This is a genomic window from Rhodopseudomonas sp. G2_2311 (genome assembly GCF_047501505.1).
In the GTDB taxonomy this organism is placed as follows: domain Bacteria; phylum Pseudomonadota; class Alphaproteobacteria; order Rhizobiales; family Xanthobacteraceae; genus Rhodopseudomonas; species Rhodopseudomonas palustris_H.
The window spans coordinates 113,952-170,005 of record NZ_JAZDRK010000010.1 but is presented as its reverse complement, the minus strand read 5'-3'; the positions used below and the strand labels follow the sequence as shown (position 1 = coordinate 170,005).

Below are 56,054 nucleotides of genomic sequence, written 5' to 3'. Positions count from 1 at the left end.
CTCCCCACCCACGGGCTCAAAGGACTGCTTTCCCATGGCGCGCGATAAGATTGCTTTGATTGGCTCCGGCCAGATCGGCGGTACGCTGGCACATTTGATCGGGCTGAAACAGCTCGGCGACGTGGTGCTGTTCGACATCGCCGAGGGCGTGCCGCAGGGTAAGGCGCTCGACATCGCAGAGTCTTCGCCGGTGGACGGTTTCGACTCCAAGCTGACCGGCGCCAACTCCTACGAGGCGATCGAAGGTGCCCGCGTGGTGATCGTCACTGCCGGCGTGCCGCGCAAGCCGGGCATGAGCCGTGACGATCTGCTCAGCATCAACCTCAAGGTGATGGAGCAGGTCGGCGCCGGCATCAAGAAGTATGCGCCCGACGCGTTCGTGATCTGCATCACCAACCCGCTCGACGCGATGGTGTGGGCCCTGCAGAAGGCCTCGGGCCTGCCGGCCAAGAAGGTCGTCGGCATGGCCGGCGTGCTCGACTCGGCGCGGTTCCGTTACTTCCTGGCCGACGAGTTCAACGTCTCGGTCGAAGACGTCACCGCCTTCGTGCTCGGCGGCCATGGTGATACCATGGTGCCGCTGGTGAAGTACTCGACCGTCGCCGGCATTCCGCTGCCCGACCTGGTCAAGATGGGCTGGACCTCGCAGGCGCGCCTCGACGAAATCGTCGACCGCACCCGCAACGGCGGTGCCGAGATCGTCAACCTGCTGAAGACCGGCTCGGCGTTCTACGCCCCGGCGTCGTCGGCGATCGCGATGGCCGAGAGCTATCTGAAGGACAAGAAGCGGGTGGTGCCGGTCGCGGCCCACCTCAACGGCGAATACGGCGTCAAGGACATGTATGTCGGCGTTCCGGTGGTGATCGGCGACAAGGGCGTCGAGCGTATCGTCGAGATCGAACTGGCCGGCAAGGACAAGGAAGCGTTCGACAAGTCGGTCGCTGCCGTTCAGGGTCTTGTCGAGGCCTGCAAGAAGATTGCGCCCGATCTGCTCGGTCGCTGAGGAACGTCTAACCAAACTGACTGCGCCGGCTCCTTGAGGGCCGGCGCAGTGTCGCGGTTCAACCGGCTGGATGCGATCTGGCGAGGGGCAATTCCATGAATATTCACGAATACCAGGCCAAGGCGGTGCTGCGCGAGTTCGGCGTGCCGGTGGGGCACGGCTTCCCGATCTTCAAGGCGTCCGAAGCGGAAGCCGCTGCTAAGCAGCTCGGCGGCCCAGTCTGGGTGGTGAAGAGCCAGATCCACGCCGGCGGCCGCGGCAAGGGGAAGTTCAAGGAAGCCTCGGCCGGCGACAAGGGCGGTGTCCGCCTCGCCAAGTCGATCGACGAGGTCAAGGAATTCGCCAAGCAGATGCTCGGCGCCACGCTGGTGACGGTGCAGACCGGCGCCGACGGCAAGCAGGTCAATCGCCTCTACATCGAGGAAGGCTCCGAGATCGACAAGGAGTTCTACCTGTCGCTGCTGGTCGATCGCGCCACCTCGCGGATCTCCTTCGTGGTCTCCACCGAGGGCGGCATGTCGATCGAAGACGTCGCTCACGAGACCCCTGAGAAGATCGTGTCGTTCACCGTCGATCCGGCGACCGGCATCATGGGTCACCACGGCCGCACCGTCGCCAAGGCGCTGAACCTCAAGGGCGACCAGGCCAAGCAGGCCGAAGCGCTGGTGGCCAAGCTGTACGCCGCGTTCGTTGCCAAAGACATGGACATGCTGGAGATCAACCCGCTGGTGCTGACCAAGCAGGGCGATCTCAAGTGCCTCGACGCCAAGATCTCGTTCGACGGCAACGCTCTGTACCGCCACACCGACATCCAGGCGCTGCGTGACGAGACCGAGGAAGACGCCAAGGAAATCGAAGCGTCGAAGTACGACCTCAACTACGTCACCCTCGACGGTACCATCGGCTGCATGGTCAACGGCGCCGGCCTCGCGATGGCGACGATGGACATCATCAAGCTGTACGGCATGTCTCCGGCCAACTTCCTCGACGTCGGTGGCGGCGCCAGCAAGGAGAAGGTGACGGCGGCGTTCAAGATCATCACCGCCGATCCCAACGTGAAGGGCATCCTGATCAACATTTTCGGTGGCATCATGAAGTGCGACGTGATCGCCGAGGGTGTGGTCGCTGCGGTCAAGGAAGTCGGTCTCGACGTGCCGCTGGTGGTCCGCCTCGAAGGCACCAATGTCGAAGCCGGCAAGAAGATCATCAAGCATTCCGGCCTCAACGTGCTGCCCGCCGACAACCTCGACGACGCCGCGCAGAAGATCGTCGCCGCCGTGAAGGGAGCCTGAGGCCGCTTCTCGGCCTCTCCGCTGCCTCCGACCATTCCGTTCGACCGCGAAAGCATCACCGACCATGTCCATTCTGATCGACAGCAACACCCGCGTTATCTGCCAGGGCTTCACCGGCAAGAACGGCACCTTCCATTCCGAGGCGGCGATCGCCTACGGCACCAAGATGGTCGGCGGCACCTCGCCGGGCAAAGGCGGTTCGACCCACCTCGGCCTGCCGGTGTTCGACACCGTCCGTGAGGCGCGCGACAAGACCGGGGCTGACGCGTCGGTGATCTACGTGCCGCCGCCGGGCGCCGCGGACGCGATCTGCGAAGCGATCGACGCCGAGATCCCGCTGATCGTCTGCATCACCGAGGGCATTCCGGTGCTCGACATGGTGCGGGTGAAGCGGTCGCTGAACGGTTCGAAGTCGCGCCTGATCGGGCCGAACTGCCCGGGCGTGATGACCGCCGGCGAGTGCAAGATCGGCATCATGCCGGCCAACATCTTCAAGCCGGGTTCGGTCGGCATCGTGTCGCGTTCCGGCACCCTGACCTATGAGGCGGTGTTCCAGACCTCGGCCGAGGGCCTCGGCCAGACCACCGCGGTCGGCATCGGCGGCGACCCGGTCAAGGGCACCGAGTTCATCGACGTGCTGGAGATGTTCCTGGCCGACGACAAGACCGAGTCGATCATCATGATCGGCGAGATCGGCGGCTCGGCCGAAGAAGACGCCGCCCAGTTCCTGATCGATGAGGCCAAGCGCGGCCGCAAGAAGCCGATGGTTGGATTCATCGCCGGCGTCACCGCCCCTCCCGGCCGCCGCATGGGCCACGCCGGTGCGATCATTTCGGGCGGCAAGGGCGATGCGGCTTCGAAGACCGCCGCCATGGAAGCGGCTGGCATTACGGTGTCGCCGTCGCCGGCGCGGCTCGGCAAAACGCTTGCCGAAAAATTGAAGTCCTAATTCAAACCTTGTGTCGTTCCGAGCTTACATTTCCCTAGAATAGGATAAAAGGTGCACTATGTTGCTGATCCGGTAACCGGATCAGCTTATCGCGATTAAGTCGCGATCTCATAATCAGGAAGCAATCATGTCTCGCCAGGACGCGAATGCCGCTTTCGCCCTATCTTCGTTTCTGCAGGGCGCCAACGCCACCTACATCGACGATCTTTACTCCCGGTATGAAAGCGATCCGTCCTCGGTCGATGCCGACTGGCAGGCATTCTTCCAGAGCCTCAAAGACGCCCCCGGCGACATCCAAAAGAACGCCGAGGGCCCGTCCTGGGAGCAGGCGAACTGGCCGCTAACCCCGCGGGACGAGCTGACCTCGGCGCTCGACGGTAACTGGAATCAGGTCGAAAAGGCCGTCGGCCAGAAGATCCAGGCCAAGGCCCAGAGCCGCGGCGTCGAACTGTCCTCCGCCGACGTGTTGCAGGCCACCCGGGACTCGGTCCGGGCCCTGATGCTGATCCGCGCCTACCGTATGCGCGGCCATTTCCACGCCAAGCTCGATCCGCTCGGCCTGTCGCCGGCGAAGGATCACGAGGAGCTGGACATCCGCTCCTACGGCTTCACGGAAGCCGATCTCGACCGCAAGATCTTCCTCGATCACGTTCTTGGCCTCGAATACGGCTCGCTCCGCGAGATCGTCGCGATCTGCGAGCGCACCTACTGCCAGACCATGGGCATCGAGTTTCTGCACATCTCCAATGGTGCGCAGAAGGCCTGGATCCAGGAGCGGATCGAGGGTCCGGATAAGGAAATCAGCTTCACCCGCGAGGGCCGGCGCGCGATCCTGATGAAGCTGATCGAGGCCGAAGGCTTCGAGAAGTTCTGCGATCTGAAGTTCACCGGCACCAAGCGGTTCGGTCTCGACGGCGGCGAAGCGCTGATCCCGGCGCTGGAGCAGATCATCAAGCGCGGCGGCAACCTCGGCGTCCGCGAAATCGTGCTCGGCATGCCGCATCGCGGCCGCCTCAACGTCCTGACCCAGGTGATGGCCAAGGCCCACCGGGCGCTGTTCCACGAGTTCAAGGGCGGCTCCGCCAACCCGGACGAGGTCGAAGGCTCGGGCGACGTCAAATATCACCTCGGCGCGTCGTCGGACCGTGAGTTCGACCACAACAAGGTCCACCTGTCGCTGACCGCCAACCCGTCGCACCTCGAGATCGTCGACCCTGTGGTGCTCGGCAAGGTGCGCGCCAAGCAGGACCAGCACGGCGATCTGCCCGAGGAGCGCATCTCGGTGCTGCCGCTGTTGATGCACGGCGACGCTGCGTTCGCCGGCCAGGGCGTGGTCGCCGAGTGCTTCGCGCTGTCCGACCTGAAGGGCTACCGCACCGGCGGTTCGATCCACTTCATCGTCAACAACCAGATCGGCTTCACCACCTATCCGCGCTATTCGCGCTCCTCGCCGTATCCGTCGGATGTGGCGAAGATGATCGACGCGCCGATCTTCCACGTGAACGGCGACGATCCGGAAGCGGTGGTGTTCGCCGCCAAGATCGCGGTCGAGTACCGGCAGAAGTTCCACAAGCCGGTCGTCATCGACATGTTCTGCTACCGGCGGCACGGCCACAACGAAGGCGATGAGCCGTCGTTCACCCAGCCGCTGATGTATCGCAAGATCGCCGGTCACCCGACGACGCTGGAGATCTACTCCAAGCGCCTGATCGCCGATGGCGTCATCACCGAGGGCGAGGTCGAGAAGGCGCGGGCCGATTGGCGCGCCCGGCTCGACGCCGAGTTCGAGGCGGCCTCCAGCTATCGCCCGAACAAGGCCGACTGGCTCGACGGCAAGTGGGCCGGCTTCAAGTCGGCCGACCAGGACGAAGAACCGCGCCGCGGCATCACCGGCGTCGATCTGCCGACCCTGAAAGAGATCGGCCGCAGGATCACCAAGGTGCCGGAGGGCTTCCGCCTGCACCGCACCGTGCAGCGATTCCTCGAGAACCGCGCTCGCGCGATCGACTCTGGCAATGGCCTCGACTGGGCGACCGGCGAAGCGCTGGCGTTCTGCACCATGCTGCTGGAAGGCCATCGCATCCGCCTCTCTGGTCAGGACTCCGAGCGCGGCACTTTCTCGCAGCGCCATTCGGTGCTGATCGATCAGGAAGACGAGACCCGCTACACCCCGTTCAATCACCTCTCGCCCGACCAGGGGCACTATGAGGTGATCAACTCGCTGCTGTCCGAAGAAGCGGTGCTCGGCTTCGAATACGGCTACTCGCTGGCCGAGCCGAACGCGCTGACGCTGTGGGAAGCCCAGTTCGGCGACTTCGCCAACGGCGCGCAGGTGCTGTTCGACCAGTTCATCTCGTCGGGCGAGCGCAAGTGGCTGCGCATGTCGGGCCTGGTCTGCCTGCTGCCGCACGGCTACGAGGGTCAGGGTCCCGAGCATTCGTCGGCCCGTCTGGAGCGCTATCTGCAGATGTGCGCCGAAGACAACATGCAGGTGGTGTATCCGACCACGCCGGCGAACTACTTCCATGCGCTCCGCCGTCAGCTCAAGCGCGAGATCCGCAAGCCCTTGATCCTGATGACGCCGAAGTCGCTGCTTCGCCACAAGCGGGCGGTCTCGCGGCTCGAAGAGCTCGGCCCCGATACCAGCTTCCACCGCGTGCTGCTTGACGACGCGCAGACGCAGTCGGACGACAAGACCAAGCTGGTGGCGGACGCCAAGATCCGCCGCGTCGTGGTGTGCTCGGGCAAGGTCTATTACGACCTCTACGACGAGCGCGAGAAGCGCGGCATCGACGACGTCTATCTGCTGCGCGTCGAGCAGCTCTATCCGGTGCCGGTCAAGACGCTGGTGCACGAGCTGTCGCGCTTCAAGGATGCGGAGCTGGTGTGGTGTCAGGAAGAGCCGCGCAACATGGGCGGTTGGCACTTCATCGAGCCGTATCTGGAGTGGGTGCAGAACCAGATCGAAGCCAAGCATCGCCGGCCGCGTTACGTCGGCCGACCCGCTTCGGCAGCCACTGCGACCGGCCTGATGTCGAAGCACCTGGCGCAGCTCAAGGCGTTCCTCGACGAAGCGTTGCGTTGACGCATCGGGCCGCCGCCTGACGGCGGCCCTTCGGTTTTTCCTGAGTTTGGATCACGGGGCGGGCGCCGGCGCGACAGCCGCGACGCTGCAAAAGGACGAAGACGATGACTGAAATTCGCGTTCCGACGCTCGGTGAATCGGTGACCGAGGCGACCATCGGCCGCTGGTTCAAGAAGCCGGGCGAGGCGGTGGCTGTCGATGAGCCGCTCGTCGAGCTCGAAACCGACAAGGTGACGATCGAAGTGCCGGCCCCGTCGGCCGGTACCCTCGGCGAAATCGTTGCCAAGGATGGTGAGACTGTCGCGGTCGGCGCGCTGCTCGGCCAGATCACCGATGGCGCCGCCCCGGCCAAGCCGGCCGCCGCGGCTCCGGCGAAGGCCGCTGCCCCCGCTGCTGCACCTGCTCCGACGGCTCCGGCCCCCGCGGCTGCTCCCGCCGCCAAGGCTCCGCCATCGGACGCGCCGCTGGCCCCGTCGGTGCGCCGGCTATCGACCGAGAGCGGCGTCGATGCCTCGACCGTGCCAGGCTCCGGCAAGGACGGCCGCGTCACCAAGGGCGATATGCTGGCGGCGATCGAGAAGGCGGCCTCCGCGCCGACCCCGGTTAGCCAGCCCGCCGCCGCCGTGCAGGTCCGTGCGCCATCCCCGGCCGACGATGCCGCGCGTGAAGAGCGCGTCAAGATGACCCGGCTGCGCCAGACCATCGCGCGCAGGCTCAAGGAAGTTCAGAACACCGCCGCGATGCTGACGACCTTCAACGAGGTCGACATGACCAACGTCATGGCGCTGCGCGCGCAATACAAGGACGTGTTCGAGAAGAAGCACGGCGCCAAACTCGGCTTCATGGGCTTCTTCACCAAGGCCTGCGTTCAGGCCCTGAAGGACATCCCGGCGGTGAACGCCGAGATGGACGGCACCGACTTGATCTACAAGAACTACTACCACATCGGTGTCGCCGTCGGCACCGACAAGGGCCTCGTCGTGCCGGTGGTGCGCGACTGCGACGAAAAATCGATCGCCGACATCGAGAAGAGCATCGTCGACTACGGCAAGCGGGCCCGCGATGGTCAGCTCAAGATCGACGAAATGCAGGGCGGCACTTTCACGATCACCAATGGCGGCATCTACGGTTCGCTGATGTCGACCCCGATCCTGAACGCGCCGCAGTCCGGCATTCTCGGCATGCACAAGATCCAGGAACGTCCGGTTGTGATCGGCGGCAAGATCGAAGTCCGCCCGATGATGTATCTGGCGCTGAGCTACGATCACCGCGTGATCGACGGCAAGGAAGCGGTGACCTTCCTGGTCCGCGTCAAGGAGAGCCTGGAAGATCCCGCGCGTCTCGTGCTGGATCTCTGAGACTGGAGTAAGTGCCGGCGGCGCGTCCCTGCGCGCCGCCGCTGACCTTGGGGGAAACGATGCCGCCGATGCCGACCGAGATCACGGTGCTGGGCTGGAGCGTGGTGCTGCTGATCGTGCAGATGTTCCTGGCTTCGATCCCGACGACCATGGAGCTCGGCGGCGACTATCAGGCGGGGCCCCGGGACGAGCCGCGAACGCCGAAAGGCCGCTTCGCCGGCCGCGCCAACCGCGCCTTCCGCAATCTGCTTGAAACCTATCCGGCGTTCGTTGGTCTGGCGCTGGCGTTGGCGGTCACCGGCAAGACCGGCGGCTACGCCGCCACGGCTTCGGTAGTCTGGCTGATCGCCCGCGCATTGTATGCGCCGCTGTACATCATCGAAATCCCGTTCGCCCGCAGCATTGTGTGGTTCGTGTCGCTGCTGGCGCTGATCGCGATGCTGGTCCGGCTGCTGAGCTGAGGCGCCCATGAACGATCGCGTCGTCATCATCACGGGAGGCAGCCGCGGGATTGGCCGCGCCACGGCGCTGGGTTGTGCGAAGCGCGGCTTCAAGGTCGTGATTGGCTACGCCAGCAATTCCGCCGCGGCTGACGAGGTGGTGACCGAGATCGCAGCCAGCAACGGCAAGGCGATCGCGGTGAAATGCGACGTCGGGCACGAAGAGGACATCCTGGCGCTGTTCGCAGCAGCGGACGCCTTCGGTCTGCTCGGCGCGCTGGTCAACAACGCCGGCATCGTCGGCCCGACCGCACGGGTCGACGAAATGTCGGCCGAACGCATCCAGCGCATCATGGCGGTCAACGTCACCGGCAGCATTCTGTGCGCCCGCGAGGCGGTGAAGCGGATGTCGACCCGGCACGGCGGCCAGGGCGGCGTGATTATCAATCTGTCGTCGGTCGCGGCGAAGCTCGGCTCGCCGAACACCTATGTGGACTACGCAGCCTCCAAGGGCGCTGTCGACTCGTTCACGGTCGGTCTCGGTCACGAAGTCGCCGGCGAGGGGATTCGCGTCGCGGCGATCCGGCCCGGCCTGATCGACACCGAAATTCACGCGTCCGGCGGCGATCCGGAACGCGCCCACCGGCTCAGCGTCAATGTGCCGATGAAGCGCGTCGGCCGCGCCGAAGAAATCGCCAACGCCGTCGTCTGGCTGCTGTCGGACGAGGCTTCCTATGTCACCAGCGCCATCTTCGACGTGTCGGGGGGACGATAGTCGCTCCGGCGCCAACTCACAGGATTGATCTATGGCCACCTACGATCTCGTCGTCATCGGTACCGGCCCCGGCGGCTACGTTTGCGCGATCCGCGCGGCTCAGCTCGGCCTCAAGGTGGCGGTGGTGGAAAAGAACCCGACGCTCGGCGGCACCTGCCTCAATGTCGGCTGCATGCCGTCGAAGGCGCTGCTGCACGCCTCTGAGCTGTTCGAGGAAGCCGGGCATTCGTTCGCCAAGATGGGCATCGGCGTGTCGGCTCCGAAGCTCGATCTGCCGGCGATGATGAACTTCAAGCAGCAGGGGATCGACGGCAACGTCAAAGGCGTCGAATACCTGATGAAGAAGAACAAGATCGACGTACTGGCCGGCAGGGGCAAGATCCTCGGCACCGGCAAAGTCGAGGTGACGGGTGCCGACGGCAAGGCCACCAGCGTTGAGACCAAGTCGATCGTGATCGCTTCCGGCTCGGCAGTGGCTCAGCTCAAGGGCATCGAGATCGACGAGAAGCGCGTGGTGTCGTCGACCGGCGCGCTGTCGCTCGACAAGGTGCCGGGCAAGCTGATTGTGGTCGGTGCCGGCGTGATCGGACTCGAGCTCGGCTCGGTGTGGCGCCGTCTCGGCGCCGAGGTCACCGTGGTCGAATTCCTCGACCGCATCCTGCCCGGCATGGACGGCGAGGTGGTCAAGCAATTTCAGCGCATCCTCGAAAAGCAGGGCTTTGCATTCAAGCTCGGCGCCAAGGTCACCGGCGTCGACACCTCGGGCGCTAAGCTCGCCGTGAAGGTCGAGTCGGCGGCCGGCGGCAATCCGGAGACGCTGGAAGCCGACGTCGTGCTGGTTGCGATCGGCCGCGTTCCCTACACCGAAGGCCTCGGCCTGAAGGAAGCCGGCGTTGCGCTCGACGAGCGCGGCCGGGTGGTGATCGACGATCACTTTGCCACCAGCCTGAAGGGCGTGTACGCGATCGGCGACGTGGTGCGCGGTCCGATGCTGGCCCACAAGGCCGAGGACGAAGGCGTCGCGGTCGCCGAGCTGATCGCCGGCAAGGCCGGCCACGTCAATTACGATGTCATTCCGGGCGTGGTCTACACGACGCCGGAAGTGTCGAGCGTCGGCAAGACCGAAGAGGACCTCAAGCAAGCCGGCGTCGCCTATACGGTCGGCAAATTCCCGTTCACCGCCAACGGACGCTCCAAGGTCAACCAGACCACCGACGGCTTCGTGAAGATCCTGGCCGACGCCAAGACCGACCGCGTTCTCGGCGTTCACATCATCGGCCGCGAGGCCGGCGAGATGATCCACGAAGCAGCCGTGCTGATGGAGTTCGGCGGTTCCGCCGAGGATCTGGCACGCACCTGCCACGCCCATCCGACCCGCTCGGAGGCCATCAAGGAAGCCGCCCTTACGGTCGGCAAGCGCGCCATCCATATGTGACGGAGAGCCGGCGGTGGCCGGCGCGACGGATGGTGGCGTGATGAAAGGTCGATTGTGGCAGCCCCTGTGGGTGCTGCTGGCGGTTCTGTTCCTGATCGAGGCGTGGTTCTGGGACCACGTCGAGCCGCTGATAGCGCGTATCGTCGCGCTGATTCCGCTGCGCGAGCTCAAAGAGCGGCTGGCGCGCTGGGTCGACCATCTGTCGCCTGCGATGACGCTGCCGGTGTTTCTGGTCCCGGTGGCGCCGCTGTATCCGTTGAAGCTGTTCGCGCTGGCGCTGCTCGCCCAAGGCCACTGGATCGCCGGCCTCGGCATCTTTGCGGCCGCGCAGGTGTTCGGCCTCGGCGTTGCCGCCTTCATCTTCGACGTCACCAAGCCGAAGCTGCTGCAGCTTCGCTGGTTCGCCGCCACCTATCGCTGGGTGATCGAACTGCGCGCCAAGGCGCATGCCATCGTGGCGCCGATCATGGCCCAGATCCGGGCCAAGCTCGCCGAGCTGCTGAAGGGTGACGGCGACGGCTGGGGATCGAAGGCGCTGCGCCGGATCGGCGCGCTCCGCCGGCGCATTCGCACGGCGCGGTAGGCTCAGGATTCAGATCGCTCCATCGCGCGAACCGAGGCTCGGTCCGCGCGATGTTCGTTTTGGCTCACATCAGATGCACGGCGTGCGGCGCGAACAGGCCGATCGCCATGAAGCCGAGGCCGCCGATCGCCAAGAGGCCGGACAGCCAGGCCAGCACCATCATGCCGGTGATGATCGTCGCCGATGCCAGCACGATGCCGATCTGGAAGGCCGCCGAGGCGACTTCGTAGTGATGGTAGCGAGCCATCGCCAGGTCGCGATCATGTTCGGCATGCTTGGCGCGCTCGGCGAGCTGTTCGGAGCCTTCGCCGGTCTCCGGTTCGGAGCGATAGCGCGCCGCGGTCTTCTGCCAATCGTCGATTTGCTTTTGCAGCGCCGCCTTGGTGGCCTCGTCCGGCACGGTGCCGAGGCTGAGCCGCGCGTGTTCGGATACCGCCTGCACCGTGGTGCGACGGATGCTCTTGGCCTGGAAGAACGCCCACAAGTTCGAGGCTTCGACGTTCTTGGCGAGAGCTTCGGTCTGCGCACCTTTGCCGAGCGTTTCGGAGAACGCCAGGAACAGCGCGATCACTGAAATCAGCAGCGCGATGCCCTTGTTGGAGCCCGATGCATGCTCGGCATGCTCCGCGTGCTCCATGCTTTCGTGCGCCCCCATCGTCCGGAATCTCCTGTCACAGCAATCATTACGCCTGCGTCGAGCAGGCCTTGTAGCACCGCGATCTTGTCAGTTGGATAAATGGCAGGGTCAAGGCCGCCGGCACCGGACTAACAGCTTAGCCGAGGCGCGTCCGCTGCTCAGGCCCGGGGATGGGCGCTGTTATAGACTTCCAGCAGCCGCTCGGTATCGATCCCGGTATAGACCTGCGTGGTCGACAGCGAGGCATGACCGAGTAATTCCTGGATGGCGCGCAGATCTCCGCCGCGGCTCAGCAAATGCGTCGCAAACGAATGCCGCAGCGCGTGGGGCGTCGCGCTGTCGGGCAGCCCGAGTCCGCCGCGCAGCCGCTCCATCGCCAGCTGAATGATTCGCGGGCTGAGCGGTCCGCCGCGGGCGCCGACGAACATCGGCCCATCGGGCGGCAGGTTGTAGGGGCAGGCCGCTGCATACTCCGCGATCTGCTGGAGCACGTTTTGCAACACCGGCACCATCCGGGTCTTGTTGCCTTTGCCGTGGACGATCAGGGTGTCGCCCTTGCCGGGCGCTGGCACGTCACGACGCTTCAGGCCGAGCGCTTCGGAGATACGGAGACCCGAGCCATACAGCAGCGCCATCACGGCGGCATCGCGAATCAGCACCCAGGTCTCGCGCTCCTCGCCGGCGCGCTCGTCGGCGTCAGCAAGCCGCTTGGCGGCCGCGATCGGCAACGGCTTCGGCAGGCTCTTCTTGATCTTCGGCGCCCGCACCGAGGCCAGCGCACCGACCCGGCCCTTGCCTTCGCGTTCGAGAAAACGCCCGAATGAACGCAGCCCCGCCAGCGCGCGCATCAGCGAGCGGCCGGCGATCTCGTCCGCCCGTCGCGCCGCCATGAAGGCGCGGACGTCGGTCGCCTCCAACCGCGCGAACCGGCCAAGCGTGACTTCGCCGCCCCAATGCTCGGCCAGGAATTGCAGAAACTGCCGGACGTCGCGCGCGTAGGCTTCCAGCGTCTTGCCGGACAGCCGCCGCTCCGCCCGCAGATGCGACAGCCATTTCGCCATCTCGGCGGTAAGATCGGCGGCCGCACAGGAGAGTTCGAGCGGGGGTGGGGCGGGCTGTGAATTGGGCATATACTTCTGCTGACCGGTACGGGGCCCTCCCCGTCATTGCGAGCGAAGCGAAGCAATCCAGAAGCCTCGCAACGTGGCGTGGATTGCTTCGTCGCTGCGCTCCTCGCAATGACGGGAGTGTCCGTCGATCATAGCCGATTTCCTTTCCCATTGATGAAACCGGGCTTTGGCGGCACACCGGGCCGATGGATGATTTGCCGACCAGCAGCCCGGCCTCCCACGCGCCTGCCAGCGTTGTCGACGTGCTGGTGCCGGTCGCGATCGACCAAGCCTATTCGTACCGGGTGCCGCGCGGCCTTTCGCTGAAGCCCGGCGACGTCGTGGCGGTGCCGCTGGGCGCTCGCGAAGTGCTCGGCGTGGTCTGGGCGGAGAATCCGAATCCAGACCCGCGGCTGCACAACCGCCTCAAGGATGTGGCTGAAAAGCTCGACGTGCCGCCGCTGCGCGACGAGCTGCGGCGGATGGTCGACTGGGTTTCGACCTACACGCTGTCGGCGCGCGGGATGGTGCTGCGGATGTGCTTGCGGATGGGCGAGCATCTCGGCCCGGAGCGGCAGCGCCTGGGCGTGCGGCTGGTCGGCTCGCCGCCGCAGCGGATGACGCCGGCACGCCGGCGCGTGCTGGAGATTTTGTCGGATGGGCTGCTGCACGGTAAATCCGACCTCGCCAAGGAAGCCGACGTCAGCCCCGGCGTGATCGACGGACTGGTCGACGAGGGCACCCTGCAGGTCGAGCCGATGCCGCGTGAGAACCCGGCACCGGAGCCCGATCCGGATTTTGCGCCGGCTGACTTTTCACCCGAGCAGGCCCGTGCTGCCGAAACCATGCGCGGCCTGGTGACCGCCGGCGGCTTTCAGGCGGCGCTGATCGACGGCGTCACCGGCTCCGGCAAGACCGAAGTGTATTTCGAGGCAGTCGCCGAGGTGATCCGGCAGGGCCGGCAAAGCCTTATCCTGATGCCGGAGATCGCGCTCACCGGGCAGTTTCTCGAGCGCTTCGCCCAGCGCTTCGGCGTGCGGCCGCTGGAGTGGCACTCCGAACTGACCCCGCGGACTCGCGCTCGAAATTGGGCGGCGATTGCGGCGGGCGAAGCGCGTGTCGTGGTCGGCGCGCGATCGGCACTGTTTCTGCCTTACGCCGATCTCGGGCTGATCATCGTCGATGAGGAGCACGACCAGGCCTACAAGCAGGAAGACGGCGCGCACTATCACGCCCGCGACATGGCGGTGGTGCGGGCGTCGATTGCCAAAATTCCGGTCGTGCTGGCGTCGGCGACGCCATCGGTCGAGACCGAGGTCAACGCTCGCAAAGGCCGCTACACGCGGATTCCGCTGCCGTCACGGTTCGGCGGACAGCACATGCCTCAGATCGAAGCGATCGATCTGCGGCGCGAGCCGCCGATGCGCGGCCGCTTCATTTCGCCGCGGCTCGCCGAGCAGATCGGCTTTGCGATCGAGCGACGCGAACAGGCGCTGCTGTTTCTCAATCGCCGCGGCTATGCGCCGCTGACGCTGTGCCGCGCCTGCGGGCATCGCTTTGCCTGCACCATCTGCGACGCCTGGCTCGTCGATCACCGCTTCCGGCAGCGCCTGGTGTGCCATCATTGCGGGTTCTCGATGCCGCGGCCGCCGGCTTGTCCGCATTGCGGCGCCGAGGGCTCGTTGGTCGCTGTCGGGCCCGGCGTGGAGCGGCTGCAGGAAGAGGCGGCGAGCCTGTTTCCCAATGCCCGCACCATGGTGCTGTCGAGCGATCTGATCACCTCGATCGAGACGATGCGCGCCGAGCTGAACGAGATCGCGGAGGGGCGTGTCGACATCATCATCGGCACCCAGCTCGTCGCCAAGGGCCACAACTTCCCGCGGCTCAATCTGGTCGGGGTGGTCGATGCCGACCTCGGCCTGTCCAACGGCGATCCGCGCGCCGCCGAGCGCACCTTCCAGCTGCTTAATCAGGTGATCGGCCGCGCCGGCCGCGATCAGGGGCGCGGCGTCGGCTTCCTGCAGACGCATCAGCCTGAGCATCCGGTGATGAAGGCGCTGGTCGCCTGTGACCGCGAGGCGTTTTACGCCAGCGAAATCGACATCCGGGAGCGCACGCTGTACCCGCCGTTCGGCCGGCTCGCGAGCCTGATCATCTCGGCCGGCGACCGGCCGACCGCGGAAGGCTTCGGCCGTCAGCTCGCCAGCGCTGCGCCGCTCGATGAGCGGGTGCAGGTGTTGGGCCCTGCCGAAGCACCGCTCGCGGTGATCAAGGGGCGCTATCGATTCCGGCTGCTGGTGAAATCGGTGCGCGGCTTCGATCTGTCGAACTACTTGCGCTCTTGGCTCGCCAAAGGACCCAAGACCAAAGGTAATCTGAAGCTCGAAGTCGACGTCGATCCGCAAAGCTTTCTGTGATCTTCAGCGTCGCCCGGACGACAAAAGAAAAGCCTGCCGTCATTGTCGACGGCAGGCTTTTGTCACGTGACGTCAGCGCGGCGTGCGGCTTGTTGCCGAACCAATCCGGACGTCAGGTGTTATATCTGCACAGGAAGCAGAACCGCTTCGCGGTTACATCACTTCCGCAACGACCCGGCCGACTCCCCGGCTGGTCAGGCCGATCGCGCGCGCAGCGCCGGTCGACAGGTCGAGAACACGGCCGCGAATGAACGGCCCGCGATCGTTGATGGTGACGACGACGCTACGGCCGCCATGGGTAACACGCAGCTTGGTACCGAACGGCAGCGTGCGGTGCGCGGCGGTCATCGCGTTGGCATTCATGCGCTGGCCCGACGCGGTGCGGCTGCCGGACTCATTGCCGTAGTACGAAGCCATACCGGAGAAGCTGCGGCCACCGCCGCTCTCCACCGACGCATTGGCCGAGCGCCAGTCGCTGTGGTGGCTATGGTGGTGGTGGCGGTGATGCCGGCTCTTCGCCGAGGCCTCGCCTACCGATCCGCCAAGGAAGACAGAGGCGACGATCATCGCCGCGGCCGCAGCCGGCCCGGTGGTGAGCAGCGCCGGTGTTTTCTTTCGAACCATATCCTATCCTTAAGTCGAGTATTGCCCCATATGCGGCAAGTGGAACCCCCGTCCCTATGTTCGCGGTCGAACGAGTGGCCTTGTAATGAGGCTGAATATAGGCGGTCAATCCTCCATATTTCGCGCTGCAATATTTGGTGATCCTTCGCAGTACAACGCGGTACTCTGATATTAACAACTATTTTACTTCTCGAATACTTCGAGTGCTTGTCGGATACTGAATTACGAAGTTTTCATGAACGCTGATGGCGAATCACACAAGTAATCGATCGTTAAGGCTGAGTGCGTGCGTCGACGGCGGTACTGCAACCCCAAATAGAGAAGTTGCGACCGGCGGGATTAGCCCCATGCGTGGCGCGAAGGGGCTCCGAGCCCGTGCTTGGCGCCTGCGAGGTTCCTCTCCGGCTTAGTGGGGAGGCTTAGCGGGCAGGTCTTTCCGCCCTCGCGGCACATCCAGTCCCAGGTCCGTTCTGTCGTCGAACGGTGTGCTCACGACTGATGTGATGCGTTCTGTCGGGCGCCTCGACGATTGATCTGCAACAAGGCGCCGCGGGCTCGTGCCATCGTGTTGCACCTGCGCGCGCGCTATGTTAGCAAAGCCGCGATTTTAAAGGCCGCCGGACCATCGTGCCGGTCAGAAATCGAAGTCCAGCTTGAATTCCAAGGGCTTAAATCGGGGGCGCCGCTTCGTGGCGACGGTTTTTTCCTTGGCCATTTGACAGCAAGAAGAGCGCGCTCGTGGCATCTGAAGATCCATCGGTTTCCGGAGTCTCCGGTCGTTACGCGACCGCTTTGTTTGAACTGGCCCGCGACGAGAAATCCATCGATGCGGTGTTGGCCGATCTGGACAAGTTCAGTGCCATGATGGCGGGCAGCCCGGATCTCGTCCGTCTCGTCCGTAGCCCGGTGTTCGCCTCCGAGGTGCAGGGCAAGGCGCTGGCCGCGGTGCTCGACAAGGCGGGCATCACCGGCATCAGCGCCAATTTTCTGAAAGTGCTCGCTGCCAACCGTCGGCTGTTCGTGGTCGCCGATGTGATCCGCGCCTATCGCGCGCTGGTCGCCAAGTTCAAGGGCGAGGCGACCGCCGACGTGACCGTGGCCGAGAAGCTCAGCGACAAGAATCTCGAAGCGCTGAAGGCGGCGCTGAAGTCGGTGACCGGCAAGGACGTCGCCCTCAATATCAACGTCGATCCGGCGATTATCGGCGGGCTTGTCGTCAAGCTCGGTAGCCGCATGGTCGACAGTTCGCTCCGCACCAAACTCAATTCGATCAAGCACGCGATGAAAGAGGCAGGCTGATGGACATCCGCGCCGCGGAAATTTCCGCGATCCTCAAGGACCAGATCAAGAATTTCGGCCAGGAAGCCGAAGTCTCCGAGGTTGGACAGGTGTTGTCCGTCGGCGACGGTATCGCCCGCGTTTATGGCCTGGACAACGTGCTCGCCGGTGAAATGGTCGAGTTCGAGAACGGCACGCGCGGCATGGCGCTCAATCTCGAAACCGACAACGTCGGTGTCGTGATCTTCGGTGCCGACCGCGAGATTAAGGAAGGCCAGACCGTCAAGCGCACCCGTTCGATCGTGGACGCGCCGGTCGGCAAGGGTCTGCTCGGCCGCGTGGTCGACGCTCTGGGCAATCCGATCGACGGCAAGGGTCCGATCCAGGCGGTCGAGCGCAAGCGCGTCGACGTCAAGGCGCCCGGCATCATTCCGCGGAAGTCGGTGCACGAGCCGATGGCGACCGGCCTGAAGTCGATCGACGCGCTGATCCCGATCGGCCGCGGCCAGCGCGAGCTGATCATCGGCGACCGTCAGACCGGCAAGACCGCGATCGCGCTCGACGCCATTCTGAACCAGAAGTCGCTGAACGTCGAAGGCGCGCCGGAGAGCCAGAAGCTGTACTGCGTTTACGTCGCGGTCGGTCAGAAGCGCTCCACCGTCGCCCAGTTCGTGAAGGTTCTGGAAGAGCAGGGCGCGCTGGAATACTCGGTCGTCGTCGCCGCCACCGCGTCGGACCCGGCTCCGATGCAGTACATCGCGCCGTTTACCGGCTGCACCATCGGCGAGTACTTCCGCGATAACGGCATGCACGCCGTGATCATCTATGACGACTTGTCCAAGCAGGCCGTCGCTTACCGCCAGATGTCGTTGCTGCTGCGACGTCCGCCGGGCCGCGAAGCGTATCCGGGCGACGTGTTCTATCTGCACTCCCGCCTGCTGGAACGCGCCGCGAAGCTGAACGACGAGAAGGGCGCCGGTTCGCTCACCGCTCTGCCGGTGATCGAAACCCAGGCCAACGACGTGTCGGCCTACATTCCGACCAACGTTATCTCGATTACCGACGGCCAGATCTTCCTGGAAACCGACCTGTTCTTCCAGGGCATCCGCCCGGCCGTGAACGTCGGTCTGTCGGTGTCGCGCGTCGGTTCGTCGGCTCAGACCAAGGCGATGAAGAAGGTCGCCGGCAAGATCAAGGGCGAGCTTGCGCAGTACCGCGAAATGGCAGCGTTCGCACAGTTCGGCTCCGACCTCGACGCCGCGACCCAGCGCCTGCTGAACCGCGGTTCGCGTCTGACCGAACTCCTGAAGCAGCCGCAGTTCTCGCCGCTGAAGATGGAAGAGCAGGTCTGCGTGATCTGGGCCGGCACCAACGGCTATCTCGATGCGCTGCCGCTCAACAAGGTGCGCGCGTTCGAAGACGGCCTGCTGGCGCTGCTGCGCGGCAAGGAGTCGAGCATCCTGGAAGCGATCCGCACCAGCCGCGATCTCAGCGACGACACCGCTGCGAAGCTCAAGGCGGTGGTCGAGAGCTACGCCAAGACGTTCGCTTGATGCTGTCATGGCCGGGGTCTTCCCCGGCCATCCACGTCCTCGACGTGGCTATTCGACATCGTGGATGCCCGGGGCGAGCCCGGGCATGACGAATGTGAGGTTCGCGGTCGGATCACAGGTCAGATCGCCGGGGTGGACTGAGAATGGCTTCACTTAAAGACATGCGCGTCCGCATCGCCTCGACGAAGGCGACGCAGAAGATCACCAAGGCGATGCAGATGGTGGCCGCCTCGAAGCTGCGCCGCGCCCAGATGGCGGCGGAAGCAGCGCGGCCCTACGCCGAGAAGATGGAAGCGGTGATCTCGAATATTGCCGGTGCCGCAGCGGGCTCGCCCGGCGCGCCGGTGCTTCTGGCCGGCAACGGCAAGGACCAGGTTCACCTGCTGCTGGTGTGCACCGGCGAACGCGGCCTGTCCGGTGCGTTCAACTCCTCGATCGTCCGCCTCGCTCGCGAGCGCGCGCTCGAGCTGATGAGCCAAGGCAAGACCGTCAAGTTCTTCTGCGTCGGCCGCAAGGGGTACGAGCAGCTGCGCCGCAACTTCGAGAAGCAGATCATCGACAATGTCGAGCTGCGCTCGGTGCGTCAGATCGGCTTCGTCAACGCTGAGGACATCGCCCAGAAGGTGATCGCCCGCTTCAACGCCGGCGAGTTCGACGTCTGCACGCTGTTCTACTCGCGCTTCAAGTCGGTGATCTCGCAGATCCCGACCGCCCAGCGATTGATCCCGCTGGAAGTGGCGGCGCCCGCTGCAGGCGCGGTGGCGACCTCTTACGAATACGAGCCGGAAGAGGACGAGATCCTCTCGGGTCTCCTGCCGCGCAATCTCGCGGTGCAAATCTTCCGCGCTCTGCTCGAGAACAACGCGTCGTTCTACGGCGCGCAGATGAGCGCGATGGACAACGCCACCCGCAACGCCGGCGAGATGATCCGCAAGCAGACGCTGGTCTACAACCGTACCCGGCAGGCGATGATCACCAAGGAACTGATCGAGATCATCTCGGGCGCCGAGGCGATCTGACGCGACTTCACAAGGTTTTACGTCCGGTCGATCGACCGTGGACGGGTTTTCGGACTTCAGGGAGACAGTTGAAATGGCTACACCCGCCAATCAGACCGGACGCATCACGCAGGTGATCGGCGCCGTCGTCGACGTTCAGTTCGAAGGGCATCTGCCGGCCATTCTGAACGCCATCGAAACCAAGAACGGCGACAACCGCCTGGTGCTCGAAGTTGCGCAGCACCTCGGCGAATCGACCGTCCGCACCATCGCGATGGACACCACCGAAGGTCTGGTTCGCGGCCAGGAAGTCACCGACACCGGCGCGCCGATCTCGGTGCCGGTCGGCGACGGCACGCTCGGCCGCATCATGAACGTGATCGGTGAGCCGGTCGACGAGCAGGGCCCGATCAAGTCGGAAGGCCTCCGCGCCATCCACCAGGAAGCCCCGGCCTACACCGACCAGTCGACCGAAGCCGAAATTCTCGTCACCGGCATCAAGGTCGTCGACCTGCTCGCGCCCTACGCCAAGGGCGGCAAGATCGGCCTGTTCGGCGGCGCCGGCGTCGGCAAGACTGTGCTGATCCAGGAACTGATCAACAACGTCGCCCGCGCCCACGGCGGTTACTCGGTGTTCGCCGGCGTCGGCGAGCGCACCCGCGAAGGCAACGACCTCTATCACGAGTTCATCGAATCCGGCGTCAACAAGAAGGGCGGCGGCGAAGGCTCCAAGTGCGCCCTGGTGTACGGCCAGATGAACGAACCGCCGGGCGCCCGCGCCCGCGTCGGCCTGACCGGTCTGACCGTCGCCGAGCACTTCCGCGACCAGGGCCAGGACGTGCTGTTCTTCGTCGACAACATCTTCCGCTTCACCCAGGCCGGCTCGGAAGTGTCGGCGCTGCTCGGCCGTATCCCGTCGGCGGTGGGTTATCAGCCGACGCTCGCGACCGACATGGGCGCGCTGCAGGAGCGCATCACCACCACCACCAAGGGTTCGATCACTTCGGTGCAAGCGATCTACGTTCCGGCCGACGACTTGACCGACCCGGCGCCGGCGACCTCGTTCGCCCACTTGGACGCCACCACCGTGCTCAACCGTGCGATCTCGGAAAAGGGCATCTATCCGGCGGTGGACCCGCTCGACTCGACCTCGCGCATGCTGTCCGCCTCGATCGTCGGTGAAGAGCACTACACCACCGCGCGCATGGTTCAGCAGATCCTGCAGAAGTATAAGTCGCTGCAGGACATCATCGCCATCCTGGGCATGGACGAACTGTCCGAAGAGGACAAGCTGACCGTGGCCCGCGCCCGTAAGATCGAGCGCTTCCTGTCGCAGCCGTTCTTCGTCGCCGAAGTGTTCACCGGCTCGCCGGGCAAGTTCGTCGACCTCGTCGACACCATCAAGGGCTTCCGCGCGATCTGCGAAGGCAAGTACGACCACCTGCCGGAAGCGGCGTTCTACATGGTCGGCACCATCGAAGAAGCGGTCGAGAAGGGCAAGAAGCTCGCCGCCGAGGCGGCCTGAGCCGAGAGAGCACGTCATGGCCGGGCTTGACCCGGCCATCCATCGACTCAAATCGTTTCCTGATGGACCCGCGGGTCGAGCCCGCGGGTGACCGCAGAGAGAGCAGCGAGCATGTCCACCTTCCACTTCGATCTGGTTTCGCCCGAAAAGATCGCCTTCTCCGGCGAAGTCGATCAGGTCGACATTCCGGGCGCCGAGGGTGACTTCGGCGTTCTCGCCGGTCACGCGCCGGTGGTGGCGGTAATCCGTCCCGGCATCCTCACCGTGACGGCGGGCGCCAACAAGCAGAAGATCGTGGTCCTCGGCGGCATAGCCGAAGTGTCCGACAAGGGCCTCACCGTCCTGGCTGATGTCGCCACTGCGGCGCCGGACGTGGATCTGCAGGACTTCGCCGCGACCATCCAGACGATGGAGCAGCAGATCCCCGGCAAGGTCGGCGACGAGCTGGACCGCGCGATCGAGCGCCTGGACCACTTCAAGAGCATCCAGCACGAGCTCAACACCACTGCGATGCACTGACGTCGCGACCGAGTGTTCTGAAGTTTCGAATGGCCGGGCATCGTCCCGGCCATTTGCTTTTGAGGCGGCGCTCTACACAGTGGTCATTGCCGGGCTTGACCCGGCAATCCATCTGTTTCCCAAGAATGATGGATGCGCGGGTCAAGCCCGCGCATGACGTACGGTAGTGAAGAAGGCGCCGCAGCTAAGCTTGAGCGGCGGAAAACCGCGAAAAACTCCGCGCAACCTCGCGATACACCTCGCGGCGGAACGGTACGACGAGATCGGCGACGCGATCGAGGCGCTCCCAGCGCCAGGCGTCAAATTCCGGCGGCATACCGTTGCGGACGGCGAGCGGATCGATCTCGGCCTCGCTGCCGGTGAAGCGCAGCGCGAACCATTTCTGGCGCTGACCGCGAAACACGGCGAGGCGGTGGGCTGGGCCGTCGTAAGGCGGGAAGTCGTAGCTGACCCAATCTGTCTCGCCGAGGATCTTGGCGTTGGTCACGCCGGTCTCTTCCCAGAGTTCGCGCATCACAGCGATCCGCGGCTCCTCGCCTTCGTCGATGCCGCCTTGCGGCATCTGCCATTCGAGGCCCGGCAGAATGATCTCCGGGCCGTCGTCGCGAAACCGTCGCCCGATCAGAACGCGGCCGTCGCTGCCAAACAGCGCGATGCCGACGTTGCGGCGATACGGGAGAGACTCGACGGGCGGGCGCTTGGTCACGACGCCATCAGGGCGCGGAAGTAGCCGATGGTCTCCTTGAGGCCGTCGGCGAGCGGCACCTTCGGCTCCCATCCCAGCTCGCGGCGGGCCAGCGAGATGTCGGGCTGGCGCTGGCGCGGATCGTCCGACGGCAGCGGCATCATCACCAGCTTCGACTTCGAGTCGGTCATTTCGATCACCATCTCGGCGAGCTGCCGAATGGTGAACTCGACCGGATTGCCGAGATTCACCGGTCCGATGAACTCATCGCCGCTCGCCATCAGCCTGGCGAAGCCGTCGAGCAGGTCGGTGACGTAGCAGAACGATCGCGTCTGGCTGCCGTCGCCGTAGATGGTGATGTCGTTGCCGGACAGCGCTTGGACGATGAAGTTCGACACCACGCGACCGTCGTTGGGATGCATCCGCGGCCCGTAGGTATTGAAGATTCGCGCGACCTTGATCTTCACCTTGTGCTGACGGTGATAGTCGAAGAACAGCGTCTCGGCCGCGCGCTTGCCCTCGTCGTAACAGGCGCGGATGCCGAGCGGATTGACGTGGCCCCAATAGCTCTCGGGCTGCGGGTGCACGTTGGGGTCGCCGTAAACCTCGCTGGTCGAGGCCTGGAAAATCTTGGCGCGGGTACGCTTGGCGAGGCCCAGCATGTTGATGGCGCCGTGCACCGACGTCTTCAACGTCTGCACCGGATCGTGCTGGTAGTGCACGGGCGAAGCCGGGCACGCGAGATTGTAGATGTCGTCGACCTCGACATAGAGCGGGAAGGTGACGTCGTGGCGCATCACCTCGAATCGGGGCGTACCGACCAGGTGTTCGATGTTGCGCCGCCAGCCGGTGAAATAATTGTCGACGCACAGAACTTCATGGCCTTCGGCCAACAGCTTGTCGCACAGGTGCGAGCCGATGAAGCCGGCGCCGCCGCTCACGAGAATTCGTCGGGACAATCGCATCGCTGGGTCCTGGACAGGGGCGGGTTCGGACGCGCCTCAGTCGCGGGAACGGGTGCCCATTTGGCTCGAAACGCGCGGCCAGACGCGGTCGCGTCGGCCGTTTTCCGCCGCATTGAATGGCAAGAAACCCCATGCTAGGCAAGCGCCGAAACCGTGGCTCGCCGCTGCGAGCGGCTGCCACCGGTTGCGGCGACCGCCGTCCCGGTGGTGTCGCCGACCCACGCGGGCGGCGCGGCGCCTGCTGCGACTTGCGTCAGGCGAATTCAATTCATGACCACGCCCGTCGATACCTCCAAGCTCCGCATCCTCGAGATCGGCGGCGGCTATTTCAAACTGCAATATCCAGAGCGCACCACCTGCCTGTGGACCTGGACCAAGCTGACCGATGATTTCGGCAGGCTCGACGGCTTCTCGACGCCGGACCGCGTGCTGCGCGAACTGCGCGCCGCTGGCCGCGGCGAATACGACGTCGTGGTGGTGAACAGCCTGCGCTATTCGCCCTGGCACCCGCGCTATTGGGCGCGCGGCATCTTCTACACCCCGACCAATCCATGGGCCGCGCTGACCCGCCAATTCGGCCCCAGCGTGTTCCGCTGGGTGAAGTCGCCCGTGCCGGTGGTCGCGGTCGAGATGGACGATCACTTCGCGATCTCGAAGAGCAGCGTCTTCCTGCTCGACCAGGCGAAGGCGTATTTCAAGCGCGAGCTGCCGTGCGACAAATGGCAGGCGCTGGCCGGCACCGTGCATCCGCATCTGCCGACGCTGCGCTATCGCCGCAGCGAGAAGTGGCAGCGCCGGATCGACAAGCTGCAGCCGATCTCGCTGCCGCAATTCCGGTTCGACGCACGTTGGCGGGACGCGCCGTTTCCGGAGAAGACACACGACATTTTCTTCATCGGCTCGGTCGACGGCAATTCCACGGTGCGGCGCGACGGTCTGCCGGAGCTGGAGCGGCTGCGGGCGGCAGGTGTACGGATCGATCAGCCGACCGAGCGACTGCCCTACGACGCCTTCATGGAGCGGATGTCGCATTCCTGGCTGGCGTGGTCGCCTGAGGGTATGGGCTGGGACTGCTACCGGCATTACGAAGCGCCGATCGTGCAGTCGGTGCCGCTGATGAACAACCCGACCATCCTGCGCTACGCGCCGCTGCTGTCGGGGCAGCACGGGGTGTACTACGACATCGAACCGGGCGGGCTGGAGCGCGCCGTCACCTCAGCGCTGGCGGACAAGGACAAGCTGCGCCGCATGGCGCTGGCTGCGCGCGACCACGTCTTCGCCCACCACACCGTGAAAGCGCACTGCGATCATATCCTGCAGACCGCGATGGCGGCGCGGTGATCGATTGAGCTCACCTCGTCATGCCAGGGCTTGTCCCGGGCATCCCCGCCTTGCGGCGTTCGCGCGCTCCGAAGATGTGAATGGCCGGGACGAGCCCGGCCATGACGGCGAGTTGCGCGTTTCGTAGACTTGAAGCCTACACCGCCGCGGCGAGCTGCGAGAATTCCTTGACGACGCGCTCGTAGACCGGCCGCTTGAACGGCACGATCAGCTCCGGAAGATTGTGCATCGGCTCCCAGCGCCAGCTGGTGAACTCCGCCTTGTGGCCGCCGCCGGGGTGGACGACGTTGATCTCGGAGTCCGCGCCGGTGAAGCGGGCCGCGAACCATTTCTGGCGCTGGCCGCGATAGCGACCCTTCCAGGCGCGGCCGGCCACGGTGCGGGGGATATCGTAGATCAGCCAGTCCGGCACCTCGGCGAGCTTCTCGACCGAGTGGACGCTGGTTTCTTCATAAAGCTCGCGCTTGGCGGCTTCCCAGGTGTCTTCGCCGGGATCGACGCCGCCTTGCGGCATCTGCCAGACGTGGGTGTCGTCGACATGTTCGATGCCGCCGGTGCGGCGCCCGATGAAGACGAGACCCTCCCGGTTGATCAGCATCACGCCGACGCAGGTTCGATAGGGCAGGTCTTCGTAGCGGGCCATTCCGTCTGTGCCTTCCGCATCCCCGAGGTTGGGGTGACTCAACTTGATTTTGATTTCAGCATCGCCGTTGTCAATGGCGCCAGGAGGATCCCGCGACTCTCCAAGCTCTTGCTCCAGTTGACAATTCGTTCAATCGTCACCGGAAGCGCAGAAGCCATGCCGACCGCGCTGCCCCGTTCCTTGGCGATGCCCTCCAGCCGCGCCAGCGCCTTGTCGATATCGGCGCCGGCCGGCACCTGATCGATCGTGAGATCGGCCCGCACGAATGGGATCGCGAGCGATTTCGCCAGCGTTCCGGCGACGCTGCGCGGCGCGGTGCCATCATCGAGATAGCCGAGCCCCCGCTTGGCGGCGTCGCGGATCACCGCCTGCATCGCCGGCTCGGTGGCGACGAACCGCGCGCCCATGAAGTTCGACAGGCCGACATAGCCCTGGATCCGGCTGAGATGCCAATTCAGGCGGTCGAGATTCTGCTCCGGTGCGCTGGAGGTCAGCAGCGTTTGCGGTCCGGGGTCGTTGTCCGGATAATCGAACGGCTCCATCGGAATCTGCAGAATGACTTCGTGGCGCTTGGTCCGCGCTTCGGTCGCCAGCTTGCCCGGGTCCGATCCGTAGGGTGTGAACGCCAGCGCCACCGCGGCCGGCAGCTTCATCACCGCATCGTTGGTGCGGGCCGCGCCGATGCCGAGCCCTCCGACCACGATCGTCACCGTCGGCATCCGCTCGGCCTTGGCGCGATCGGCATCGGTTGTCATCGCATAGGCCGAGAACGGCTTCAGCCCGCCGGCCATCACCGGGATCATGCCGTAGCGCGATTGCTCCAGCAGCTTCGGATTGATGCCGTCTGAGGTCGCTGGTCCTGCCGGAGGCTCGCCCTTGTCGGCGCTGTCAGTCCCGACCACGACGTCCTGACGCGTGCCCTTGGAGCCGTCGATGATGGTGATGGTCTTCTGACCGGCGGCCGCATCTTTCGGCTCAGCGGCATCCTTCTTCTCGGCGGCAGCCGGCGGAGCATTCTCCGGCTTGCCGCTTTGATCCTTGCCGGCCTCGGCGGTGGCTTGCTTGGCTTCTTCGGGGCTTGGTTTGATCTCGACCCGCACCACCGGCTCGCCGCCAAAGGGATCATTGCCGAATAGCGCGAAGCCAAGGAACACCAGCAAGAACAGGCCGAGCAGCGCCGCCACCCCTTGGGTGGCGTTGAACGGCAGCCGGTAATGGCGCAGCCGTTGCCACCGGTTCCGCTTCTGACCCAGCGGGGTGCTTAGTTCGTCCGCCGCCACTGCCAACGATCTCCCGAATCAGTCGCAGGCGACGATAGCACGACACAGCCGGAGACCGCCGAGGGACGCCGTGTCAGGACGGGCCGCGCAGCAAAAAGGGCGGCCCGCAGGCCGCCCTTTCAGCAGGTAATCAACCTTGAGCCGAGCGATCAGTTCGCTGCCTTGTTGCCCGCCGGCTTGTCGATTGCAGCCTTGTCGCCGGTGGTCTGCTTGTCGGCCGGAGCCGAAGCGTTGACCTTGATGCCGTGCAGCAGATCGGCGGCGGCCTTCAGCGCCTTGTCGTCCTTGGCTTCCGGCGGCACGTAGGACTGCGAGCCGGTTTTCTCGTCCCCGTCGGCGCCCTTCAGATGGCCGCGCAGCGAGGCTTCGCCCTTGGTGTCGGTCCGGGCCTTGAGGTCGGCCGGCACGTCCTGCATCACTTCGATATCCGGAGTGATGCCCTTGGCCTGAATCGACTTGCCCGATGGCGTGTAGTAGCGCGCCGTCGTCAGCCGCAGCGCGCCGTTGCCGGAGCCGAGCGGAATGATGGTCTGCACCGAGCCCTTGCCGAACGAACGGGTGCCGACCACGGTGGCGCGCTTGTGATCCTGCAGCGCACCGGCGACGATTTCCGACGCGGAGGCCGAGCCGCCGTTGACCAGAACGATCACCGGCTTGCCCTTGGTGAGGTCGCCCGCATGGGCGGAGCGGCGCTGGGTCTCTTCGGCATTGCGGCCGCGGGTCGAGACGATCTCGCCGCGATCCAGGAACGCGTCCGACACCGTCACCGCTTCCTCGAGCAGACCGCCCGGGTTGTTGCGCAGATCGAGGATGAAGCCCTTCAGCTTATCGGCGCCGATCTGGTTGGTGAGGTTCGCAATCTCCTTCTTGAGCCCTTCGGTGGTCTGCTCGTTGAAGGTGGTGATGCGGATGTAGCCGATGTCGCTGTCTTCGACGCGCGCGCGCACCGAGCGGACGCGGATGTTGTCGCGCACCAGCGTGACTTCGATCGGGTTGTCCTGGCCCTTGCGGACGATCTTCAGCCGGATCTTGGTATTGACCGGGCCGCGCATCTTCTCGACCGCCTGGTTCAGGGTCAGGCCCTGCACCGCCTCGTCGTCGAGATTGGTGATGATGTCGTTGGCCAGGATGCCGGCCTTCGACGCCGGAGTATCGTCGATCGGCGACACCACCTTGATCAGGCCGTCTTCCATGGTGACTTCGATGCCGAGACCGCCGAATTCGCCGCGGGTCTGCACCTGCATGTCACGGAAGCTCTTGGCATCCATGTAGCTGGAGTGCGGATCGAGACCGGCCAGCATGCCGCTGATGGCGGATTCGATCAGCTTGGAATCGTCGGGCTTCTCGACGTAGTCGCTGCGCACCCGCTCGAACACGTCGCCGAACAGGTTGAGCTGGCGGTAGGTGTCGGAGGTGGCGGCGCGGGCGGTGGCGCCCATCAGCATCGTGCGAGGTTGGGTGACGAAAAGTGTCAGCGCGGCACCGGTGACGGCGCTGAGGAGGATTACCGAAGTCTTGCGCATCATCCGCGAACCTTCTCGCCTTCATTTGCGGCCCACCATGGGCCTGGATCGATGGGAGTGCCGTCTTTACGGAACTCGACGTAGAGCACGGGCTGACTGGCGTTGGCCGCGAGGATCGAGGCGACCCGCGAGGTCGAACCCATGGTCGCGACCGGCTCTCCCGTGAGCACGAACTGCCCGATATTGACTGAAATGCGCTCCATCCCGGCGATCAGGACATGATACCCGCCACCGGCATTGAGGATCAAGAGTTGTCCATAGGAGCGGAACGGCCCGGCATAGACCACCCAGCCATCGCAAGGTGTTGTAATCTGGGCGCCTGCGCGCGTCGCCAGTGAGATGCCGCGCTCGACGCCGCCAACCCCGTCGGGGCGCCCGAATTCGCGGATCCTGGTGCCGTTGACCGGCAGCGGCAGCATGCCCTTGGCGGAAGCGAACGCGATCGCCGGGCTCAGCCGGCCGGGGTCCTTCAGCGCCGCCAGGTTGGCCTTGCCGGCAGCCGGAGCGCCCTTCTGATCGGCGGCGGCCGCAGCCTTCGCGGCGCTCTTGAGGTCCTGCTCCATCTTGGCAATCAGGCCCTGGAGGCTGTCGACTTGGCGCGACAGCGTCAGCGCCCGGCCGCGCTCGGCCTCCATGTCCTTTTCGACCGTACTTTGTTGCCGCTGCCGCTCTTCGACCAAGGCGGCGAGCCGGGTCTGGTCGGTGGTCAGGTTATTGCGGTCGGCGGCGAGCTGGTCTCGCTCGGCGGCGATCTTCTGGCGTACCGCGATCAGTTCGCCGAGATCGATGGCGAGACGCTCCGCGCGGGTCCGCAGCTCCGGCACCACTGCGCCGAGCAGGATCGCGGTGCGCAGCGACTCCAGTGCGTCTTCGGGGCGCACCAGCAGTGCGGGCGGGGCGCGGCGCCCGGCGCGCTGAAGGGCGGCCAGCACCTCGCCGATCTCGCCGCGGCGGGCGTCCAGAGAGGCGCGGATTTCGGCCTCGCGCGCGTCGAGCGGGCGCAGGCGCGCTTCGGCGTCGCTGATGCGGGTTTCGACCGCCCGCACCTTGGCGGCGACGTCGATCAGTTCCTGATTCAGCTTCGTGCGGTCGGCGCCGATCGCCGCCAGATCGGCCTTGAGCTTGTCCTGCTGCTCGGCGGCGCTCTTCTGCTGCGCCCGCGCCGCTTCCAGCTCCTGCTCATGCTGCTTGATCAGGTCCGCCATCGACGGCGCCGCCGTCGTGGCGGCCGGGGCGGTCTGGGCCTTCGCAGAGGAGATCAGCGCCCCGTTCGGGCGCGCCAAGTCGCCTGCCCACAGGCCTGCAGCGAGCCCGGCGGACAATAGCACCGCTGGCCGCCAGGAGCCGGCAGCCGCAGTGTGCCTCGCAGCCGTGTTGCGCGGTGCATGCATCGGTTCGCTACGGCGTTGGTTACGCACGATGGTAAGGATGTCCCGCCAAAATCGTCGCGGCCCGATAGATCTGCTCCAGCAGCATCACGCGAACCATTTGGTGCGGCCATGTCGCCCCCCCGAACGACATGCTCAGCTTTGCCTTGCGCCGCAATTCAGGCAAAAGTCCGTCTGCTCCGCCGATCACGAAAATAGTACCGGGCACCTGCTCGTCCCGCCAGCGGCCGAGCTGAGCGGCGAAGGCGGTGCTGCCGAGGCTCTGCCCGCGCTCGTCGAGGGTGACCAGCACGGCGCCATCCGGCACCTGAGCGATAATCGCAGCGGCTTCTTCCGCCATCCGGGCCGGCGCCTCGCGGGCGCGGCTTTCGGCAATTTCATGGACATGGAGGCCGCGGAAGCCGAGCTTGCGGCCGAGGTCGTCGAACCGCGCACGATAGCGCTCGGCGAGCTCGCGCTCCGGCCCCTGTTTCAGCTTCCCGACAGCCAGAATCAATAGTCGCATCGGCTCACGCGCCCTTTGCGCGAGAGCCGCGCTACTCATCCGTCAGACACGCGTCATCAGCCGCGCCGACGCCACACGGACTACGATGACTACAGCGTCTTCGCCGGCGCCGGACCTTGGGTCCACAACCGTTCGAGGTTGTAGAACTCGCGGACTTCGGGACGGAAGACGTGCAACACGACGTCGCCGGCGTCGATCAGCACCCAATCGCAGTTCGGCAAGCCTTCGACGTGCGGCGCGGCGATGCCGGCCTGCTTCAGGGCCTTGACGACGTTCTCGGCGATCGCGCCAACGTGACGGTTCACCCGTCCGGTGGTGACGACCACGTAGTCGAACATCGCTGATTTGCCGCGGAGGTCGATGGTCACCGTCTCCTCCGCCTTCATGTCGTCGAGGCGGGAGAGGATCAGTTGCAGCGTCGCTTCCGCATCCGGCGCAGCCTTGAACTGCGATGCATCCGGCGCGATCGCCTCAGGGGTCGGTACTGGCGCAGTCCTGGTTGACGCGGACCGCGAAGCCTTTGCCGCGACCGATTTCGGCAAAGCCGACGTAGACAATACAGAAGTGGTCAGGGACCTTTCCTTTCACTGTATCGTGGGCGCCGACTCCCGGCGCCCACAGGCCATTCTAAAGCAATTTCCAGCAAAGTGGAATCCAGGCCGCCTTGCAGGAGCCGTAAACGCCGCCGCGCCGTCTCGCAAAAGTCACACATCCGATGTGGGGAGCGCCGCGCCGAGAGTCCAGCGAACGCGACCATCATGTCTTCCAGCTTCCGTCAGGGTTCCGCAAAGCGGTCGACGACACCGGCGATTTCAGCCCGGTGAGAAACACCCAGGCGGGCGGCTGGCGATCGGCCAGGGTCGCCGCTTCGTTAGCAGGAATTCGCATTCGCATCAGACGCTGCGCGGCGGGAGCCGCGAGCGCGCGGAGGCTCGTGGGGGGACGGTCGATCACAGCGATCGGGACCTCGGCCGCGATCTGCTGCCACTGCTGCCAGCGATGGAACTGAGCCAGATTGTCGGCGCCCATGATCCAGACGAAGCGAGCGCCAGGACAATGCCGGCGCAGATAGCGGAGAGTGTCTGCAGTGTAGCGGGTGCCGATGACGGCTTCGAGACGACTGACCTGGATGCGCGGATCATCCGCGATCGCCTGAGCCGCGGCAACCCGGGCGTCGATTTCGCGCAGGCTGGAGATATCTTTCAGCGGATTGCCCGGTGATACCAGCCACCACACCCGATCGAGCTTCAGCCGTTTGAGCGCGAACTGACTGATCGCGCGATGGGCCAGATGCGGCGGATTGAACGAGCCGCCGAGCAGGCCGATCCGCATTCCCGGCGTAAACGGCGGAATCGCGCGGCGGGCTGCGGCGAGGTCCGTCGTCACCTCAGCCTCGGCGGCACGGCTGCATCACGGCCGGGTCTGTCCGCTGCCATGGATGCGATACTTGAACGTCGTCAGCTGTTCGGCACCGACCGGGCCGCGGGCGTGGAATTTGCCGGTGGCGATTCCGATCTCGGCGCCAAAGCCGAACTCACCGCCGTCGGCGAACTGCGTCGATGCGTTGTGCAGCACGATCGCGGAATCGACTTCGCTGAGAAACTTCTGCGCCGCTTGCGCATCCTCGGCGACGATCGCATCGGTGTGATGCGATCCGTGGTCGTGAATATGTGCGATCGCCGCGTCGACACCATCGACCAGCTTGGCGGCGATGACTGCGTCGAGATACTCAGTATCCCAATCCTCATCGCTCGCCGGCTTTACCCGGGGATCGACCTGTTGCACGGCCTGATCGCCGCGCACTTCGCACCCCGAGTCGATCAGCATCGTCACCAGCGGGGCGAGATGCGTCGCAGCGGCCGCGCGATCGATCAGTAGCGTTTCGGCTGCACCGCAGACGCCCGTGCGGCGCATCTTGGCGTTCAGCACGATCGACTTGGCCATCTCGAGATCAGCGCTGCGATCGACATAGACGTGATTGACGCCTTCCAGATGCGCGAACACCGGCACCCGCGCTTCGCTTTCGACGCGGGCCACCAGGCTCTTGCCGCCGCGCGGCACGATGACGTCGACCGTTCCATCGAGGCCCGAAAGCAACAAGCCCACCGCCGCCCTGTCGCGGGTCGGCACCAAAGTAATCGCCGCATCCGGCAGCCCGGCCTCGCGCAGACCCTGCACCAGGCAGTCATGGATCGCACGGCACGAGCGAAAACTCTCCGAGCCGCCACGCAGGATCACGGCGTTGCCGGACTTCAGGCACAGCACGCCGGCGTCAGCCGCAACGTTGGGGCGGCTTTCGAAGATCACCGCCACGACTCCGAGCGGCACGCGGACGCGCTCGATGGTCATGCCGTTCGGCCGCTGCCAGCTTTCAGTCACGGTGCCGACCGGGTCGGCGATGCCGCGCACCACCGCGATGCCTTCGGCCATCGCTTCAACGCGCGCGGGCGTCAGCGTCAAACGGTCCAAGAATGCCGACGTGGTACCGGCCGCTTTCGCATCGGCGACATCCTCGGCATTTGCCGCCAAAATTTTGTCGGCACCGGCCCGGATAGCCCGCTCCATCGCTTCCAGCGCGCGGTTCTTCTGCTCCGGCGGCGCCAGCGCCAGGGTCCGCGCGGCGGCGCGGGCCTGCCGACCCAGGTCGGTCATCAGCGTCGTGAGTTCGGCGCTGCCGTCGATGGCTTTGAGCGAGGCGGTCATAGGTTGAGCCCGAAAAATCCGTGGTGCGTCATGTAAATAGGCGGAAAACGCCGGTACGCCAAGCCGGTTGCAGGGAAACCGGGTGATCCCTATCCTTTTGAAATCTGCTCAAGGAGGCTCCCATGGCCGGCAGCTACACCCTCGACGAGCACTCTGCGGCGTTCGTCGACAGTCTGGTCGAAAGCGGACGCTACGAGACCGCCGGCGATGTCGTGCGGGAAAGCCTGCGCCAGATGCAGGCGCGCGAGGCCAAGCTCGAAGCACTGCGCACTGAGATCCAGAAGGGGCTGGACAGCGGGCCGATGGAAGAAGTCGGCGATATGTTTGAGCGCATCAAAGCCGAAGGCCGCAAGCGGCTGGCTGCGGAACGTGACCAATAGAGCGCGTAAAAGTCCGCAGGCCGAGCGCGACATTGCCGCGATCTGGCGCTTCGTTGCCGACGACAATATCAAAGCTGCCGATCGGTTACTGGAACAGATTTAAAAGGTGTTCGACATCCTCGCGCAATCGCCTTTGCTGGGACGAGCGCGCTCGGAGCTCTTACCGGAACTACGTAGCTTCCCATCGGGAAGCTACGTGCTGTACTATGTTCCCTTGAAAGATGGTGTGGCTGTTATCCGTGTCCTGCACGGACGACAAGACATCACCCCTGAAGATTTCAGATGAATTCAGGCCGGCGCTGTCCCGACCACAAGATCGTCGCGATGGATCATCTCGGCCCGGCCGGTGATCCCGAGGATCATCATCACGTCCGGCGACGACCGGCCCTTGATCTTCTCGGCATCCTCGGCGTCGTAAGCGACGAGGCCACGGCCGATCTCATGGGTGTCCGGTCCGCGCACGATCACCGCATCGCCGCGGGAGAACTGGCCGTCGATCCGGATTACGCCGGCCGGCAGCAGGCTTTTGCCGGCGCGCAGCGCGCTGACTGCGCCGGCATCGATCGTCAACGTGCCCTTCGGTTCCAGCGTGCCGGCAATCCAGCGCTTTCGCGCCGTCACGGGATTGGCCGGTGTCAGGAACCAGGTGCACTTGCCACCCTCGGCGATTGCCTTGAGCGGATGATCAATCTTGCCGGAGGCAATCAGCATGTGGGTGCCGGCGGAGGTCGCGATCTTGGCCGCTTCGATCTTGGTGCGCATGCCACCGCGCGACAGCTCCGAGCCCGCCGCGCCCGCCATGCCCTCGATTTCGGCGGTGATCGCTTCCACTACGGGAATCAGCGTGGCGTCCGGATTGCTGCCGGGCGGTGCAGTGTACAGCCCGTCGATGTCGGACAGCAGGATCAGCAGATCGGCGCTCGCCATGGTGGCGACGCGCGCCGCGAGCCGGTCGTTATCGCCGTAGCGGATCTCGGTGGTGGCGACGGTGTCGTTCTCGTTGATCACCGGCACCGCGCGCCATTCCAGCAGTTTGGCGATGGTCGAGCGAGCGTTGAGATAACGCCGCCGTTCTTCGGTGTCCTGAAACGTCACCAGGATTTGGCCGGCGCCGATGCCATGGGCGCCAAGCACTTCGGACCAAGTTCGGGCCAATTCGATTTGCCCGACTGCCGCGGCCGCCTGACTTTCCTCGAGCTTGAGCGGGCCGCGCGGCAGCTTCAGCCGGCTGCGCCCGAGCGCGATCGAGCCGGATGACACCACCATCACGTCGCGGCCGCCACGATGCAGCTCGGCAATATCGGCGGCGAGCGCGGTCAGCCAGCCGGCTCGCACCTCGCCGGCGACCGAGTCGATCAGCAGCGACGAGCCGACCTTGACGACGATGTGGCGGAAATCGTGAAGCTTGGGGCTGGCCATGGAAGATATCGATCACAACGTCGCGGTGCGCAAAGCGGTGCGACTGGCAGGAAGAGGCTCGTTTTGCAGCACCAGGACGGGCCGCGCAAGCCGTGCGAACGGACCAGCAGACCTGCCGCGATCGAGGCCCGGACGGGAGGATTTAGGCGTCCTGCGGCGCCCACGGCTTGGCTTCGGCCGGATTATCGGCGGTGCCGATCGCCTTGTCCGAGACCGGCGCTTCGCCGATCACCGCAACCAAAGCCCGCAGCGCCTCAGGCACGCCCTGACCGGTTACGCTCGATAGCAGCAGCGGTGTCTTCTTGGCGGCGCGCTTCAGCCGGTCCTTCTGCTTCTTGAGTTCGTCCGGTTCGACCGCGTCGATTTTGTTCAGCGCGACGATTTCGATCTTGTCGACCAGCGTCTCGGCATAAGCTTCGAGTTCGCCGCGCACCGTCTTGTACGCCTTGCCGGCATGTTCGCAGGTGGCGTCGATCAGGTGCAGCAGCACCCGGCAGCGCTCGATATGGCCGAGGAAGCGGTCGCCGAGGCCGGCGCCTTCATGGGCGCCTTCGATCAGACCGGGAATATCGGCGAGCACGAATTCGCGGCCATCGCTGTTCACCACCCCGAGCTGCGGATGTAGCGTCGTGAACGGATAGTCCGCGATCTTCGGCTTGGCGGCGCTGACCTTGGACAGGAAGGTCGACTTGCCGGCGTTCGGCAACCCGACCAAGCCTGCGTCGGCGATCAGTTTCAGCCGCAGCCAGATCCAGCGCTCTTCGCCCGGCAGGCCGGGGTTGGCGTGGCGTGGCGCCCGGTTGGTCGAAGATTTGAAATGGGCGTTGCCGAAGCCGCCATTGCCACCCTTGGCCAGGACGAAACGCTCGCCGACTTTGGTGAAGTCGTGGATCAGTGTTTCCTTGTCCTCATCGAAGATCTGGGTGCCGACCGGCACCTTCATCACGATGTCTTTGCCGCCCGCGCCATGGCGGTCGCTGCCCATGCCGTTGCCGCCCTTCTGCGCTTTGAAGTGCTGCTGGTAGCGGTAATCGATCAGCGTGTTCAGGCCGTCGGCGGCTTCGACGATGATGTCGCCGCCGCGGCCGCCATTGCCGCCATTGGGGCCGCCGAACTCGATGAACTTCTCGCGGCGGAACGCCACGCAGCCGTTCCCGCCGTCGCCGGAGCGGATGTAAACCTTAGCTTCATCGAGGAATTTCATGGGTCATCCGTATCGTAAGGTCGGGGGGCCCGGCAACACTTCGATCACCGTCCGCCGCTGCCGCGGTCTGAAAGTCGAAGCGACCCTCCGCCGCCTTGCACCCGCCCGAGTCCCGGGGCGATAAGCGGCGGTCACAACCGTCCGGGCCAAATATGGGGCTGTTCGCCAAAATCACCACCGCGTCCGACCCGCGCACCGCCCGGATCGCCGGCATTCTGCTGATGCTGCTGGCGATGCTGGCGTTTTCGTTCTCCGATGCGGCCGGCAAGACGGTGGTGGCGACCTATTCGGTCGGGCAATTGCTGTTGCTGCGGGCCCTGGCCGGCCTGTTCGTGCTGTCGCCGCTGATCTGGCGCCAGCGCAAAGCGTTTGTGCGGTTGGAGCGGCCGGGGGTGCAACTGGCGCGGATGGTGATCGCGGCCTGCGAAGTCGCGGTGTTCTATCTGGCGGCCGCCTATCTGCCGCTCGCCGACGTCATCACCTTCTATCTTGCCTCGTCGCTGTTCGTCTCGGTCGGCGCCGCGTTGTTTCTGGGTGAGACCATCGACCGGGCGCGCGGAATCGCGATCGTCGTCGGCTTTGTCGGCGTGCTGATCGCGCTGCAGCCGTCGGCCCAGACGATGAGCTGGCCGGCGCTGATCGCGATCCTCGCCAGCGTGCTGTTCGCCGGCCTGCTGCTGCTGACGCGGTTTCTGCGCCAGACGCCCGACATGGTGCTGGCCTCGCAGCAATTCGCCGGAACGCTGCTGCTCGGCCTCGTTCTGGCGCCGTCCGGCTGGATCACGCCGTCCGCGACCGATCTGGTATGGTTTGCGATTTCGGGCGCGGTGTCGGCGGTTGGATTGCTGTGCGTCAACCGTTCCTTGCGGCTGGCGCCAGCCAGCGTCGTGGTGCCGTATCAGTATACGATGATCATCTTCGCCGCCGCGTTCGGCTGGTTGCTGTTCGGTGATGTGCCGTCGCGGGCGACGGTGGCCGGTGTCGCGATCATTATCGCGGCCGGGCTGTATCTCGGCTGGCGCGAGCGCCGCGCGCCGCGGCCGTCCGGGGCGGTTGATTAGTCGCCGACCCGCAGCGCCAATCCGTTAAATCGTTCGCTGAGCACGCGCGCGCGTTCGCGGCGCTCCTCGATCAGCAGCTTGCGCTCGGTCGCCTCGAACGCGTCGAGGTCGGCACGGAATTCATCACGCACGTCGCGGACGGCGACGCTTTGTTCGGTCGAATCGGACATCGGGACCTCCCTGGTCGAACTGACGCCTAACTACACTTGGTTGATGAAGATCGCGTATGCGCGAAGTTGGAAGCGGCGCGATCAGCCGGCGATGGTTAAGCGCCGATTGAACGCGCCTGCTCGCACATCAGATGCCGAAGCGGCGGTCGAGATCGACGAAGCGGAAGCTGAGCTGCTCGGTCCGTTCGCGGTGCTGCTCGGCTTCGGCCGCGCGGTCGGCGGTGAGTTCGACCTGCTCGATCGTCGCGGGCGCGAGCGGCTTGATTTCTTCGGCGAGGTCGCGGGCGAGGACGGCTTGGATGTAGCGATGAGCGGACATGTCGGAACTCCCTGTTTGGAAGTCCGTCCTACGCAGCCTGGGCCGCGCGCTGAACTCGGTTCCCACCGAGGCTGACGGCTCGTCCTCCGGCCGTGGTTAAGCGGTGGGTAACGGCGCGGGCGCGGCTTGATATGTCTGTCCCGAAACAACATCGGCCGGGTCACAACCCGGCCGATCCGTTCGCTTCAATGATGGTGTGTCGAGGTGCTGATCAGCAGCGCCGCTTGGTGGTGCCCCACTTCTTCAGCGACGACCACACCCCGCGGGTGAGGCGGAAGCAGTCGACCGGGGTCGACGATCCAATCGACTCGAAGCGGTGCAGCTCGACGCCGGTCCATTGGAAGCCGCACTTCTCCAGCACGTTGCGCGATGCCGGATTGATCACGCGGGCGGCGGAGATCATCTGCTTGGCGCCGTGCACCTCGAAGGCGAAGTCGATCACCGCCCGCGCGGCTTCGGTGGCGTAGCCGTTGCCCCAATGCTGCACGCCGAGCCAGTAACCGAGCTCCGGGGCGTCGCGGTCGCTCCAGTCGACGCCGACCAGTCCGATCGGCTCGAGATCCTCGGCCTCGATCAGAAACACGCTGTCGCTGCTCTTGGGCAGCGCGGTCACGAAGCGCGCGGCGTCGTCGCGCGTGTAGGGAAACGGCATCCGCCGGGTCATCTCGACGACGCGGCGATCGTTGGCGAGCGAAGCGATGGCCTGGACGTCCGCGAGAACCGGTTTACGCAGCGTCAGCCGCTCGGTCTCGAGGACGCAAGGTCTCGCCTCGCGCAACGAGGGCGTGGTGGTCGGGATCTCCTGCAACATGGCGGGCTCCTGAAGGTGCGCCGTGAAAGGTACGCAAAGAAAAAGGGGAGGCCGGTTTTCCCGCCTCCCCTGGAGCCCTTAGGTGTGCTCCGCCGGTTTGACAGGACCCGGCGGACACATATTTTTGTCCACCGTCTATTCGGCCGCCTGCATCGCAATCGGGAGTACCGATACGTAGGTGCGGCCGTTGGCTTTGGCGCGGAATTCGACACGGCCTTCCACCTTGGCGAACAAGGTGTGATCAGTGCCCATGCCGACGTTGAGGCCGGGATGCCACTGAGTGCCGCGCTGACGCGCAATGATGTTGCCGGGAATCACGTGCTCGCCGCCAAACGCCTTCACGCCGAGGCGCTTGCCTGCGGAATCACGTCCGTTGCGCGAGGAACCGCCCGCCTTTTTATGAGCCATGGCTCGTCTCCAAAATCCGAAATACCTTTTAGATGAATCCCGTTACGGAATCATCCCGCTTTTTTGTCACGTCTGCTGCGCGCGCCGACTTACTCGGCTGCTTCCGCAGCCGGGGCCGCCTTTGCGCGCTTGGCGCGGGGGCCGACCGAAGGCTTCTTGCCGTCGGCGAGGATCTCGGTGATCCGCAGCACGGTGATTTCATCGCGGTAGCCGCGCTTGCGCTTGGAGTGCTTGCGACGACGCTTCTTGAACGCGATCACCTTCGGGCCGCGCTTGTGGTCCAGCACTTCGGCCGCCACGGTGGCGCCGGCCACGGTGGGCGCGCCGAGAACCGGGGTGTCGCCGCCCAGCACGAGCACTTCGCCGAGCTGGATAATGCTGCCGACGTCGCCGTCGAGCTTGCCTACTTCGAGCACATCTTCCGGAACGACGCGGTACTGCCGGCCGCCGGTTTTGATGACTGCGAACATCGTTTTCATCCTTCGTGTTCGATCCCAGCCTCGGTCGAGCCGGGCCGGCTTTTTGGTCAGTCGTTGTGGGTAGCGACCGCGAGAGCCGCCATTTGATGCGAAAGGCCACGCCCTCTTAGGGGGCTTCGGCACGGGCGCACAAAGCAATTCGGCGCAGGACCTGCCCACGCCGGGTGCTCGACTTATACCGGCGGGTCCTCGCCCGTCAAGCCGAAAACGGCAAAAACTCGAATCCCGTCAGACACAAGCAGAAGCCGCGATATCCCGAGCGCGGTGCAACCAACCGGTTCCGTCGCCGTTGTCAGGCGGCTTCACACGGGGGAATACGAATGGCTGAGGACACGCTGACCACCACGACCGCCGGCATTGCTGCGCATGGCTCTCCCCGGCTGCCGTCGGTGGACATCGACACCTACAACATCGAGCTCAAGGACGATGAAGGTTTCCTCGGCGATCGCGCCTCCAAGGGCGCATTCCAGCGCATCCTGGACGCTTCGCGCAAACCGCTGAAGAAGAACGGCGACGATCCGCTCGGCAAGAAAGACACCAAGGAAATCAGCAAGAGCACGCTCGACGAGTTGCTGGTCGGCGACGATGTCGCGGCCGCCGCGCTGGTGCACGGCGCGATCGAGGAATTCGCTCAGGAACTTGCCTATGTGACGCGGCGCTTCCTGAAGACCAAGTCATGGGCCGGCACCGAGTGCATCGTGGTGGGGGGCGGTTTCCGCCAGAGCCGGGTCGGCGAACTGGCGATTGCGCGCTGCGACATCTTGCTCAAGTCCGAAGGTTTCAACATCGATCTGGTGCCGATCCGGCACCATCCGGACGAAGCCGGCCTGATCGGCTGCCTGCATCTGGCGCCGTCCTGGATCTTCGAAGGCCACGACAGCATCCTGGCGGTCGACATCGGCGGCTCCAACATTCGCTGCGGCGTGGTCGAGACCGGATGGAAGAAGGCCAAGGACCTGTCCAAGGCGTCTGTCTGGAAGTCCGATCTGTGGCGCCACGCCGATGATGAGCCGACCCGCGAGGGCGCCGTCAAGCGCCTGACCAAGATGCTGAAAGACCTGCTCGCCGACGCCGAGAAGGAAGGCTTCAAGCTGGCACCGTTCATCGGCATCTCGTGTCCCGGCGTGATCAACGACGACGGCACCATTGAGAAGGGCGCCCAGAACCTGCCGGGCAACTGGGAGAGCAGCAAATTCCACCTGCCGCGCAGCCTGGTCGAGGGCATCCCGACCATCGGAGATCATGATACCGCGATCCTGATGCACAATGACGGCGTCGCGCAGGGCCTCAGCGAAGTGCCGTTCATGCAGGAATTCACGCGCTGGGGTGTCCTGACCATCGGCACCGGCCTCGGCAACGCCCGCTTCACCAACCGCAAGCCGAAAGACAAGGCCAAGAAGGACAAGTCCAAGGATAAGGACAAGGAAAAGGACCGCAAGGACAAGGACGACTGACGACGGGCTCGGCTTATGATCGTTGGCACGGGGGCGGCAAGGCGCCGCCTCCTCGGCTGGCAGCCAATGCGGCAACCGCCGGCCCAGGCCGACAGTTTTATGGCGAAGCCCGATTGCCCCCGCTTGTGAATCCGGCGCGGCTCCCTTAAGAACAGCGCCGACCACAACGGGCCGCAAGGCCCGGTACCGGCGCCGCGGAGAGGTGGCAGAGTGGTTGATTGTACCGCACTCGAAATGCGGCATAGGTGCAAGCCTATCGGGGGTTCGAATCCCCCCCTCTCCGCCAATTAATTCCTGATCCCAATTCCGGTAAAAGGGCCCGAAACCGGCCCGTTTCACGCTTCCCGGCGCCTCAAATCGAGGCCAAGTGCGTGTCTGTACCAACGGAAGTACCCAAGAATGTACCCGGCCCCGGCGAGGCTCAGGCGCCCCGCGGGCCGACCTATTTGACCGGCGGCCCCTCGGGCTGGCGGTTTCAAATGCGTCTGCCGATGCCCCTAGGCGGCGATTATGGACTTGCAGGGTTCACCCCTATCGTTCGGGCTCAGCTGGGCCCGCGGAGCCGCGTCGAAGCCCGGCGATTGGCGCAACAGCTCGCTTCGCTGTGCCAACTGGTCTGTTCGGCGCCGGTAGATCGGAAGGGGTTGAAAATGGAAGGGCCATTGAGCGTTCCGGAAAGCGATCTAGTCAGCCAAGTCGTCGAAGCATGTCAGCTTGCGATCGCAAAGGCCATCGCGCATCCCGATCAGGCCATCGGGTTCGCCAACGGCTTGAGCTCGGCGTTGACGTCTCTGCAGCTAATCCAGTCGGAAGTTGCCAAGGGCGACGCTGGGGCCCCGGTGATCACGCAGAATGCCGATGCGCTGGCGCGCAGTGCCCTGGTCGACGTCCTGAAGCTGGCGTCCCAGCCCGCCAGTGCCCTCGAAGCTCTGGCGAAGGTGAGAACGTTGCTCCGACCACCCTGGACCCGATCGCCCAGTCGATCGAAATCGAGCAAGCCGACTCAAGAGTCCTGCCGACCTTCGGCGAGGTTTCGCAGGCCTACATTGACATGCGCATCGAGCGTGATGGCCCCGATCACGCCGACATTTCGACTCTTGTCTTACGCCGCCAGACGTTCATCGACGTGATCGGCGATCGACCCGTAGATCAGTATTACCCCCGCGATTTGCAGACCTACGTCAATCGGATGCAGCACTGGCCGGCGAACGTCGTCAAGCGCGGCGATATGCAGGGCGGGTCGACCCTCGACACTCTCGAAGCGAATCGGCAGTTCGAAATCGCGCCGGCGATGGCCAAGAAAACGATGGCCGATGGCTATCTCGCCAACATCCGCACGATGATGCGTCACGGCATACAGGACTGGAACTACCGAGATCCCTTCGCGGGCGTCAGGCTCTCCTATCCGCAGGCCTATCGTGCTTCTACGCCGCGCGAGGGCGTCAGCAAGAACGTGACGAACCGCGTCTTTTGCATGGGAGTCCAGAGTGGATTGCTGGATGAGGCGATCATGCCGCTGTTTGCCAAGCTCACGTCCCGGCGATTGGGTCTACTGACCTATCTTCAGGGACAAGACATTCGGCAGAAGGACGATGTCTGGGTGGCTCAGACTGCGGGCATCGTCAAGGTGACGGACAAGGTCACCGGTAAGGTGAAATGGCGCCGCGTACCGATCAAGACCGAAGAATCGATGCCGTACTTCGTTCTGCACAACTTCCTGGTCGAGATCGGGTTTGTCGATTGGGCGAGGGCTCAGCCCGGTTTCATTTTCAAAGCGGCGCATGAGCACTCCGATCCCGCCAAATACATGTCCAAGACCATGCAGAATTTCCTGCGCCGCTGCGGTGCGCAGGGCGGCGAGGTCTTCCATTCTCTGCGCGGGGACTCGATCCAAAAGATGCGGACCGACAAAGTCGACAACCGAACCCGCCGTTTGCAGTCCGGGCACGAACTCGGCGACGAGCATGATCATTATGGCTTTCGCGCCTTGTCGTCGGAGGAGTGCGACGAACTGGCCAACAAGCCGCTGCAGGCTGGAATCGACTGGGATGTTTTCAGAGAACTGGATTTCGACGCGATGGCGAAGCGCCGCCGAACCCGCGGACGTCGGCCGAAATTGGGATAGGAGGCCAGAATGCTAACAAGCGAGGCGAATGCTGCCATGCAGCAGCAGCGACCCCATCGTTCCCCTGGCTTGATGGGCGCGGATATCCATCGTCAGCAACGGCTGCTGGCGTCTGTCGCCTTCATGGGAAAAGGTGGAAGCGGAAAATCCACGACCTGTACCAATATCGCCATCGTCGCGGCATCGGCAGGCCTTCGAGTCGCAATCGTCGACGCTGACCCGCAACAGTCGGCGTTCGCGTGGCGAGGCCGGCGCGACACCAATGATATCGCGGTCGCCCGCTATCGGCTCGAGCATCTTGAGGAGGCCACCGAACGGGCGCGTTTGGCCGGGATTGACGTGCTGCTCATTGATATGCCGCCAGATCTTCGGCGCTCAGTTGCGGCGGCTCACTACGCCGACCTTGTGCTGGTGCCGATGCGGCCGACGCTGTTTGATGCTGTCGTCACGAGAGGCATCATTGCGAAGCTCAATTCGATTGGGATACCGCGCGGCGTCCTGATCAACGCCGCGCCGACGAAGAGACTGGGGTACGAGGCGCCCATGGTCAGAAGCACGGCAAGCATTCGCCGACGTGGAGCGACGTCTCTGGAAGGGGCAGATCACCCACCGGCTGGAAGTTGCGCGTGCGACGGTTAGAGGCGAAGGAGAACACTGCCGTCTATTGGCTGGAGCAATACAAGAAAGGACGCGGCCCTGCGCCAGCGCCTTTGAAGAATTGCCCTTGGTGCGGCGGCGAATTGAAGAAGGATGCATTCTCGCTCCAACCGACGGCGGCGAACCCTCAACGCCTCGATCTCCGCTGCTATGAGGTCGATTGCGCATTCTCCAGCGACAGTCGGCTTCCGATTGTCGTGGTCGACGAAGAGATTTATCGGCGCCTGCCGGCCTTCATGATCGCCACCGTCGACAAGTTTGCCAACGTCCCCTGGGAAGGACGCGCCGGCGCGTTCTTCGGACACGTCGAGCGTTACGATCAGACCGGATTCTACGGCGCCGCGGAGACTGGGGGTACGCGCCTGAAATCCGAACTGCGCCCGATTGATCTCATCATCCAGGACGAGCTCCACCTCATCTCGGGACCTCTCGGAACCGTGGCCGGTCTCTATGAGACAGCGTTCGATCTTCTCGCCTCACGCAAGATCAACGGCGAATGGCGGCGGCCAAAAATTGTTGAATCGACCGCGACCGTCCGCCGCGCCGAAACCCAAATCCGCAATCTGTTCGGTCGAGAACGAACAGCGATCTTCCCGCCGCCCGGTATCAGCCGCGACGATTCGTTCTTCGCCAAGGCCGATCGCGAAACACCCTCGCGGCTTTACGTCGGCGTGGCGTCGCCGGGTCGCGGTCCGAAATTGGTCTTCCTGCGCGCCTTGCAGACGTTGCTGTCCGGGGCCACAGCGTTGTCGAGCGGCGGAAGCAACGATCCCGCCGACCCCTATCTGACCGCGTTGTGCTACTTCAACGCCCTACGTGAGCTCGGCGGTGCGCGCCGAATTGTTGACGACGAAGTGCGTGCTCACCTCACCAATTACGGCCGCAGCCGCACTCGCCGCGAACCGACCGGCGCACCTTTCGCTGATCGTGTCTTGCGCGAAATCCAAGAGCTGACGTCGCGATACTCGACCGACCAGGTTTCGGAAGCCCGGGCGCGGCTGGGATTGCCCATCTTGGACAAGAACGCTGTCGACGTCGCCATGGCGACCAACATGATCTCCGTTGGTCTCGACATTGGCCGGCTCGGGCTGATGGTGGTTCAGGGTCAGCCTAAAACTGCGGCCGAGTACATCCAGGCGACCTCCCGTGTTGGCCGCGAAGGTAAGAAGCCCGGTCTTGTGGTCACGCTACTCAACATCCACAAGCCGCGGGACCGGACGCATTATGAGCAATTTCGCGCCTTCCATCAGAGTTTCTATCGCGCGGTCGAGGCGACGAGCGTCACGCCCTTTGCGCCCCGTGCCCTTGATCGCGCATTGGCAGCGACACTGGTCGCCGCTCAAAGGCACGTCGCGCCGAGCCTGACCAAGAACAAGGATGCGGACAAGGTCGCGAACGAGCCCACCGCCTATCAGCGCGTAAGATCCGTAATCCAAGCCAAGATGCAGGTCGCCGATCAGGACAACGCCGCAATTCAACGATGCTTGGCTCGGCTGGATGAGCTGGAGGATGCCTGGATCAGGATCGCCGACAAGCAGACCCGCAACGGCGATGATTTTGCCTACGCCAATGAAGAGCCGGTTCGTCGGCTGCTCCAGGTGCCGTTCGAGCAACAGCCAAATATGGATCCCGAGCGCGAATGGTTCATTGCTGGTCGCTCCATGCGCGATACCGAACCAGTCTCGCTGCTGAAGCTCAGGAAGCCGGATGGCAGCTCTCTCGGATAGTGAATGACGAATGGCCGACATTACCCAGAACTTTAGCCAACTACTGCTGACCTACGGTCCCGGCGCCATGATGGACCTACCGGAGAACGCGGTGGTCGTCGCCGGTCTCCAGGATTGGGACTACAAGGGGTCGAACTGGAAGCCCGTCGAGGAAGAGCGGCTCGTTACTCTTTTGAAGCAGCAGCTCGGAACGAAGCTGAGTGGCACCTTTGGAGGGTTGCGTCACCCCCCGATGTTCGACGAGGACCGCCGCGACGCGAATGCGCCCGGAGTAGCTGTCCGGTTGTTTCCGTGTTGGTTCCTGGTCAACGAAGCGCCATCGACCGCCGCCGCTCCGGCTCCCGCTTCGGCCAGTGAGAAACGCCGGCGCATGGTCGAGTTCTCTGAGCTCGATGTCACGAGCGGTGGAAAGCTCTCTTACACGGGCAGCGGGACCAAGCTCGGCGTGAATCCAATTCGTTTTGTCGGGGCTTGCACCAAGGGTCATCTGCAGGACATCGGTTGGCGTTACCTCGCACATCGTGGCAAGGACCAATCCTGCCGAAAACCGCTATACTGGGTCGAGCGCGGCGTCAGCTCTGATCCATCCGACATTTCGGTTCAGTGCACCTGCGGTGCCGCCGTCAGTATGGCTGATCTCTACAAGCCGCAGTTCCTCGGCAAATGCCAATGTCACAGCCCCTGGCTGTCGCCGCTGCGGGATGCCAATGAAGCCTGTAATGATGACCTTCGCCTGCTGCCGCGGTCGGCCACCAACACCTATTTTCCGCAGACCGTGACGGTTATCTCGCTCACCAAGTCAGACGATCGACTTCGTCAGACAATTGCGCAGCAGAAGTCTACGATCGATAGCATCAAACATTTGCCGAACTTCATCGAATTCCTAAAGTCTGGGCTTCAGACAAAGGATGACTTCAAGGAGTTTTCCAACGACGAGATCCTGAAGGCTATTAACGAAGGACAGGAAGGTGGAGCAAATCCGAGCGAGGATCCCCGTATCGCTGAATTCGACATGATGGCGAGCGGCGCACCCGTGATCGGTAGCGATAGCGCCGGATCGTTCTTTTATGCCGAGACGTTGCCAGCGCTCGCGCTCGACTTGCAGTCGCCTTGGAGCGAGTTTCTAAGAGGCGTTGTTCGGGTCCACCGGCTGCGCGAAGTCACATGTCTCTATGGTTTCACCCGGCTGGAGCCACCCCCGACGGCAGCAGAAAGTGAGCTCGACGAAATTCAGCTGACTGTCAATGGCGCGGACCTCGCCCGGAATGTCGAGTGGCTCCCCGCGATCGAGCAGCTCGGGGAAGGAATTTTCCTTCACGTCGCGCCCGAATTTCTCAAGCAATGGCTAGAAAGCAGAGAAATCGTTGCCAAAGCGCTGACACTGCGCGACCGGGAGCGCCGCGACGCCCTGAGATTCAATCGATCTCCTAAGCATCGTGGCGCTGCGTATTGGGCGCTGCATTCTCTTTCGCACGCCTTCATGGCCGAACTTGCACTCGAATGTGGCTACCCGCTCTCTTCGCTAAAGGAGCGCGTCTACTCAACCGGGCCCGCACAGGCGGATCGCTTCGGCATTTTGATCTACACCTCGACAGCCGGCGGTCAGGGAACGCTCGGAGGCCTCAGCCAAATGGCGGAGCGCGCGGGCGAGTCGCTCACGCGCGCGCCGCGACGCCTAGCATTGTGCTCGAACGATCCGATTTGCGCGGAGCACAGCGACGGAAGCGAAGAGTACCCTTTGCAAGGGGCCGCGTGCCATGCCTGCTTGCTCGTTCCGGAAACCTCTTGCGAGGCGCGCAATACGAGGCTCGATAGAGGATTGCTCACTATGACGGTGTTAGGAGATGGAAATCCATTGCTCGCTTAGAGCGTGATGTCGTCCGTTGTCCTACTCTTGAAGCTTGCGGCTCGGGCTACTTGCCGCTGTCCTGTGCGTGCGCAGATTGATTATTGATCCAGTATTGCGGATGGCGAACTACGAATTCGAGCCGCATCTCGTCGGCCCCTTATGAACTTAGAACGGCGAATGGTTTGGAGAAATGCTGATGCCAGAATTGCTGGCCGTCCCTGAATGGACCGAGATACGTCAGAAGAGCGGACTAGACCCGTTGGGCCTTCAGGCCGCCAGCGTTCGGCTCTATCAGTCGCTGCTGCCGGGAATCAGCAACGTGACCTTGAGAACCCGGTACTACGGCCTCTACGCATGGCTGAGCGACGCCTACGCGAAGGGTAAGCACGATGCGGACCGGGAGGCCTGGAAGCGGACGGTTCGACGGTCGGAGGCGCTCTATGCGCTGACCGCTGCGCGGGCGAACCAGAAGGACGAGGCGGGGGAGACCGGGGTTGCCGGCATCCTTTGGGCGCAGCGGCTATTCTCGGAGCACAAGTCGGGAGCGATCGAATTCTCCGCCTTCGCCGATCCGGGCGGGGACGGTGTGCCCTACCTGAAGCAGGCATGGGGCGCGTTCGGCGCCGCCTATGAGAGCCAGCTTCGGGAAACCGGTGTTCTGGGGGCGGCCGAGGAGCACGACGTGCCGGTGCCGACCGAAGAGATCGGCGATGAGTTGGCGGAGACCTTCGATCACGCCGCCGGCGAGATCGGCACGAAGTTCCAGCGGATCGTCCTGTCCGGACGGGTATCCCTCTCCGCGCTCGACGATCTCGCGCCATTGCTGCCATCGAAGATCGGGGCACAGAGCCGGGAGCGAGGCGCCTACGAACGCATGCTGTTCGCCGAAACCGCCGCTGCGAACGATCGGGACCGGTCCAGGCGAAAGTCGCTGATCCTGGCGCTGCGGCTGGCCCTGCATCTCGGCCGGGACATCAGCCCCCAGGACGTCCGCTGGATCCTGTATGCCGGTCAGGATTGGGAGGGCGGCCCCTTCGAGATCGACGATCCGTCCCTGTCCCTTCAGCGGAAGCGGTGGTGGGCCTACCAGGCCGGGGATCTTGGACATCTCGCTCTCGAAGCCTTGCTGAAGTGGATGCTCGACGAGCTTGAGGGCCATCCGTCGGGCCTCACGCTGAACCAGCTTGTCGAGGCGGCGATCGAGTCGATGGAGATCCAGCATGCTGGCTGGCCGAGCACGTGGCGCGAACTCGTCGCCGAGCTTCCAAAGGCCAAGAATCCTCTGTCCGAGAGCGAGCCGACGTCGGAATGGTCGCTTTCCGGCGAGATCCTCCAGGCCGGTACGAAGGAGCAGCGCGCTCCGGTCCGAAGCGCCCAGGCGGCCGTCGAGATGATGGCGGTGCTCTGCCATCAAATCGCGCCGGACCGGAAGTTCTTCGCCGAGCAGCACGGCGGTGACCATGTGGACGCGCCGGCGCGTTCGTTCGCGACCGAGCTTGCGTTCCTGGACGGTCTCGATGGGGTGACCATCCAGGACATGCTGGTCGCCTTTTTGAAGAAGCGGATCTTGCAGCGTCACCTCTGGGTGGCGATGCGGAAGCTGCAGTACCAACGGGACTATAACTTCCTGGTCGAAACGCATGATGGACGGCTTCACCTGAGAGCAAAGGACGGGCCGGTCGAAACCACCCCCCGGCTCGGACCCGCGCTGACGTTCCTCCGCGACATCCACCTCATGAACGAGGATGGAGTGACGAAGCGCGGCGAGCGACTGGCGGGCTTGTCATGAAGCTCTACGAAACCTTTCAGGATGGCGGATTTCACACGACCCTGATGACGTCGTTTTGCGTCGAGTTCGACGCGTTCGAATCCATCGTGCTAAACCGGCTCCGCAGCGCCGGCTGCCGGAACATCATGCTGGTCTGCGACGCGGACATGCTCGCCCTGACGCTGAGCGGCGGAAGCAACAATCCGAAACACGCGGGAAGCGGATACCTCGTCGCGAGGGCGAGGACCAAGGGCGTCTTCCACCCCAAGGTCATCGTCCAGATCGGAAGGAAGCGCGGTCGGCTGATCGTGGCGTCCGCCAACACGACGGCCTCCGGCCTCGCCGGCAATCTGGAGATCGCCGCCGCGGTCGAATGCGGTCCGGAAGACAGCGGCGCGCGGCGCTTGGTGCTCGCAGGATGGCGTTACGCCCTGAGCTTCCTGGATGGCCGCCAGACGGCGACATCCGACAAGGTGCGCTGGACGCGCGACAGGTGTCCTTGGCTGGAGGGAGATGCCGCAGGCGAAGAGACGGTCGACTTGGCCGACGGGACCAAGGCGGCGTTCGTGACGTCCGGAGGTACGACAGGCATCGCGGCGAAGTTCGCCGGCCTAGTCGAAGCAGGACGACAAATCGATCGACTGGCGATCGTATCTCCCTACTGGGACGACGAGCTTGCCGGGCTGGATGCGCTCCGCTCGATGCTGCAGCCGAAGAAGACCGTGCTTCTGATCGACGCCGATAGGAAGGCGTTTCCTGTCGAGGCTCTTCTCTCCGGGAAGTCGGAGATCCAGCTTTCCGACCTGAAGAACTTCGATTCCAAGCTCCTGCCGGAGAAGAGCGCACGGTTCATCCACGCGAAGATGTTCGTGGCCACCGTTGGAAAGACGGATCACGTGCTGATCGGAAGCGCGAACTGTACCTTCGCGGCACTTGGAAACGCGGGTGCGCGGGGGATCAACGAAGAGGCGTGTCTCTACCGCCGGCTGCCGGCCGGCAAGGTCTTCGACGACCTGGGCCTGACGTCTCTTCTGGAAAAGGACCGCGCTCTCGCAATCAGCTCCGTGCCGAAGCCGGTCAAGGAGGACGAACTCCCTCTCGAAGAGGTGGCGGAGAATGATTCCGGCGTCTTCGAGGTGATGTACGACACCCTCCATTGGTGGCCGCCGGCCGGCAAAACCATCGTGCGGGCCTTCGATCAGGGCTCGGCCCGATTGGAGCTGCTGGACAGCCGCGGCGAAGTCCAGTCGACCGAGATTGATCCCCTGGCTCCTTCCGACGACGAGCGACGCTTCCGGCTCGGAGCGTCGGCTGAGCATCCATCGTTCGCAAGATTCCGGCGTCAGGACGGAACACATACGTGCCTCGCGATCGTCTCGCACGTGAACGAGATGAGGGCGCAGACGCGTGATCCATTGACCACGCAGGCGGAGCGGGCCGTACGGGAGCTGCAATACGACGACGATGAAGGGTTGTGGCTTCTCGACGTCTTCCAGACCTTGGCGGCACCGCCGACGAAGGACACTTACGTCATCCTCCAGCCTCCGAAGCGGAAGCGCGTCAACGACGCGCCAGCCGGGTCTGGACCGACCATGCTTAGCTACGAAGCCTTCATGAAAGGCCGAAGGCGCGAGATCAAGAAGAGCGAGGCGGAGCGTAACGCGTTGGCCGACAGCAGCACGTCTTTCGTCAGGGCCGCGCTGAACCGCCTGCTCCTGCTGGATTCGGCGCCGCCGGCAGATCTGACTGAGGACACTGAAGAACAGGAGACAATCATCGCCCTGGGCCGTGGGGACGAAACGGCCGACGCCTCGACAGGCATCGAAGAAGGCTTCGAGCCGGAGAAGCCAAACACTCCTACGTCAGGTCCTGCTGCGGAACGGAAGAAGAGGTTGTCGGACGTCAAGTCGATCGTTTCGGCGGTTGATGCGTTCACGACTTACCTTCGCGCAGGCCAAGAAGATCTCACCGAGGTCGACATGCTCCGCCTACGGGCCATGTTGATGATCGTGACCGTCGCCGGCTGGCCCGGTCCGGAAGCATCTCCGTCGTACAAACCATCGCTGATCCAGGTGCTTCCCTGTCACGATCAGGCGCAGACGGAGACCTGGCCGCGGTTGATCGGTCGAATTCTGGCGGCCATGTATCAAGGCCCCAACGCCGCGATCAGGCGCCTGAAATTGGACCTCAGCCAGGAACGGATTCCCGACGATCTACTTGAGGCGATGGCGTGCAGCTACTGGACGGCTAAGGCGGCCGTGGCCGCAGCGGCATCGAACCCAGGATGCAGGAAACTCGTCCCGCATCTCGCATCTTTGCCTTGCGTCATCGCGTCCATCCACGGGTTGTCTCCGGAGGAACTCGCGGCGCCGGCCTATGGCGATGTTATCATTGGGCTAGACCGTCGGTTTGCCGAGCGGTTGAGAATACCACCACTCGCCGTGCACACGGCGCCAGGCCGAATCGTCGAAACGGCCTAAAACTCAATCCGCCAGCTGCCCGACATTCGAAGTCGCGCTCGTAGGAGGCTCAATCTATGCTGGATAGTCCTCCTGAAGCTTCCCCTTGCGAGGAGCCGGCAAGGTGGACGGTTACGTCGTTCGCCGCGTCTCTGCCTTCCTGAAATCACCGAGGGGAACTCTGCCAAATAGGACCGGCGCGTAATCCGCTATCACGATCGGCATCCAGCCGCCTTCGCCTGTCCGGACGCTCGGCAACTCAGATCTTTCTGGATGGCAGGGTGAGGATTTCCCGCCTGATAGGGTGTCGGTCTCGACCGACTGATCGACCGTCGAACTTTGAACGCAGTTCATCTACGACATTGCCTCCCAGCACGGCGACGTTTCGCGGATGTTCTATCAAGTCCGCCATGAGCTGGCCGACCGACTGCCACTTCAGACGTCGTCCGCTGCCGCCTCTAATGGCGCCTCGACCGTCCACCAATTCGATGAGCTTGTCCTGCGCCTCGGTTGAAAGCCCGACCGCCTCCTTGGTGTAGAGAAATTCGCGCCCCGGCAGCGACCAGACATCGTTGTCGTTGAAACGGTTCGGATCGGCCTGCGGCAGCACCGCAGGGACGCTTTGGAGGAAGTTGGGATCGCAGGTTTCGACCGACGACCAGTGATCAATCTGGATCGTGTCGCTGACGGCTTGTAACCACCGGCTGGCAGCGCCGTGGAAAGAGAGCACCAGCTCGCGCTTCGCCCTTGTCATGCAGACATACAGTTTGCAGATGTCGCGAAACTGCTCCTCTTCCGGGGCGTCGCCGGCCGGCAAGACGTCCTCGCAGCAGTTCACTACGATTAGGACGTCGAATTCATAACCCTTCGTTTGTTCGAGGTCGGAGAAGACCAGCGTGTCCGCGCTCGGATCGTAGGCGCCGTCGAGGGCCGTCACCCCGCAGTGCTTGGCGTATTCGTGGACATCCCTGGAGGAGAACCCGGCGAAGGCGATGCAGATGTTGCGGGTACCCATCCGATCGAGGTGGGTTCTGGCATAGCAACGGGCGAAGGCGATCTCCTGTTCGAGGGATACGCCGGAGAGAGCCATCGGAGCCGGCCCCGTGAAATTCGCGAACTGCGGATCGAGGACTTCCAGATCACCGCTTTCGAACAGTTCGTCGTGGAGATTGAGCCGCAGCAGTTCGTATGCTGCCGACAGGATCTCGCGGCTGTTGCGGTAGTTCCGCCGAATCCGCTCGCGCACGACGTCCTTCAGGCCGGCGTCCGAAAGGGACCGATGCTTTGGGAGCACGGTCTGGGCGACGTCGCCGCACAGGAAGATGTCGTTGGGTCCGGGAGGGACCAGCAGTCTGACGATGGAGAGTTCGGTCGTCCCGAAGTCCTGGGCCTCGTCGACGAGGATGTTCGTGTATTGGGGTCCGATCTGGCCGACGTGGGCGGCCAGCGCGGAGGTCAGGCCCAGATAGTCGATCACGCCGACGGCGCGCATCTTAGCCTCCCACCCCGCAAGGGCGAAAAGGAGATCGCTACGCCTTTCGGCGACCACGGGGAATTTGCGCCCCTTTCGGTCGATCGGAAGATAGGCCTGCCGGCCGTCAGGTTGGACGGCGGACCTGATCCAATCGAATTCCTCCCGGACGTAAGTTTCGCCGCTGACGTTCCTTGCGTTCATTGACTTGTGGAGAGGGAGGATCGGAGCCGCGTCATGATTATTAGCCCAGCACCGATAGTACTCGCGGAAGATTTCGTCGACATGCTCGCTGAGCTTCCACGTGACGTCGGCGTAAAGTTTCTGATTGGCCGGCTCAAGCTTGGCCAGCATGGACTGTGCTAGTTCGAAGAACGACGTGACCACGATGCGGTCCGGGATCGCCTGGTCCGGGCAGGCCGTGTCGACGAGCTGGTTGAGAAGGCCGGCGAGGCTTCGATTGAGCGTCAGCAGCAGCACCTTGGAGTCGTCGTTCTTCGCGAGCCGGAGCGCGCGTCGGACGGCGACGCACGTCTTTCCCGACCCCGAGACGCCCGATAACTGGCTGGTCCCCGGATAGTCGGCATTGACGACCGCCTCCTGCTCGGGATGCAGGAAAAGGAACCAGTCGTGCCAGGCGGATCGCCTCTCGAAAGCCCGCATCCACTCTTCGTACTCGGCCGAACCGACCTTGATACGACGTACGTCTTCGCCGTCGGAGACCTCGAGGATTTCGTGCTCGCCCAGCACCTCGACAGGCGCCATGCGTCCAGAACTCAGATCGATATGGGCTTTGGCCCCATCGACGTTGCCTTCCAGAAGAAGGCAGAAGACCTTGCGAAGCAGCTCGCCTTTGGTCGGCTCCGCCACGCTGTCGAGAAGACTGTCCAGTTCGTCGCCGGTGCAATTACCGTCCAATCTGGATAGACTAACGACCATCCTCCGCGGTAGACCCTCAAGAAGGGTGTCCCCATAGTCGTCGCCAAGCATGTCGACGAGCGGGGTCGTATGTTGGCGCACTAGGCTCAACCGCCCGCCCGTTGGCACGCCGCTCACTCCAGGCACCCGATAAAGCTGCGCGTCCTTCACGCCGATTGTTTCGCCCTTGTGGGCTTCGAGCCACGACTGGTGTCATCGTGGTCACCGACGAACAGGAACGTGCACGTCTTGTCGGTCTGACTTGTGACTAGGCGCCAACCGCCACCAAGGTCGTACTTCACGCAGTTCTTGATTCTGTTCTCACCGTTATTGGTGACCGGAAGCTGAGCGAAAGGATCCTGATCGGTCAGGCTTCCAAGCACAATTTTGACCTTCTCCGCGCGCTTCTGCAGCTGCCCTCCTGATAGCCACGCGCGATTTAGTGCTTTCTGAAACTCTCTAGTGATGAAATAGGTGATCCCGTTCCGGGTACAGCCCGGAGGTCGGATTTAGATACTAAACCAATGCCCATCGGCTCCTCACAACGTCCTCCTTCTTCTGTCTAACGGTGTCGTAACGCAACTAATTTTTATCCAATCACTCGAGCCTATTCATTGACATTCTCCTCCATCACCTCACTGGCCGATGGTAACGGCGAATGCCATTCTGGCCAGCTCAATAGACGAGCGCGGCCAGTTCCATTGGCCCAACCGCAGACCAAAATGTCCTCTCGCCCAAATGTCGGGAGATTTCGATCCGGGGTATCCAAGGTCTGGAGCGGAATAGTTCGTCGACGTTGTTGACGGCAGCAGATTGCCACTGTGGCTTGAGACTAATCTACCAGACTAGATTGGTGGCTCAAGCCGACAAAGCTCGTTGTGGCGTGTCGTTTACCGTGCACAGTGTCGGCTTTGTGCGAAGCAGCCACGATTCCAGCCGCCCCAACAGCCGCGTCCACGATGTTTCGTTGCAGCGTTAGAACAATCCTGGAGATTGTGTCCAAGCTGCCAGAGTGTATCTTTGCTGGAAGCGGGAGGCGGTTCCGTTATCTTGCGTGCACCCGCGACCTCGGAATGGGCCTCCGGAAGGAGGTCGCGAATAGGCGCCGATTCTGCTTTCCATGGCTTTCAATGACGGCCCTATCTGTGATGAAAGCTCTGATCGATGAATCAAAGGTCTCTCTTCTGGCGGCGGCGCAAAAAGCAACGGTAGGAGATTGACGAGGCTCGGCCTTCATTTCTGGGAAAGGGTGTGCGTGACGTTGTTCTGATCATGGAGCCCCAAGTGGATTGTTGAAAATCCCGGACTAGAGTCGCGCCTGATCCAGAAATGAACTGTAGTCACGATCTCGCTTATCGTCTGGCCAACTGCTCAAAGGAATCACCGACGAATACGAACGGCGCCCATATCTCCGGCCGGTTTAGATATTCTGAGCTTTTTGCCATTTCGATCATTGCTTGTTGCAATGCTCGCGCACGGCCGATCTTTGGATCCTCCGACATTCTTGCGAATGTGGAAGTCATCAGCTGCACTGTTGCTTTTGAATCCACCGCCCAATGCGAGACTAGCAGGGCTCTTGCCTGGGCGTAGAGAAATGCTTGGGCAAGGCCGGAAAGGGGCTCCTCGCCGTGCTTCAATCCGCCGGCGGTGTTGCAGGCCGACAGCACGATCCAATCGGCGTCCAGCCTGAGAGTGGCAATTTCGGACGCGGACAGAAAGCCATCGTCCTCTTCCGAGGCCGTCGGTGGAGGCGTCAAGATAAGCCCCGCGTCCGTGGCTCCACTGACCTGATCGGCCAGCGCGGCATGGGTTGCGAAGTAGAGAATCCTGTAGCGCTCGAGTTCGCCGATGCGGCTCAGATGTTTGACGATATGCTCGGTCGCCCTTGCGCCGAGCCAAACGTCCGCTGGGTCTGCTTTGAGATTGCCAGCAATCTTGCAGAGTTCGTCGGCCGTTTCGGGCAGAGGCGGTTGCCGCCGCAATGTGGCTGCGTCGAGGACCGGAGAGCGAGCTTGCAGACGCTCCGCGGCTTCGACGGATGTGGCAACATGAAATTGCCCGACCGTAGCGCATGTCTCGCTGTTCTTCGCCTCCCTCGCCAAGCGGGTCGAGTTCGGATCGTCGGATTTGCCGTCCAGTAGTGGATTGCCGAAACCCGCCATGGTGCGATTGGCGCGCGATGGGTTGGCAGCCATCCTCAACGCGAGAAACGCCGACACCGATGGAACGACAGATACCGGACTTGACTTCACGAGCCATGCGACGTCGCTGGCGCCATCGGTCGCTCGCGGCCGTTGAGTGACAAGCACCTGCAGCGGCAGGCTGGACAACGCCCCACTGGGGACCAGGATGATGTCCCGGCCCAGCAGGTCATTGCTGAGTGGCCCAAACAGCCGGTCGAACAGACGGGACGCCCGTTGAGTGTCGAATGGGAGCGGCCGGTGATCAAGAAGGTCATCATCGGTGTAGCGCAGTCCGAACGCCGAACAGCCGAACCCCCGATCGGCTTTCCACGATGAGGTGTCCAACCCGCATCTGAGCGCCGCGATGGTCTGTTCGACCGTCTCGCCGATGTCTTCGATCCGGTTCCAGCTCAGTCCATCGTTGCGGACCGACCAGACATAGACCAACGCCGGCTCCGAGCCGTTCGCCGGTACGAACAGCGGTAGCACCAAAGTCTCGTCCGCATGCAACACCTTCTGCAACGATTCTATTTCGACCGAAGACGGAGCGGCAATTCGTAGGTATTCCGGTCGATCCGT

At 63.9% G+C, this 56,054-nt stretch carries 48 protein-coding genes and 1 tRNA gene (1 of these 49 only partly in view); 27 read left to right on the top strand and 22 right to left on the bottom strand.

Going from position 1 to position 56,054, the window contains the following annotated elements; genetic code table 11:
• Positions 1-34 precede the first annotated feature (34 nt).
• From mdh to VRZ08_RS15130, 9 genes are all read left to right on the top strand, one after another.
• Entirely contained in the window at positions 35-1,003 is a 969-nt protein-coding gene (gene mdh / locus VRZ08_RS15170; protein WP_107342444.1) for a malate dehydrogenase, read from the top strand.
• 95 nt (positions 1,004-1,098) lie between these two features.
• Positions 1,099-2,295, top strand: coding sequence for an ADP-forming succinate--CoA ligase subunit beta (gene sucC, locus VRZ08_RS15165; RefSeq protein WP_107342443.1), 1,197 nt, complete (start codon positions 1,099-1,101; stop codon positions 2,293-2,295).
• 64 nt (positions 2,296-2,359) lie between these two features.
• Complete coding sequence (sucD, locus tag VRZ08_RS15160) at positions 2,360-3,244, top strand: succinate--CoA ligase subunit alpha (RefSeq protein ID WP_012493972.1); 885 nt, start codon at positions 2,360-2,362, stop codon at positions 3,242-3,244.
• Between the two features lie 127 nt (positions 3,245-3,371).
• Positions 3,372-6,329 carry a 2-oxoglutarate dehydrogenase E1 component gene (locus tag VRZ08_RS15155; RefSeq protein ID WP_107353803.1) on the top strand — a complete coding sequence of 986 codons (2,958 nt, stop codon included), beginning with the start codon at positions 3,372-3,374 and terminating at the stop codon, positions 6,327-6,329.
• A 104-nt stretch (positions 6,330-6,433) separates the two neighbouring features.
• Entirely contained in the window at positions 6,434-7,687 is a 1,254-nt protein-coding gene (gene odhB, locus VRZ08_RS15150) for a 2-oxoglutarate dehydrogenase complex dihydrolipoyllysine-residue succinyltransferase (RefSeq protein ID WP_414533067.1), read from the top strand.
• A 59-nt stretch (positions 7,688-7,746) separates the two neighbouring features.
• Positions 7,747-8,148 carry an MAPEG family protein gene (locus tag VRZ08_RS15145; RefSeq protein WP_107346371.1) on the top strand — a complete coding sequence of 134 codons (402 nt, stop codon included), beginning with the start codon at positions 7,747-7,749 and terminating at the stop codon, positions 8,146-8,148.
• Between the two features lie 7 nt (positions 8,149-8,155).
• A complete protein-coding gene (locus VRZ08_RS15140) occupies positions 8,156-8,902 on the top strand; it encodes an SDR family oxidoreductase (protein ID WP_414533066.1) in 747 nt (248 codons plus the stop codon).
• Between the two features lie 31 nt (positions 8,903-8,933).
• Entirely contained in the window at positions 8,934-10,337 is a 1,404-nt protein-coding gene (gene lpdA / locus VRZ08_RS15135) for a dihydrolipoyl dehydrogenase (RefSeq protein ID WP_414533065.1), read from the top strand.
• 40 nt (positions 10,338-10,377) lie between these two features.
• Positions 10,378-10,920, top strand: coding sequence for a hypothetical protein (locus tag VRZ08_RS15130; RefSeq protein WP_107346370.1), 543 nt, complete (start codon positions 10,378-10,380; stop codon positions 10,918-10,920).
• Between the two features lie 64 nt (positions 10,921-10,984).
• Here the strand turns inward: VRZ08_RS15130 and VRZ08_RS15125 are convergent, their stop codons facing one another.
• On the bottom strand, positions 10,985-11,575 hold the full coding sequence (locus tag VRZ08_RS15125) for a DUF4337 domain-containing protein (protein ID WP_107342438.1): 591 nt from the start codon (positions 11,573-11,575) through the stop codon (positions 10,985-10,987).
• A gap of 140 nt (positions 11,576-11,715) precedes the next feature.
• The gene (locus tag VRZ08_RS15120; RefSeq protein ID WP_414533064.1) at positions 11,716-12,687 is read right to left on the bottom strand and encodes a tyrosine recombinase XerC; all 972 of its coding nucleotides are present in this window, start codon (positions 12,685-12,687) and stop codon (positions 11,716-11,718) included.
• 185 nt (positions 12,688-12,872) lie between these two features.
• Between VRZ08_RS15120 and VRZ08_RS15115 the strand changes: the two genes are divergently transcribed.
• On the top strand, positions 12,873-15,083 hold the full coding sequence (locus VRZ08_RS15115; RefSeq protein ID WP_414533063.1) for a primosomal protein N': 2,211 nt from the start codon (positions 12,873-12,875) through the stop codon (positions 15,081-15,083).
• A 153-nt stretch (positions 15,084-15,236) separates the two neighbouring features.
• On the opposite strand, the gene VRZ08_RS15110 is transcribed toward VRZ08_RS15115, so the two are convergent.
• Positions 15,237-15,707, bottom strand: a complete 471-nt coding sequence (locus VRZ08_RS15110) for a septal ring lytic transglycosylase RlpA family protein (RefSeq protein ID WP_107353797.1) — start codon at positions 15,705-15,707, stop codon at positions 15,237-15,239.
• A 738-nt stretch (positions 15,708-16,445) separates the two neighbouring features.
• On the opposite strand from VRZ08_RS15110, the gene VRZ08_RS15105 reads away from it, so the two are divergent.
• From VRZ08_RS15105 to VRZ08_RS15085, 5 genes are all read left to right on the top strand, one after another.
• A complete protein-coding gene (locus tag VRZ08_RS15105; RefSeq protein ID WP_346296046.1) occupies positions 16,446-17,006 on the top strand; it encodes a F0F1 ATP synthase subunit delta in 561 nt (186 codons plus the stop codon).
• Positions 17,006-18,538 carry a F0F1 ATP synthase subunit alpha gene (gene atpA / locus VRZ08_RS15100; RefSeq protein WP_107353796.1) on the top strand — a complete coding sequence of 511 codons (1,533 nt, stop codon included), beginning with the start codon at positions 17,006-17,008 and terminating at the stop codon, positions 18,536-18,538. The genes VRZ08_RS15105 and atpA overlap by 1 nt, the downstream gene beginning before the upstream one ends.
• A 143-nt stretch (positions 18,539-18,681) precedes the next feature.
• On the top strand, positions 18,682-19,557 hold the full coding sequence (locus tag VRZ08_RS15095; RefSeq protein WP_263990155.1) for a F0F1 ATP synthase subunit gamma: 876 nt from the start codon (positions 18,682-18,684) through the stop codon (positions 19,555-19,557).
• Positions 19,558-19,630: 73 nt separating this feature from the next.
• Complete coding sequence (atpD, locus tag VRZ08_RS15090) at positions 19,631-21,061, top strand: F0F1 ATP synthase subunit beta (protein WP_107342431.1); 1,431 nt, start codon at positions 19,631-19,633, stop codon at positions 21,059-21,061.
• 111 nt (positions 21,062-21,172) lie between these two features.
• On the top strand, positions 21,173-21,580 hold the full coding sequence (locus VRZ08_RS15085; RefSeq protein WP_107353794.1) for a F0F1 ATP synthase subunit epsilon: 408 nt from the start codon (positions 21,173-21,175) through the stop codon (positions 21,578-21,580).
• Positions 21,581-21,764: 184 nt separating this feature from the next.
• On the opposite strand, the gene VRZ08_RS15080 is transcribed toward VRZ08_RS15085, so the two are convergent.
• Positions 21,765-22,286 (bottom strand): RNA pyrophosphohydrolase, encoded by a 522-nt coding sequence (locus VRZ08_RS15080; RefSeq protein ID WP_414533062.1) that lies wholly within the window; start codon positions 22,284-22,286, stop codon positions 21,765-21,767.
• Positions 22,283-23,230: a UDP-glucuronic acid decarboxylase family protein gene (locus VRZ08_RS15075; RefSeq protein ID WP_264075071.1), complete on the bottom strand. Its 948-nt coding sequence runs from the start codon at positions 23,228-23,230 to the stop codon at positions 22,283-22,285. Before VRZ08_RS15075 ends, VRZ08_RS15080 begins: the two co-directional genes overlap by 4 nt.
• Positions 23,231-23,500: 270 nt before the next feature.
• Between VRZ08_RS15075 and VRZ08_RS15070 the strand changes: the two genes are divergently transcribed.
• Positions 23,501-24,571: a glycosyltransferase gene (locus VRZ08_RS15070; protein WP_414533061.1), complete on the top strand. Its 1,071-nt coding sequence runs from the start codon at positions 23,501-23,503 to the stop codon at positions 24,569-24,571.
• Positions 24,572-24,707: 136 nt separating this feature from the next.
• Here VRZ08_RS15070 and VRZ08_RS15065 read toward each other — a convergent pair whose 3' ends face one another.
• The 8 genes from VRZ08_RS15065 to VRZ08_RS15030 form a co-directional block, all read right to left on the bottom strand.
• A complete protein-coding gene (locus VRZ08_RS15065; RefSeq protein ID WP_107342426.1) occupies positions 24,708-25,214 on the bottom strand; it encodes an RNA pyrophosphohydrolase in 507 nt (168 codons plus the stop codon).
• A gap of 38 nt (positions 25,215-25,252) precedes the next feature.
• On the bottom strand, positions 25,253-26,494 hold the full coding sequence (locus tag VRZ08_RS15060) for a divergent polysaccharide deacetylase family protein (protein ID WP_414533069.1): 1,242 nt from the start codon (positions 26,492-26,494) through the stop codon (positions 25,253-25,255).
• A gap of 149 nt (positions 26,495-26,643) precedes the next feature.
• Complete coding sequence (locus VRZ08_RS15055) at positions 26,644-28,020, bottom strand: S41 family peptidase (RefSeq protein WP_107342424.1); 1,377 nt, start codon at positions 28,018-28,020, stop codon at positions 26,644-26,646.
• A complete protein-coding gene (locus VRZ08_RS15050; RefSeq protein ID WP_414533060.1) occupies positions 28,017-29,408 on the bottom strand; it encodes a murein hydrolase activator EnvC family protein in 1,392 nt (463 codons plus the stop codon). The genes VRZ08_RS15055 and VRZ08_RS15050 overlap by 4 nt, the downstream gene beginning before the upstream one ends.
• A gap of 19 nt (positions 29,409-29,427) precedes the next feature.
• Entirely contained in the window at positions 29,428-29,910 is a 483-nt protein-coding gene (rlmH, locus tag VRZ08_RS15045) for a 23S rRNA (pseudouridine(1915)-N(3))-methyltransferase RlmH (protein ID WP_414533059.1), read from the bottom strand.
• A gap of 89 nt (positions 29,911-29,999) precedes the next feature.
• Complete coding sequence (gene rsfS / locus VRZ08_RS15040; RefSeq protein ID WP_107346369.1) at positions 30,000-30,377, bottom strand: ribosome silencing factor; 378 nt, start codon at positions 30,375-30,377, stop codon at positions 30,000-30,002.
• A 289-nt stretch (positions 30,378-30,666) separates the two neighbouring features.
• A complete protein-coding gene (locus VRZ08_RS15035) occupies positions 30,667-31,296 on the bottom strand; it encodes a nicotinate-nucleotide adenylyltransferase (RefSeq protein ID WP_346296042.1) in 630 nt (209 codons plus the stop codon).
• Between the two features lie 24 nt (positions 31,297-31,320).
• Positions 31,321-32,613, bottom strand: a complete 1,293-nt coding sequence (locus tag VRZ08_RS15030) for a glutamate-5-semialdehyde dehydrogenase (RefSeq protein ID WP_107342421.1) — start codon at positions 32,611-32,613, stop codon at positions 31,321-31,323.
• A gap of 122 nt (positions 32,614-32,735) precedes the next feature.
• Here VRZ08_RS15030 and VRZ08_RS15025 point away from each other — a divergent pair, with 122 nt between their 5' ends.
• Entirely contained in the window at positions 32,736-32,993 is a 258-nt protein-coding gene (locus VRZ08_RS15025; protein ID WP_107353786.1) for a type II toxin-antitoxin system ParD family antitoxin, read from the top strand.
• A 106-nt stretch (positions 32,994-33,099) separates the two neighbouring features.
• On the top strand, positions 33,100-33,279 hold the full coding sequence (locus VRZ08_RS15020; RefSeq protein ID WP_414533058.1) for a type II toxin-antitoxin system RelE/ParE family toxin: 180 nt from the start codon (positions 33,100-33,102) through the stop codon (positions 33,277-33,279).
• Between the two features lie 2 nt (positions 33,280-33,281).
• Here VRZ08_RS15020 and proB read toward each other — a convergent pair whose 3' ends face one another.
• Together proB and obgE are read right to left on the bottom strand one after the other, a co-directional pair.
• Complete coding sequence (proB, locus tag VRZ08_RS15015) at positions 33,282-34,412, bottom strand: glutamate 5-kinase (RefSeq protein WP_414533057.1); 1,131 nt, start codon at positions 34,410-34,412, stop codon at positions 33,282-33,284.
• A gap of 142 nt (positions 34,413-34,554) precedes the next feature.
• Positions 34,555-35,616, bottom strand: a complete 1,062-nt coding sequence (gene obgE, locus VRZ08_RS15010; RefSeq protein WP_414533056.1) for a GTPase ObgE — start codon at positions 35,614-35,616, stop codon at positions 34,555-34,557.
• A gap of 152 nt (positions 35,617-35,768) precedes the next feature.
• On the opposite strand from obgE, the gene VRZ08_RS15005 reads away from it, so the two are divergent.
• A complete protein-coding gene (locus VRZ08_RS15005; RefSeq protein ID WP_414533055.1) occupies positions 35,769-36,677 on the top strand; it encodes a DMT family transporter in 909 nt (302 codons plus the stop codon).
• Here the strand turns inward: VRZ08_RS15005 and VRZ08_RS15000 are convergent.
• The 5 genes from VRZ08_RS15000 to rplU form a co-directional block, all read right to left on the bottom strand.
• Positions 36,674-36,847 (bottom strand): hypothetical protein, encoded by a 174-nt coding sequence (locus tag VRZ08_RS15000; RefSeq protein ID WP_414533054.1) that lies wholly within the window; start codon positions 36,845-36,847, stop codon positions 36,674-36,676. The genes VRZ08_RS15005 and VRZ08_RS15000 overlap by 4 nt on opposite strands.
• A 127-nt stretch (positions 36,848-36,974) precedes the next feature.
• Positions 36,975-37,166: a hypothetical protein gene (locus VRZ08_RS14995; protein WP_107342418.1), complete on the bottom strand. Its 192-nt coding sequence runs from the start codon at positions 37,164-37,166 to the stop codon at positions 36,975-36,977.
• Between the two features lie 211 nt (positions 37,167-37,377).
• Positions 37,378-37,977, bottom strand: coding sequence for a GNAT family N-acetyltransferase (locus VRZ08_RS14990; RefSeq protein ID WP_107353782.1), 600 nt, complete (start codon positions 37,975-37,977; stop codon positions 37,378-37,380).
• A 135-nt stretch (positions 37,978-38,112) separates the two neighbouring features.
• On the bottom strand, positions 38,113-38,385 hold the full coding sequence (rpmA, locus tag VRZ08_RS14985; RefSeq protein WP_011155727.1) for a 50S ribosomal protein L27: 273 nt from the start codon (positions 38,383-38,385) through the stop codon (positions 38,113-38,115).
• Between the two features lie 89 nt (positions 38,386-38,474).
• The gene (gene rplU / locus VRZ08_RS14980) at positions 38,475-38,855 is read right to left on the bottom strand and encodes a 50S ribosomal protein L21 (protein WP_107353781.1); all 381 of its coding nucleotides are present in this window, start codon (positions 38,853-38,855) and stop codon (positions 38,475-38,477) included.
• Between the two features lie 329 nt (positions 38,856-39,184).
• Between rplU and VRZ08_RS14975 the strand changes: the two genes are divergently transcribed.
• The 8 genes from VRZ08_RS14975 (at position 39,185) to VRZ08_RS14940 (ending at position 50,924) form a co-directional block, all read left to right on the top strand.
• On the top strand, positions 39,185-40,318 hold the full coding sequence (locus VRZ08_RS14975) for an ROK family protein (protein WP_414533053.1): 1,134 nt from the start codon (positions 39,185-39,187) through the stop codon (positions 40,316-40,318).
• A gap of 196 nt (positions 40,319-40,514) precedes the next feature.
• A tRNA-Ser gene (locus tag VRZ08_RS14970) sits at positions 40,515-40,604 on the top strand.
• Positions 40,605-41,369: 765 nt separating this feature from the next.
• Complete coding sequence (locus tag VRZ08_RS14965; protein ID WP_414533052.1) at positions 41,370-42,443, top strand: hypothetical protein; 1,074 nt, start codon at positions 41,370-41,372, stop codon at positions 42,441-42,443.
• Positions 42,444-42,479: 36 nt separating this feature from the next.
• Positions 42,480-43,082, top strand: a complete 603-nt coding sequence (locus tag VRZ08_RS14960) for a ParA family protein (RefSeq protein WP_414533051.1) — start codon at positions 42,480-42,482, stop codon at positions 43,080-43,082.
• A complete protein-coding gene (locus VRZ08_RS14955; protein WP_414533050.1) occupies positions 43,070-44,827 on the top strand; it encodes a helicase-related protein in 1,758 nt (585 codons plus the stop codon). The genes VRZ08_RS14960 and VRZ08_RS14955 overlap by 13 nt, the downstream gene beginning before the upstream one ends.
• Positions 44,828-44,837: 10 nt before the next feature.
• On the top strand, positions 44,838-46,694 hold the full coding sequence (gene drmB / locus VRZ08_RS14950; RefSeq protein ID WP_414533049.1) for a DrmB family protein: 1,857 nt from the start codon (positions 44,838-44,840) through the stop codon (positions 46,692-46,694).
• 178 nt (positions 46,695-46,872) lie between these two features.
• Entirely contained in the window at positions 46,873-48,465 is a 1,593-nt protein-coding gene (locus VRZ08_RS14945) for a hypothetical protein (protein WP_414533048.1), read from the top strand.
• Positions 48,462-50,924 (top strand): hypothetical protein, encoded by a 2,463-nt coding sequence (locus VRZ08_RS14940; RefSeq protein WP_414533047.1) that lies wholly within the window; start codon positions 48,462-48,464, stop codon positions 50,922-50,924. Before VRZ08_RS14945 ends, VRZ08_RS14940 begins: the two co-directional genes overlap by 4 nt.
• A gap of 238 nt (positions 50,925-51,162) precedes the next feature.
• On the opposite strand, the gene VRZ08_RS14935 is transcribed toward VRZ08_RS14940, so the two are convergent.
• A complete protein-coding gene (locus VRZ08_RS14935) occupies positions 51,163-53,463 on the bottom strand; it encodes a UvrD-helicase domain-containing protein (RefSeq protein WP_414533046.1) in 2,301 nt (766 codons plus the stop codon).
• Between the two features lie 1,181 nt (positions 53,464-54,644).
• Positions 54,645-56,054: the 3' portion of a CHAT domain-containing protein gene (locus VRZ08_RS14930; protein ID WP_414533045.1), read on the bottom strand. 1,026 nt of this gene lie beyond the right edge of the window; only the last 1,410 of its 2,436 coding nucleotides appear in the window; its start codon lies beyond the right edge, outside the window; its stop codon occupies positions 54,645-54,647.

Coding starts and splice junctions, on each gene's coding strand:
- proB (WP_414533057.1), bottom strand. CDS start 34,412: ATGGCCAGCCCCAAGCTTCACGATTTCCGCCACATCGTCGTCAAGGTC.
- VRZ08_RS15050 (WP_414533060.1), bottom strand. CDS start 29,408: ATGCATGCACCGCGCAACACGGCTGCGAGGCACACTGCGGCTGCCGGC.
- drmB (WP_414533049.1), top strand. CDS start 44,838: ATGGCCGACATTACCCAGAACTTTAGCCAACTACTGCTGACCTACGGT.
- VRZ08_RS15155 (WP_107353803.1), top strand. CDS start 3,372: ATGTCTCGCCAGGACGCGAATGCCGCTTTCGCCCTATCTTCGTTTCTG.
- VRZ08_RS15115 (WP_414533063.1), top strand. CDS start 12,873: ATGGATGATTTGCCGACCAGCAGCCCGGCCTCCCACGCGCCTGCCAGC.
- rpmA (WP_011155727.1), bottom strand. CDS start 38,385: ATGGCTCATAAAAAGGCGGGCGGTTCCTCGCGCAACGGACGTGATTCC.
- sucC (WP_107342443.1), top strand. CDS start 1,099: ATGAATATTCACGAATACCAGGCCAAGGCGGTGCTGCGCGAGTTCGGC.
- atpA (WP_107353796.1), top strand. CDS start 17,006: ATGGACATCCGCGCCGCGGAAATTTCCGCGATCCTCAAGGACCAGATC.
- VRZ08_RS14965 (WP_414533052.1), top strand. CDS start 41,370: ATGCGCATCGAGCGTGATGGCCCCGATCACGCCGACATTTCGACTCTT.
- VRZ08_RS15055 (WP_107342424.1), bottom strand. CDS start 28,020: ATGATGCGCAAGACTTCGGTAATCCTCCTCAGCGCCGTCACCGGTGCC.
- mdh (WP_107342444.1), top strand. CDS start 35: ATGGCGCGCGATAAGATTGCTTTGATTGGCTCCGGCCAGATCGGCGGT.
- rplU (WP_107353781.1), bottom strand. CDS start 38,855: ATGTTCGCAGTCATCAAAACCGGCGGCCGGCAGTACCGCGTCGTTCCG.
- VRZ08_RS15000 (WP_414533054.1), bottom strand. CDS start 36,847: ATGTCCGATTCGACCGAACAAAGCGTCGCCGTCCGCGACGTGCGTGAT.
- VRZ08_RS15095 (WP_263990155.1), top strand. CDS start 18,682: ATGGCTTCACTTAAAGACATGCGCGTCCGCATCGCCTCGACGAAGGCG.
- sucD (WP_012493972.1), top strand. CDS start 2,360: ATGTCCATTCTGATCGACAGCAACACCCGCGTTATCTGCCAGGGCTTC.
- VRZ08_RS15110 (WP_107353797.1), bottom strand. CDS start 15,707: ATGGTTCGAAAGAAAACACCGGCGCTGCTCACCACCGGGCCGGCTGCG.
- VRZ08_RS15030 (WP_107342421.1), bottom strand. CDS start 32,613: ATGACCGCCTCGCTCAAAGCCATCGACGGCAGCGCCGAACTCACGACG.
- VRZ08_RS15145 (WP_107346371.1), top strand. CDS start 7,747: ATGCCGCCGATGCCGACCGAGATCACGGTGCTGGGCTGGAGCGTGGTG.
- VRZ08_RS15075 (WP_264075071.1), bottom strand. CDS start 23,230: ATGCGATTGTCCCGACGAATTCTCGTGAGCGGCGGCGCCGGCTTCATC.
- VRZ08_RS15070 (WP_414533061.1), top strand. CDS start 23,501: ATGACCACGCCCGTCGATACCTCCAAGCTCCGCATCCTCGAGATCGGC.
- odhB (WP_414533067.1), top strand. CDS start 6,434: ATGACTGAAATTCGCGTTCCGACGCTCGGTGAATCGGTGACCGAGGCG.
- VRZ08_RS15025 (WP_107353786.1), top strand. CDS start 32,736: ATGGCCGGCAGCTACACCCTCGACGAGCACTCTGCGGCGTTCGTCGAC.
- VRZ08_RS14995 (WP_107342418.1), bottom strand. CDS start 37,166: ATGTCCGCTCATCGCTACATCCAAGCCGTCCTCGCCCGCGACCTCGCC.
- VRZ08_RS15065 (WP_107342426.1), bottom strand. CDS start 25,214: ATGGCCCGCTACGAAGACCTGCCCTATCGAACCTGCGTCGGCGTGATG.
- rlmH (WP_414533059.1), bottom strand. CDS start 29,910: ATGCGACTATTGATTCTGGCTGTCGGGAAGCTGAAACAGGGGCCGGAG.
- VRZ08_RS14945 (WP_414533048.1), top strand. CDS start 46,873: ATGCCAGAATTGCTGGCCGTCCCTGAATGGACCGAGATACGTCAGAAG.
- VRZ08_RS15005 (WP_414533055.1), top strand. CDS start 35,769: ATGGGGCTGTTCGCCAAAATCACCACCGCGTCCGACCCGCGCACCGCC.
- atpD (WP_107342431.1), top strand. CDS start 19,631: ATGGCTACACCCGCCAATCAGACCGGACGCATCACGCAGGTGATCGGC.
- obgE (WP_414533056.1), bottom strand. CDS start 35,616: ATGAAATTCCTCGATGAAGCTAAGGTTTACATCCGCTCCGGCGACGGC.
- VRZ08_RS15140 (WP_414533066.1), top strand. CDS start 8,156: ATGAACGATCGCGTCGTCATCATCACGGGAGGCAGCCGCGGGATTGGC.
- VRZ08_RS14940 (WP_414533047.1), top strand. CDS start 48,462: ATGAAGCTCTACGAAACCTTTCAGGATGGCGGATTTCACACGACCCTG.
- lpdA (WP_414533065.1), top strand. CDS start 8,934: ATGGCCACCTACGATCTCGTCGTCATCGGTACCGGCCCCGGCGGCTAC.
- VRZ08_RS14990 (WP_107353782.1), bottom strand. CDS start 37,977: ATGTTGCAGGAGATCCCGACCACCACGCCCTCGTTGCGCGAGGCGAGA.
- VRZ08_RS15120 (WP_414533064.1), bottom strand. CDS start 12,687: ATGCCCAATTCACAGCCCGCCCCACCCCCGCTCGAACTCTCCTGTGCG.
- VRZ08_RS14975 (WP_414533053.1), top strand. CDS start 39,185: ATGGCTGAGGACACGCTGACCACCACGACCGCCGGCATTGCTGCGCAT.
- VRZ08_RS14960 (WP_414533051.1), top strand. CDS start 42,480: ATGCAGCAGCAGCGACCCCATCGTTCCCCTGGCTTGATGGGCGCGGAT.
- VRZ08_RS15085 (WP_107353794.1), top strand. CDS start 21,173: ATGTCCACCTTCCACTTCGATCTGGTTTCGCCCGAAAAGATCGCCTTC.
- VRZ08_RS15125 (WP_107342438.1), bottom strand. CDS start 11,575: ATGGGGGCGCACGAAAGCATGGAGCACGCGGAGCATGCCGAGCATGCA.
- VRZ08_RS15130 (WP_107346370.1), top strand. CDS start 10,378: ATGAAAGGTCGATTGTGGCAGCCCCTGTGGGTGCTGCTGGCGGTTCTG.